Annotated in this window: 61 protein-coding genes (2 of these 61 only partly in view); 26 read left to right on the forward strand and 35 right to left on the reverse strand. The window is 69.2% G+C overall.

The features are described 5' to 3' along the window. The 5 genes from JUB11_RS04885 to argH form a co-directional block, all read right to left on the reverse strand. Positions 1 to 193: the beginning of a PhoX family phosphatase gene (locus JUB11_RS04885; protein WP_247886846.1), read on the reverse strand. Its footprint begins 1820 nt before the window's first position; 193 of the gene's 2013 nt are visible here — the first part of the coding sequence; the start codon lies at positions 191 to 193; its stop codon lies beyond the left edge, outside the window. Positions 194 to 440: 247 nt separating this feature from the next. Next, positions 441 to 1142, reverse strand: coding sequence for a ligase-associated DNA damage response endonuclease PdeM (gene pdeM, locus JUB11_RS04890; RefSeq protein WP_348771355.1), 702 nt, complete (start codon positions 1140 to 1142; stop codon positions 441 to 443). A 4-nt stretch (positions 1143 to 1146) separates the two neighbouring features. Next, entirely contained in the window at positions 1147 to 2412 is a 1266-nt protein-coding gene (lysA, locus tag JUB11_RS04895) for a diaminopimelate decarboxylase (RefSeq protein WP_207456642.1), read from the reverse strand. Further along, positions 2409 to 2582 (reverse strand): hypothetical protein, encoded by a 174-nt coding sequence (locus JUB11_RS04900; RefSeq protein WP_207456643.1) that lies wholly within the window; start codon positions 2580 to 2582, stop codon positions 2409 to 2411. Before JUB11_RS04900 ends, lysA begins: the two co-directional genes overlap by 4 nt. After that, on the reverse strand, positions 2579 to 3991 hold the full coding sequence (gene argH, locus JUB11_RS04905; protein WP_207456644.1) for an argininosuccinate lyase: 1413 nt from the start codon (positions 3989 to 3991) through the stop codon (positions 2579 to 2581). The genes JUB11_RS04900 and argH overlap by 4 nt, the downstream gene beginning before the upstream one ends. A gap of 72 nt (positions 3992 to 4063) precedes the next feature. On the opposite strand from argH, the gene JUB11_RS04910 reads away from it, so the two are divergent. After that, the gene (locus tag JUB11_RS04910) at positions 4064 to 4645 is read left to right on the forward strand and encodes a TlpA disulfide reductase family protein (RefSeq protein WP_348771356.1); all 582 of its coding nucleotides are present in this window, start codon (positions 4064 to 4066) and stop codon (positions 4643 to 4645) included. 15 nt (positions 4646 to 4660) lie between these two features. On the opposite strand, the gene JUB11_RS04915 is transcribed toward JUB11_RS04910, so the two are convergent. The 6 genes from JUB11_RS04915 to JUB11_RS04940 all read right to left on the reverse strand — a co-directional run bounded on the left by JUB11_RS04915 (position 4661) and on the right by JUB11_RS04940 (position 8959). Then, on the reverse strand, positions 4661 to 5206 hold the full coding sequence (locus JUB11_RS04915; RefSeq protein ID WP_207456645.1) for a DUF4142 domain-containing protein: 546 nt from the start codon (positions 5204 to 5206) through the stop codon (positions 4661 to 4663). Positions 5207 to 5381: 175 nt separating this feature from the next. Next, on the reverse strand, positions 5382 to 6260 hold the full coding sequence (locus tag JUB11_RS04920) for a 3-hydroxybutyryl-CoA dehydrogenase (RefSeq protein ID WP_207456646.1): 879 nt from the start codon (positions 6258 to 6260) through the stop codon (positions 5382 to 5384). A 62-nt stretch (positions 6261 to 6322) separates the two neighbouring features. Further along, positions 6323 to 7261 carry an FAD-binding protein gene (locus JUB11_RS04925; RefSeq protein WP_207456647.1) on the reverse strand — a complete coding sequence of 313 codons (939 nt, stop codon included), beginning with the start codon at positions 7259 to 7261 and terminating at the stop codon, positions 6323 to 6325. A gap of 1 nt (position 7262) precedes the next feature. Then, positions 7263 to 8012 carry an electron transfer flavoprotein subunit beta/FixA family protein gene (locus tag JUB11_RS04930; protein ID WP_207456649.1) on the reverse strand — a complete coding sequence of 250 codons (750 nt, stop codon included), beginning with the start codon at positions 8010 to 8012 and terminating at the stop codon, positions 7263 to 7265. A gap of 158 nt (positions 8013 to 8170) precedes the next feature. Beyond that, complete coding sequence (locus tag JUB11_RS04935) at positions 8171 to 8740, reverse strand: cob(I)yrinic acid a,c-diamide adenosyltransferase (RefSeq protein WP_207456651.1); 570 nt, start codon at positions 8738 to 8740, stop codon at positions 8171 to 8173. Positions 8741 to 8761: 21 nt separating this feature from the next. After that, positions 8762 to 8959, reverse strand: a complete 198-nt coding sequence (locus tag JUB11_RS04940) for a twin transmembrane helix small protein (protein ID WP_207456654.1) — start codon at positions 8957 to 8959, stop codon at positions 8762 to 8764. A 166-nt stretch (positions 8960 to 9125) separates the two neighbouring features. Here JUB11_RS04940 and JUB11_RS04945 point away from each other — a divergent pair, with 166 nt between their 5' ends. Then, positions 9126 to 10559, forward strand: a complete 1434-nt coding sequence (locus JUB11_RS04945; RefSeq protein ID WP_207456659.1) for a GH1 family beta-glucosidase — start codon at positions 9126 to 9128, stop codon at positions 10557 to 10559. Positions 10560 to 10756: 197 nt separating this feature from the next. After that, the gene (locus tag JUB11_RS04950; RefSeq protein ID WP_207456661.1) at positions 10757 to 11755 is read left to right on the forward strand and encodes an LLM class flavin-dependent oxidoreductase; all 999 of its coding nucleotides are present in this window, start codon (positions 10757 to 10759) and stop codon (positions 11753 to 11755) included. Positions 11756 to 11762: 7 nt separating this feature from the next. Here JUB11_RS04950 and JUB11_RS04955 read toward each other — a convergent pair whose 3' ends face one another. From JUB11_RS04955 to JUB11_RS04970, 4 genes are all read right to left on the reverse strand, one after another. Continuing rightward, positions 11763 to 12239, reverse strand: coding sequence for a hypothetical protein (locus tag JUB11_RS04955; protein ID WP_207456665.1), 477 nt, complete (start codon positions 12237 to 12239; stop codon positions 11763 to 11765). 157 nt (positions 12240 to 12396) lie between these two features. Further along, the gene (locus JUB11_RS04960) at positions 12397 to 12987 is read right to left on the reverse strand and encodes an NAD(P)H-dependent oxidoreductase (protein WP_207456668.1); all 591 of its coding nucleotides are present in this window, start codon (positions 12985 to 12987) and stop codon (positions 12397 to 12399) included. Next, on the reverse strand, positions 12984 to 13619 hold the full coding sequence (locus tag JUB11_RS04965) for a gamma carbonic anhydrase family protein (RefSeq protein WP_207456673.1): 636 nt from the start codon (positions 13617 to 13619) through the stop codon (positions 12984 to 12986). Before JUB11_RS04965 ends, JUB11_RS04960 begins: the two co-directional genes overlap by 4 nt. Then, the gene (locus JUB11_RS04970) at positions 13616 to 14206 is read right to left on the reverse strand and encodes a MarR family transcriptional regulator (protein WP_207456682.1); all 591 of its coding nucleotides are present in this window, start codon (positions 14204 to 14206) and stop codon (positions 13616 to 13618) included. The genes JUB11_RS04965 and JUB11_RS04970 overlap by 4 nt, the downstream gene beginning before the upstream one ends. A 170-nt stretch (positions 14207 to 14376) precedes the next feature. Between JUB11_RS04970 and JUB11_RS04975 the strand changes: the two genes are divergently transcribed. The 4 genes from JUB11_RS04975 to JUB11_RS04990 all read left to right on the forward strand — a co-directional run bounded on the left by JUB11_RS04975 (position 14377) and on the right by JUB11_RS04990 (position 18133). Then, entirely contained in the window at positions 14377 to 14778 is a 402-nt protein-coding gene (locus JUB11_RS04975) for a DUF983 domain-containing protein (protein WP_207456686.1), read from the forward strand. Between the two features lie 97 nt (positions 14779 to 14875). Next, positions 14876 to 16255, forward strand: a complete 1380-nt coding sequence (locus tag JUB11_RS04980) for a PLP-dependent aminotransferase family protein (RefSeq protein WP_247886847.1) — start codon at positions 14876 to 14878, stop codon at positions 16253 to 16255. A 131-nt stretch (positions 16256 to 16386) separates the two neighbouring features. Then, positions 16387 to 16824: a hypothetical protein gene (locus JUB11_RS04985; protein ID WP_207456694.1), complete on the forward strand. Its 438-nt coding sequence runs from the start codon at positions 16387 to 16389 to the stop codon at positions 16822 to 16824. Between the two features lie 484 nt (positions 16825 to 17308). Beyond that, complete coding sequence (locus tag JUB11_RS04990; RefSeq protein WP_207456699.1) at positions 17309 to 18133, forward strand: MBL fold metallo-hydrolase; 825 nt, start codon at positions 17309 to 17311, stop codon at positions 18131 to 18133. Positions 18134 to 18195: 62 nt separating this feature from the next. On the opposite strand, the gene JUB11_RS04995 is transcribed toward JUB11_RS04990, so the two are convergent. Beyond that, the gene (locus JUB11_RS04995) at positions 18196 to 19287 is read right to left on the reverse strand and encodes a TRAP transporter substrate-binding protein (RefSeq protein WP_207456712.1); all 1092 of its coding nucleotides are present in this window, start codon (positions 19285 to 19287) and stop codon (positions 18196 to 18198) included. Positions 19288 to 19638: 351 nt separating this feature from the next. On the opposite strand from JUB11_RS04995, the gene JUB11_RS05000 reads away from it, so the two are divergent. From JUB11_RS05000 to JUB11_RS05010, 3 genes are all read left to right on the forward strand, one after another. Continuing rightward, complete coding sequence (locus tag JUB11_RS05000) at positions 19639 to 20832, forward strand: MFS transporter (protein ID WP_207456717.1); 1194 nt, start codon at positions 19639 to 19641, stop codon at positions 20830 to 20832. 184 nt (positions 20833 to 21016) lie between these two features. Beyond that, positions 21017 to 23353, forward strand: a complete 2337-nt coding sequence (locus JUB11_RS05005; protein WP_207456719.1) for a PAS domain S-box protein — start codon at positions 21017 to 21019, stop codon at positions 23351 to 23353. 114 nt (positions 23354 to 23467) lie between these two features. After that, on the forward strand, positions 23468 to 23938 hold the full coding sequence (locus JUB11_RS05010) for a response regulator (RefSeq protein WP_207456721.1): 471 nt from the start codon (positions 23468 to 23470) through the stop codon (positions 23936 to 23938). A gap of 46 nt (positions 23939 to 23984) precedes the next feature. On the opposite strand, the gene JUB11_RS05015 is transcribed toward JUB11_RS05010, so the two are convergent. The 7 genes from JUB11_RS05015 to JUB11_RS05045 all read right to left on the reverse strand — a co-directional run bounded on the left by JUB11_RS05015 (position 23985) and on the right by JUB11_RS05045 (position 30008). After that, positions 23985 to 24179, reverse strand: a complete 195-nt coding sequence (locus JUB11_RS05015; protein WP_207456723.1) for a hypothetical protein — start codon at positions 24177 to 24179, stop codon at positions 23985 to 23987. Positions 24180 to 24413: 234 nt separating this feature from the next. Further along, positions 24414 to 24755, reverse strand: coding sequence for a DUF1153 domain-containing protein (locus JUB11_RS05020; RefSeq protein ID WP_207456725.1), 342 nt, complete (start codon positions 24753 to 24755; stop codon positions 24414 to 24416). Between the two features lie 310 nt (positions 24756 to 25065). After that, complete coding sequence (locus JUB11_RS05025; protein ID WP_207456727.1) at positions 25066 to 25812, reverse strand: flagellar hook capping FlgD N-terminal domain-containing protein; 747 nt, start codon at positions 25810 to 25812, stop codon at positions 25066 to 25068. Positions 25813 to 25841: 29 nt separating this feature from the next. After that, positions 25842 to 27608, reverse strand: a complete 1767-nt coding sequence (locus JUB11_RS05030; protein WP_207456730.1) for a flagellar hook-length control protein FliK — start codon at positions 27606 to 27608, stop codon at positions 25842 to 25844. 266 nt (positions 27609 to 27874) lie between these two features. Then, positions 27875 to 28396 (reverse strand): flagellar basal-body protein, encoded by a 522-nt coding sequence (locus JUB11_RS05035; protein ID WP_207456732.1) that lies wholly within the window; start codon positions 28394 to 28396, stop codon positions 27875 to 27877. A gap of 95 nt (positions 28397 to 28491) precedes the next feature. Beyond that, positions 28492 to 28854 (reverse strand): rod-binding protein, encoded by a 363-nt coding sequence (locus JUB11_RS05040; RefSeq protein ID WP_247886848.1) that lies wholly within the window; start codon positions 28852 to 28854, stop codon positions 28492 to 28494. Continuing rightward, on the reverse strand, positions 28854 to 30008 hold the full coding sequence (locus JUB11_RS05045) for a flagellar basal body P-ring protein FlgI (RefSeq protein WP_207456735.1): 1155 nt from the start codon (positions 30006 to 30008) through the stop codon (positions 28854 to 28856). Before JUB11_RS05045 ends, JUB11_RS05040 begins: the two co-directional genes overlap by 1 nt. 276 nt (positions 30009 to 30284) lie before the next feature. Between JUB11_RS05045 and JUB11_RS05050 the strand changes: the two genes are divergently transcribed. Together JUB11_RS05050 and dksA are read left to right on the forward strand one after the other, a co-directional pair. Further along, positions 30285 to 30701 carry a flagellar assembly protein FliX gene (locus JUB11_RS05050; protein ID WP_207456737.1) on the forward strand — a complete coding sequence of 139 codons (417 nt, stop codon included), beginning with the start codon at positions 30285 to 30287 and terminating at the stop codon, positions 30699 to 30701. A gap of 156 nt (positions 30702 to 30857) precedes the next feature. Further along, on the forward strand, positions 30858 to 31277 hold the full coding sequence (gene dksA / locus JUB11_RS05055) for an RNA polymerase-binding protein DksA (RefSeq protein WP_207456746.1): 420 nt from the start codon (positions 30858 to 30860) through the stop codon (positions 31275 to 31277). Between the two features lie 91 nt (positions 31278 to 31368). Here dksA and JUB11_RS05060 read toward each other — a convergent pair whose 3' ends face one another. From JUB11_RS05060 to JUB11_RS05075, 4 genes are all read right to left on the reverse strand, one after another. Further along, entirely contained in the window at positions 31369 to 31764 is a 396-nt protein-coding gene (locus tag JUB11_RS05060) for a VOC family protein (RefSeq protein ID WP_207456749.1), read from the reverse strand. Between the two features lie 104 nt (positions 31765 to 31868). Next, complete coding sequence (locus JUB11_RS05065; RefSeq protein ID WP_207456751.1) at positions 31869 to 32477, reverse strand: AAA family ATPase; 609 nt, start codon at positions 32475 to 32477, stop codon at positions 31869 to 31871. A 133-nt stretch (positions 32478 to 32610) separates the two neighbouring features. Then, positions 32611 to 34296, reverse strand: coding sequence for an MCP four helix bundle domain-containing protein (locus JUB11_RS05070; protein WP_247886849.1), 1686 nt, complete (start codon positions 34294 to 34296; stop codon positions 32611 to 32613). A 210-nt stretch (positions 34297 to 34506) separates the two neighbouring features. Beyond that, complete coding sequence (locus JUB11_RS05075; RefSeq protein WP_207456753.1) at positions 34507 to 34863, reverse strand: response regulator; 357 nt, start codon at positions 34861 to 34863, stop codon at positions 34507 to 34509. Positions 34864 to 35060: 197 nt separating this feature from the next. On the opposite strand from JUB11_RS05075, the gene JUB11_RS05080 reads away from it, so the two are divergent. Then, on the forward strand, positions 35061 to 35246 hold the full coding sequence (locus tag JUB11_RS05080; protein WP_207456755.1) for a hypothetical protein: 186 nt from the start codon (positions 35061 to 35063) through the stop codon (positions 35244 to 35246). Between the two features lie 143 nt (positions 35247 to 35389). Here JUB11_RS05080 and JUB11_RS05085 read toward each other — a convergent pair whose 3' ends face one another. After that, entirely contained in the window at positions 35390 to 35941 is a 552-nt protein-coding gene (locus tag JUB11_RS05085) for a carbonic anhydrase (RefSeq protein ID WP_207456757.1), read from the reverse strand. Between the two features lie 380 nt (positions 35942 to 36321). On the opposite strand from JUB11_RS05085, the gene JUB11_RS05090 reads away from it, so the two are divergent. The 3 genes from JUB11_RS05090 (at position 36322) to JUB11_RS05100 (ending at position 39316) form a co-directional block, all read left to right on the forward strand. After that, the gene (locus JUB11_RS05090; RefSeq protein ID WP_207456761.1) at positions 36322 to 37506 is read left to right on the forward strand and encodes a TMEM43 family protein; all 1185 of its coding nucleotides are present in this window, start codon (positions 36322 to 36324) and stop codon (positions 37504 to 37506) included. A gap of 200 nt (positions 37507 to 37706) precedes the next feature. After that, positions 37707 to 38081 (forward strand): hypothetical protein, encoded by a 375-nt coding sequence (locus JUB11_RS05095; RefSeq protein ID WP_207456765.1) that lies wholly within the window; start codon positions 37707 to 37709, stop codon positions 38079 to 38081. 122 nt (positions 38082 to 38203) lie between these two features. After that, positions 38204 to 39316, forward strand: a complete 1113-nt coding sequence (locus JUB11_RS05100; protein WP_207456767.1) for a serine hydrolase domain-containing protein — start codon at positions 38204 to 38206, stop codon at positions 39314 to 39316. A 6-nt stretch (positions 39317 to 39322) separates the two neighbouring features. Here the strand turns inward: JUB11_RS05100 and JUB11_RS05105 are convergent, their stop codons facing one another. Continuing rightward, entirely contained in the window at positions 39323 to 40213 is an 891-nt protein-coding gene (locus JUB11_RS05105) for a hypothetical protein (RefSeq protein WP_207456769.1), read from the reverse strand. A 50-nt stretch (positions 40214 to 40263) separates the two neighbouring features. Beyond that, positions 40264 to 41775: a HAMP domain-containing sensor histidine kinase gene (locus JUB11_RS05110; protein WP_207456772.1), complete on the reverse strand. Its 1512-nt coding sequence runs from the start codon at positions 41773 to 41775 to the stop codon at positions 40264 to 40266. A 162-nt stretch (positions 41776 to 41937) separates the two neighbouring features. Between JUB11_RS05110 and JUB11_RS05115 the strand changes: the two genes are divergently transcribed. Further along, positions 41938 to 42153, forward strand: a complete 216-nt coding sequence (locus JUB11_RS05115) for a hypothetical protein (RefSeq protein WP_207456775.1) — start codon at positions 41938 to 41940, stop codon at positions 42151 to 42153. Between the two features lie 147 nt (positions 42154 to 42300). Here JUB11_RS05115 and JUB11_RS05120 read toward each other — a convergent pair whose 3' ends face one another. Next, positions 42301 to 42726 carry a hypothetical protein gene (locus JUB11_RS05120; protein ID WP_207456777.1) on the reverse strand — a complete coding sequence of 142 codons (426 nt, stop codon included), beginning with the start codon at positions 42724 to 42726 and terminating at the stop codon, positions 42301 to 42303. 34 nt (positions 42727 to 42760) lie between these two features. On the opposite strand from JUB11_RS05120, the gene JUB11_RS05125 reads away from it, so the two are divergent. Further along, positions 42761 to 42955 (forward strand): hypothetical protein, encoded by a 195-nt coding sequence (locus JUB11_RS05125; RefSeq protein WP_207456779.1) that lies wholly within the window; start codon positions 42761 to 42763, stop codon positions 42953 to 42955. A gap of 61 nt (positions 42956 to 43016) precedes the next feature. Here JUB11_RS05125 and flgH read toward each other — a convergent pair whose 3' ends face one another. Genes flgH through flgF form a run of 4 tightly spaced genes read right to left on the reverse strand, consistent with a single transcriptional unit; the run spans position 43017 to position 46151 of the window. Further along, positions 43017 to 43790, reverse strand: coding sequence for a flagellar basal body L-ring protein FlgH (flgH, locus tag JUB11_RS05130; RefSeq protein WP_247886850.1), 774 nt, complete (start codon positions 43788 to 43790; stop codon positions 43017 to 43019). A gap of 12 nt (positions 43791 to 43802) precedes the next feature. Continuing rightward, positions 43803 to 44567, reverse strand: a complete 765-nt coding sequence (flgA, locus tag JUB11_RS05135) for a flagellar basal body P-ring formation chaperone FlgA (protein WP_207456782.1) — start codon at positions 44565 to 44567, stop codon at positions 43803 to 43805. 46 nt (positions 44568 to 44613) lie between these two features. Beyond that, positions 44614 to 45399, reverse strand: a complete 786-nt coding sequence (flgG, locus tag JUB11_RS05140; protein WP_207456785.1) for a flagellar basal-body rod protein FlgG — start codon at positions 45397 to 45399, stop codon at positions 44614 to 44616. A 29-nt stretch (positions 45400 to 45428) separates the two neighbouring features. After that, positions 45429 to 46151 (reverse strand): flagellar basal-body rod protein FlgF, encoded by a 723-nt coding sequence (gene flgF / locus JUB11_RS05145; protein WP_207456787.1) that lies wholly within the window; start codon positions 46149 to 46151, stop codon positions 45429 to 45431. Between the two features lie 470 nt (positions 46152 to 46621). Between flgF and JUB11_RS05150 the strand changes: the two genes are divergently transcribed. From JUB11_RS05150 to JUB11_RS05185, 8 genes are all read left to right on the forward strand, one after another. Next, a complete protein-coding gene (locus JUB11_RS05150; RefSeq protein ID WP_207456790.1) occupies positions 46622 to 47164 on the forward strand; it encodes a flagellar basal body-associated FliL family protein in 543 nt (180 codons plus the stop codon). Positions 47165 to 47182: 18 nt separating this feature from the next. Then, positions 47183 to 48262, forward strand: a complete 1080-nt coding sequence (fliM, locus tag JUB11_RS05155; protein ID WP_207456792.1) for a flagellar motor switch protein FliM — start codon at positions 47183 to 47185, stop codon at positions 48260 to 48262. Next, positions 48259 to 48813, forward strand: a complete 555-nt coding sequence (locus JUB11_RS05160) for a DUF6468 domain-containing protein (RefSeq protein WP_207456796.1) — start codon at positions 48259 to 48261, stop codon at positions 48811 to 48813. Before fliM ends, JUB11_RS05160 begins: the two co-directional genes overlap by 4 nt. Before the next feature lie 9 nt (positions 48814 to 48822). After that, a complete protein-coding gene (locus JUB11_RS05165) occupies positions 48823 to 49794 on the forward strand; it encodes a hypothetical protein (protein ID WP_207456799.1) in 972 nt (323 codons plus the stop codon). A gap of 194 nt (positions 49795 to 49988) precedes the next feature. After that, the gene (locus JUB11_RS05170; RefSeq protein ID WP_207456810.1) at positions 49989 to 50663 is read left to right on the forward strand and encodes a protein phosphatase CheZ; all 675 of its coding nucleotides are present in this window, start codon (positions 49989 to 49991) and stop codon (positions 50661 to 50663) included. Positions 50664 to 50681: 18 nt separating this feature from the next. Continuing rightward, positions 50682 to 51422, forward strand: a complete 741-nt coding sequence (locus tag JUB11_RS05175; RefSeq protein ID WP_247886851.1) for a hypothetical protein — start codon at positions 50682 to 50684, stop codon at positions 51420 to 51422. Further along, on the forward strand, positions 51419 to 52138 hold the full coding sequence (locus JUB11_RS05180; protein ID WP_207456812.1) for a flagellar motor protein MotB: 720 nt from the start codon (positions 51419 to 51421) through the stop codon (positions 52136 to 52138). Before JUB11_RS05175 ends, JUB11_RS05180 begins: the two co-directional genes overlap by 4 nt. Positions 52139 to 52143: 5 nt before the next feature. Continuing rightward, positions 52144 to 53323: the 5' end (the start) of a tetratricopeptide repeat protein gene (locus JUB11_RS05185; protein ID WP_207456814.1), read on the forward strand. 2339 nt of this gene lie beyond the right edge of the window; the window shows 1180 of its 3519 coding nt (coding positions 1–1180); the start codon lies at positions 52144 to 52146; the stop codon falls past the right edge of the window.

The raw sequence follows: 53323 nt of genomic DNA on the forward strand, positions 1-53323 counted from the left end.
GCACGCCCGTGCTGCCGAGCAGCGCGCCCATGGCCGACACGGCGAGCATGCCGCGCATCACGTCACGGCGGGCCAGCCGCTCGTTGATGATGTCGCCCATGGTCGGGTTGTCGGTCGGGTTGCGGCCGACATCCTCGACCGTCTCGAAGGTCATGTACTTCGTGCCCTTCGGGGCCTCGTCGCGACTGTCCATGGGGGTGCCTCGCCTTGATTAACCTCGTGTTGGCGGCACCATATCGGCGCTGTGTGACGGTAACTTTGCAACGCCGTGACGGCGTGGTGAATTCCTGGACAGCGGCCAAGCGTCACTCTCATACGATTTTCATGAAGTCCTGACCTGTGGTCAGGACTTCCGCGCCCCGTGGCGCGGGGGGCGGGGCGCGGGGCCGCAGCCGCGGCCCCATACCGGGTTCGGAGGTCGGAATTTTCCGAACCCGGTATCAGCCGTCCGCCGACAGCCTGTCGCGCGGGAAACGGTGCACCCGCCCGCGCGCCGTCAGGTAGGCGTCGAAGCGCGGGCGCAGCAGGCCGGAGATGGCGGGGTCGAGCACGTTGAGCCCGCCCGCATAGGCGCCGAAGGCCGGCAGGATCAGCTTGCCGCCATCGAAGGCGAAGCAGCGCTCGCGCACCCGCCGGCCGGGCAGCCCGACCAGGGCGGCGGGGTGGAGATGGCCGGACAGCTCACCCACGGCGCCGGGCACCGCCTCGTGTCGGAAGGTCAGGCCGTCCAGGACGACCTCCGCCGCGATCCGGCCGCCGAAGCCGTCCGGCGGCTCCGGGTCGTGATTGCCGGTGATCCAGACCCAGTCCGCGGATTCGGTCAGCGCCTTCAGCCGCGCCACGTCCGACGGTTCCATGCGGCCGGCGGCGTGCCGGTCGTGGAAGCTGTCGCCCAGGCACAGCACCTGGGCGGGCTTCACCCGGCCCAGCAGCTCCGACAGGCGGTCGAGCGTCGCGCGCGTGTCGTAGGGCGGCAGCATGCGCCCGCGCGCGGCGAAGGCGGAGCCCTTTTCGAGATGCAGGTCGGCGACGGCCAGCAGGTCCCGTTCCGGCCAGAGCACGGCGCCCGATGGGTCGGCGACCAGCCGGGCTCCCGCCAGGGTCAGCGGCGCTCCGGCCGGGGCGGTGGGCGATGCCGCCACCGGCTCAGCCGGCCAGCCAATCCGGCATGCGCTCGGCCGCCAGCATCTCCTCGAGGCTGGGGCGCGGGCGGATCACGGCGAACGCGCCGCCCTTGACCAGCACCTCGGGGATCAGCGGACGCGTGTTGTAGCTCGACGACATCACCGCGCCATAGGCGCCGGCCGACTGCACGGCCACGAGGTCGCCGGGCGCCAGCGGCGGCAGGGGCCGCTGCACGGCGAAGGTGTCGCCGCTCTCGCAGACCGGGCCGACCACGTCGTAGGGCTCCGGCGCGGCGGCTGCCTTGGCCTCCTCCACCGGCACGATGCCGTGATAGGCGTCGTAGAGGGACGGGCGGATCAGGTCGTTCATCGCCGCGTCAACGATCAGGAAGCGGCGGTGCAGCCCCTGCTTCACGAAGATGACCTCGCTGACCAGCACGCCGGCGTTGCCGACCAGCGAGCGGCCGGGCTCCACCGTGATCGCGCAGCCGAGATTGCCGGTGATCGAGCCGACCATGGCGGCGTAGTCGGTCAGCTCCGGCGGCTGCTCGTCCTTGTAGGTGATGCCGAGCCCGCCGCCGAGGTCGAGCCGGCGGATGTCGTGCCCGTCCTCGCGCAGGGTGTGGAGCAGAGCCGCCACCCGCTCGTAGGCGGCGCGGAAGGGGGCGAGGTCGGTCAACTGCGACCCGATATGCACGGCGATCGCCACGGGTGCTATGCCCGGCAGCTTGGCCGCCCGCGCGTAGACTTCCCGCGCGTGGTCGTAGTCGATGCCGAACTTGTTCTCTTTCTTGCCCGTCGCGATCTTGGCGTGGGTCTTGGCGTCCACGTCCGGGTTGACGCGGAAGGCGATCTCCGCCGTCACGCCCAGCCCGGTGGCCACCTCGCTCAGCGCCTCCAGCTCCGGAATCGATTCCACGTTGATCTGGTGGATGCCCGCGAGCAGCGCGTCGCGCAGCTCCGCGCGCGTCTTTCCGACGCCGGAGAAGACGATCTTGGAGGCGGGGACGCCGGCGGCCAGCGCGCGGCGCATCTCGCCGCCCGACACCACGTCGGCGCCGGCGCCGAGTGCCGCCAGCGTGCGCACCACGGCGAGGTTGGAGTTGGCCTTCAGCGCGTAGCAGACGCCGACATTCTGGCCCTCGAAGGCGTTGGCGTAGGCGCGGTAATGCGCTTCCAGCGCCGCCGTGGAGTAGCAGTAGAAGGGCGTGCCGACGGAACGGGCGATGTCGGCGAGCGACACGGATTCGGCGTGGAGGACGCCGTCACGGTAGGCGAAAACGCTCATGGAAACGGAACCCCGGGGGCTTGCTGGCCCGGCCTCGTGTCGAGGGCGGGGTTGGGATAGATGTTCTGGACGGTGCCGGGCAGGGGCGGAAGATCGCTCGGCTTCTTGCCGCAGCCGGCAATCGTCAGCAGGGCGGCGGCCAGCAGGAGGCAGCGGGTCGGGGTCTTCACAGGAAACGCTCCCGGGCGGCCTTCACCGCCTCGCGCACACGGACGGGGGAGGCGCCGCCGAAGCTGCGCCGGCTGTCCAGCGAGGCCTCGATGCTCAGCGCCGGGTAGACGGCCTCGGTGATGCGCGGCTCGATGGCCTGAAGTTCGGCCAGCGTCAGGTCGGTCAGCCCGACGCGCCGGTCCTCCGCCGCCTTCACGGCGCGGCCGGTGACGTGGTGCGCCTCGCGGAAGGGCATGTCCAGCTCGCGCACCAGCCAGTCGGCGAGGTCGGTGGCGTTGAGGAAGCCGCGGTCCGCCGCCTCGCGCATGGCCGGGATGTTGGGCTCCATGTCGCGGACCATGCCTTCCATGGCGGCGATGCAGAGCGCCAGCGTGTCGTCGGCCTCGAAGACCGGCTCCTTGTCCTCCTGCATGTCCTTGGAATAGGCCAGCGGCAGGCCCTTCATGGCGATCAGCAGGCCGGTCAGGCTGCCGATGACCCGGCCGGCCTTGGCGCGCACCAGCTCCGCCGCGTCGGGGTTCTTCTTCTGCGGCATGATGGAGGAGCCGGTGGTGTAGGCGTCCGTCAGCCGGATGAAGCGGAACTGCGCGGAGCACCACAGCACGATCTCCTCCGCGAAGCGGGAGAGGTGCATGGCGCAGATCGAGCCGGCGGCCAGATACTCCAGCGCGAAGTCGCGGTCCGACACGGCGTCCAAGGAGTTGGCGGCGGGGCGGTCGAAGCCCAGCGCCTCGGCCGTGGCGAAGCGGTCGATCGGGTAGGGCGTGCCGGCCAGCGCCGCCGAGCCCAGCGGGCTTTCGTTCAGCCGCGCGCGGGCGTCGCGCATGCGGCCGCGGTCGCGCCCGAACATCTCCACATAGGCTAGCAGGTGATGGCCGAAGCTGATGGGCTGGGCCGCCTGGAGATGGGTGAAGCCCGGCATCACCGTGTCGGTGTTTTTGTCGGCGAGGTCGATCAGCGCCGCCTGGAGCGCCTGGAGGCCGGCGTCGAGCCGGTCCAGCGCGTCGCGCACCCACAGCTTGAAGTCGGTTGCCACCTGGTCATTGCGCGAGCGCCCGGTGTGAAGCCGCTTGGCCGGCTCGCCGATCAGCTCGGCAAGCCGGGCCTCCACGTTCATGTGGATATCCTCAAGCTCGACCTTGAAGGTGAAGCCGCCGGAGTCGATCTCTTGCTTCACCCGGTCCAGCCCGTTACGGATGGCGTCGGCGTCGGCCTGGGTGATGATGCCCTGCTTTGCCAGCATGGCGGCGTGAGCCTTGGAGCCGGCGATGTCCTGGTCGGCGAGGCGCTTGTCGAAGCTGATGGAGGCGTTGATCTTCTCCATGACGGCGGCGGGGCCGCGGGCGAAACGGCCGCCCCACATCTGGCTGGCGGCGGGGGCGGGCGGCTTGGGCTGATCGGCGCTCATGGACCGTGAAACTTGGGTAGGGGAGAGGTGACGGTGAGTATGCGGACTTTGGCGGCCACCGCAACGGTTTGTGTGGGACTCGGGGCCGCGGCCGCGTGGTTCCTGCTGGCGCCCGAACCGGAGCGGCAGGTGATCACCCTGTCGAACCCCTCCACCGGCCCAATTCCCGGCCCCGCCGACGGCGGGACCGCCAGCATGGTCGGCCTCGACAAGTTCAAGGCGGCGGAGACGCCGTCCCCCGTGGCGGATCTCGCCTTCACCGACGGGCAGGGCAACGCCACGGACCTCGGCGCCTTCAAGGGGCGCGTGGTGCTGCTGAACCTGTGGGCGACCTGGTGCGCCCCTTGCGTGAAGGAGATGCCGGCGCTCGACCGGCTCCAGGCGCAGCTCGGCGGGCCGGGCTTCGAGGTGGTCGCCCTCTCGCTCGACCGCGGCGGCAAGGAGCAGGTCGATCCCTTCTACGAGAAGACCGGCATCAACAACCTGAAGCGTTACTACGACACGCCCAGCGCCTCCATGCGCGCCCTCACCCTGCGCGGCCTGCCGACCACCCTGCTGATCGACGCTCAGGGCCGGGAACTCGGCCGCATCGAGGGGGCCGTCGAATGGGACAGCCCGGAGGTCGTGGAGTTCCTGCGCAAGCGCATGGGGTAGATTGCAAGCGGGGGCCTACGGCTCCTCGCTCGCGCCCTGCCGCGCCAGTTCGCGCAGGACTTGGCCCGCCGCGTCGAGCTGGGAGCGCAGGGCGGGCAGGGTGTCGCGGGCGAAGTCGGCGGCTTCGCCGTCGCGGTCGGCCTGGGCGCTGTAGAGCTTGATGGCGCGGGCCTTCATCTCCTCGGACGCGGCCATGTAGCGGCGGTCGAAGCTGTCCCTGGACGTGTCGTTCAGGCTGGCCATGTGGGACCGGCTGCCGGCGTCCGGCGCGCTGGGGATGGGCACGCCGTGGCGCTGTGCCAGCCCGATCAGCCGGTCGCTGATGAGGCCGTTGGCGTCAACCAGCCGCTGGGCATAGCGCCGCACGGCGGGCGTGGCGGCCCGGTCCTGCGCCTGTTTGCCCATGATGCGTTCGGCCATGCTGCCGGCCAGCGCCTCGGCGATGAAGTTGCGTTCCTGCCGCGAAATCTGGGGCTGCGGCTGCGCCGACAGCGGCGCGGGGCCGGTGAGGCCGCCGGCCGCCAGAACCAGCGCCGTCGCGAGGAGCAGGACAGGCCGCATCGTCGTTCCCCCCTGTTGACCTCCATCGGAGGAGCGGGACTTTCGCAGACGAACAGGCGGGCGGCGCGGCGGTTCCGGGGAGACTGGGCCGGAGTTGCCGCTTTTCCATGCGAAAAGGCCCGCACCGGGGTGCGGCGCGGGCCTTTTCGGAGGATTTCCGGAAAACCGGAGAACCTTACCGGGTCGGAACCGGCGGGGTCTTGGAATAGTCGTAGAAGCCGCGCCCGACCTTGCGCCCGATCCAGCCGGCCTCGACATACTTCACCAGCAGCGGGCACGGGCGGTACTTGCTGTCGGCCAGCCCCTCGTAGAGCACCTGCATGACCGCGAGGCAGGTGTCCAGGCCGATGAAGTCGGCCAGTTCCAGCGGGCCCATCGGGTGGTTGGCGCCGAGCTTCATGGCCGTGTCGATGGCGTCGACGCTGCCCACGCCCTCGTACAGGGTGTAGACCGCCTCGTTGATCATCGGCAGCAGGATGCGGTTGACGATGAAGGCCGGGAAATCCTCCGCCACCGCCGCCGTCTTGCCGAGCTGCACCGTCAGTTCCCGGACGGCCGTGAAGGTCGGCTCGTCCGTGGCGATGCCCCGGATCAGCTCGACCAGCTGCATCAGCGGCACCGGGTTCATGAAATGCATGCCGATGAACTTGGCCGGCCGGTCGGTCGACGCCGCGAGACGCGTGATCGAGATGGACGAGGTGTTCGTCGCGATCAGCGCTTCCGGCTTCAGGTGCGGGACCAGCTTCTTGAAGATGTCGCGCTTCAGGACCTCGTTCTCGGTCGCCGCCTCGACCACCAGGTCGGAGTTGCCGAAGGCCGCCATGTCCGTGCTGGTCTTGATGCGGGTCAGCGCGGCGTCCTTGTCGGCCGCCTCCATCTTGCCCTTGCCGACCAGCCGCTCCATGTTGCGGGCGATGGCCGCCTGCGCCTTCTGGAGGATGTCGTCGTCGATGTCGCAGAGGATCACATCGTAACCGGACGCCGCGCAGACATGCGCGATGCCACTGCCCATCTGGCCGGCACCAATAACGCCAATGGTCTTAATCGTGGACATGTGGCTTTCCCGCAGAAGCTAGGCACAAGATCGAGGATAACAGATGCTTGGAACGCACGCGCTTACTTCGCGAGCGCGTCCGTCAGTTCCGGGACGGCCTTGAAGAGATCGCCGACGAGCCCGTAGTCGGCGACCTGGAAGATCGGCGCCTCCTCGTCCTTGTTGATCGCCACGATGACCTTGCTGTCCTTCATGCCGGCGAGGTGCTGGATGGCGCCCGAGATGCCGACCGCGATGTACAGCTCCGGGGCGACGATCTTGCCGGTCTGGCCGACCTGGTAATCGTTCGGCACGAAGCCGGCGTCCACGGCGGCGCGGCTGGCGCCGACGGCGGCACCCAGCTTGTCGGCCAGGGCCTCCAGCAGCTTGAAGTTCTCGCCCGACTGCATGCCGCGGCCGCCCGACACGACCACGCGCGCCTGGGTCAGTTCCGGACGCTCCGACTTCGTCAGCTCCTGGCTGAGGAAGGCGGACTTGCCGTTGCCTTTCTCGCTGCCGCTGACCGCCTCGACCGAGGCCGAGCCGCCCTCGGCCGCGACGGCGTCGAAGGCCGTCGTGCGGACGGTGATCACCTTCAGCGCGTCCGACGACTTCACGGTCGCGATCGCGTTGCCGGCGTAGATCGGCCGCTCGAAAGTGTCCGCGTCCACCACGCCCGTGATGTCGGAGAGGGCCGCCACGTCCAGGAGCGCGGCCGCGCGCGGCATCAGGTTCTTGCCGGCCGAGGTGGCCGGGGCCAGCACATGGCTGTAGCCCTTGGCCAGTTCCACCACCAGCGGGGCCAGAGCCTCCGGCAGGCCATGCTCGTAGGCGTCGTCGTCGGCGTGCAGGACCTTGGTGACGCCCGCCACCTTGGCCGCGGCATCGGCAACGCCCTGAGCACCCTTGCCGGCGACCAGCAGGTGGATGTCGGAACCGAGCTTGGCCGCCGCAGCCACGGCGTTCAGCGTGGCCGGCTTGAGGGCGGCGTTGTCGTGATCGGCAATGACCAGGATCGGCATGTCAGAGCACCCGCGCTTCGTTCTTGAGCTTGTCCACCAGCGCCGCCACGTCGGCGACCTTCACGCCGGCGCTACGCTTGGCTGGCTCGGTCACCTTCACCGTGGTCAGGCGCGGCGTCACGTCCACGCCGAGGTCGGCGGGGGTGGTGGTGTCCAGCGGCTTCTTCTTGGCCTTCATGATGTTGGGAAGGCTGGCGTAGCGCGGCTCGTTCAGGCGCAGGTCGGCGGTGACCACGGCCGGGAGCGTCAGCTCGACCGTCTCCAGCCCGCCGTCGATCTCGCGCGTCACGGTGACCTTGCCGTCACCGGCCTGGACCTTCGAGGCGAAGGTGCCCTGCGGCCAGCCCAGCAGGGCGGCCAGCATCTGGCCGGTCTGGTTGCAGTCGTCGTCGATGGCCTGCTTGCCGAGCACAACCAGGGTGGGGCCTTCCTTCTCGACCAGGGCCTTCAGGACCTTGGCGACGGCGAGCGGCTGGGTTTCCACGTCGGTCTGCACCAGGATGGCGCGGTCGGCGCCCATGGCGAGCGCGGTGCGCAGCGTTTCCTGGCTGGCCTGCGGACCCACGGAGACGGCGATCACCTCCGACGCCGTGCCGGCTTCCTTCAGGCGGACCGCCTCTTCGACGGCGATCTCGTCGAAGGGGTTCATCGACATCTTCACGTTGGCCGTCTCAACGCCCGAGCCGTCCGCCTTCACGCGGATCTTGACGTTGTAATCGACCACCCGCTTGACGGGGACCAGGACCTTCATCTCCCACCCTATGCTGAATGTTTGATGCGCCGCGCGGCGTCACCGAAATGGGGTGCTGTGACAGTCTGCGGACCATAGGTTCAGACCCATGGGCTGTCAACTTTTGGTCAAGCGCCCAGTATCCGCCCGATTCCAAAGGATAATAGGGCGGCCCTGCCTCACCGGTTCGCGCCGGGCACCCACAGCACGTCGCCGGCCCCCCGGCCGTTGGCGTGGCGGCTCAGCACGAAGAGATGGTCGGACAGCCGGTTCACGTATTTCAGCGCCGCCGCCCCCACGGGCTCCACCCCCGCCAGCGCCGTCATCAGCCGCTCGGCCCGGCGCACCACGGTGCGTGCCAGATGAAGCTGAGCCGCCAATGGCGTGCCGCCCGGCAGCACGAAGGAGGTCAGCGGGGAAAGCTCCGCGTTCAGCGCGTCGATCTCGCGCTCCAGCCGGTCCACCTGCGCCTCGACGATGCGGAGCGGCGGGTATTTCGGGTCGGGGCTTTCGGGCGTGCAGAGATCGGCGCCCAGATCGAACAGGTCGTTCTGGATGCGCGCCAGCATAGCATCGAGGTCGGGGCGGTCGGCGCCATGCAGCCGCGCGATGCCGATGACGGCGTTCGCCTCGTCCACCGTGCCGTAGGCCTCGACGCGCAGATCGTGCTTGGGCACGCGCGTGCCGTCGCCGAGCGACGTCTCTCCCTTGTCGCCACCGCGGGTGTAGATGCGCGTCAGCTTGACCATGGCGCTCGCCTCCCCGCCATGTCAGCCCGCCCGGCTCAGCAGCGCCAGCAGGAACAGCAGGAGGGCCACCCCCTGCAGGATCACGCGGAAGCGCATCGCGATGTTGGATTTGCGCGGATCGGACTGGCCGCCCCGCACCATGAAGAACAGCCCGATGAAGAGCGACGCCACAACCGCGAGCATCGCCAGGCCGAGGAGGATCGAGAAGAGATCGTTCATGCACGCTATATAGCGCGCTGCTCCGCTCCCGCCTATCCCGCCGACCGGGACTGTTGCGAAAACAGGGGAACACTATAGATAGACGTCAAGGGACGGACCCGCCCGGCGCCGCCAAGCGCCCCTGGGCGGGGAAAAGGTCCGCACGGGGGCAGGACGGGAGAGAGGCATGGAGCGGCGGAGCTTCCTGAAGGCGGCGGCCGTGATGGCGGCCGGGGCCGGGACGGGCGCGGGGCTGCGCGGTGCCGCCGCCCAGCCGGCACCCGGCGAGACCGCCGCCTTCCCGGACGGCTTTCTCTGGGGCTGCTCCACCGCCGCCTACCAGATCGAGGGGGCCGTGACGGCCGACGGCCGGGGACCCAGCATCTGGGATGTCTTCAGCCACAGGCCCGGCCGGACCGCGGAGGGCGCCACCGGCGACATCGCCTGCGACCATTACCACCGCTACGCCGAGGACGTGGCGCTGATGAAGGCCGCGGGCATGCGGGCCTACCGCTTCTCGGTCGCCTGGCCGCGCGTGCTGCCGCTGGGCACCGGAGCGGTGAACCCGGCTGGGCTGGATTTCTATGACCGGCTGGTCGATTCGCTGCTCGGCCAGGGCATCGATCCCTGGCCCTGCCTCTATCATTGGGACCTGCCGCAGGCCTTGCAGGATCGTGGAGGCTGGCTGAACCGCGACATCGCCGGCTGGTTCGCCGACTACGCCCTCGCCGTGTCGAGGCGGATCGGCGACCGGGCGCGCCATTGGGCGATGCTGAACGAGCCGTCGGTCGCCGCGATCCTCGGCCATGGGCTGGGCCGGCACGCGCCGGGCCTGACCGGCCGCGCGAACTACGCCGCTGCGATCCATCACCAGAACCTCGCCCAGGGGCAGGCGCTGCTGGCCCTGCGGGCGGCGGGCGGGACCCGCCGGCAGCTCGGCACCATCCTCTCGCTCCAGCCGGTCTGGCCGGTCGGCGGGCTGGATTCCAACCACATGGCGGCGGAGACGTGGCACGCCGCCTGGAACCGCGCCTGCCTGGACCCGCTGCTGCTCGGGGAATATCCCGACCTGCTGGCGGCGGACTTCGCCCCCCTGACCAGGGCCGGCGACCTGGAGACGATCCGCCAGCCCGTGGATTTCCTGGGCCTCAACTACTACAACCGCATGCACCAGCAGCCCGACCCCACCGGGCTGGTCGGCACCGGCTACGGCCCGGCGCCGGAGGGGACGCGGGTCACCGCCATGGGCTGGCCGGTCGAGCCGGACGGGATCGGCGAGATGCTGATCGACCTGAAAGAGCGTTACGGCAATCCGCCGGTCTATGTGACGGGGAACGGTGGCGCCTTTCCCGACCCGCCCGGGCCGAACGGTCGGGTGGAGGACCAGGATCGCATCGCTTACCTGCGCGGCCATCTGCTGTGGGCGCACAAGGCCATCGATGATGGCGCCAACCTGCGCGGCTATTTCGTGCGGACCCTGCTCGACGGCTTCGAGTGGGCGGAGGGCTACACCCGCCACTTCGGGCTGGTCCAGGTGGACCGCAAGACCATGAAGCGCACGCCCAAGGCCAGCTATCACTGGTACGCCGACCTCATCCGCCGCAACGGGATCGTCGTCTGACCTGAACCCGCGCGACGCATGGCAGGGGTGCCGGGGCGGCCCGTGGCATTCGGCGGCGCACGCCCCAACATCGCAAGGTCAACTTCCCGCTTCCGGACGTGCGGGCGGATCGCCGGTTCCAGAGATCGCCGATCCTCCCATGGCCCGAAGCGGGGCGGCGGCCATTCCCATGGCGGACCCTTTTCCATGGAATCAGCATGACGATCCCCTTCTCCGTCCTCGATCTCGTTCCCATCGTCCAGGGCGCCACGGCGTCCGACGCCTACCGCAACATGGTCGACCTGGCGCAGCATGTGGAAGGTTGGGGCTACGAGCGTTTCTGGCTGGCCGAGCATCACAACATGGTGGGCATCGGCAGTTCGGCGACCGCCGTGCTGATCGGGCATGTCGCCGTCAACACGAAGACGCTGCGCGTCGGCTCCGGCGGCGTGATGCTGCCCAACCATTCGCCGCTGGTGATCGCGGAGCAGTTCGGGACGCTGGAGTCGCTGTTTCCCGGCCGCATCGACCTCGGGCTCGGCCGCGCGCCGGGCACGGACATGCGCACCGCCCAGGCCCTGCGCCGCGACCTGACCAGCAACGCCGACCATTTCCCGCAGGACGTGGTGGAGCTTCAGGCGCTGCTGGGGCCGGTGGAGCCGGGGCAGGTCGTGCAGGCGGTGCCCGGTGCCGGGCTGAAGGTGCCGCTGTGGATCCTGGGGTCGAGCCTGTTCGGCGCGCAGCTCGCCGCGGCGCTGGGGCTGCCCTACGGCTTTGCCTCCCACTTCGCGCCGGATGCGCTGATGCAGGCGCTGCGCGTCTACCGGGAGCGCTTCACCCCGTCGGAGCAGCGGGAGACGCCGCACGCCATGGTCGGGGTGAACGTCATCGCCGCCGAGACGGACGAAGAGGCGCGCCGGCTCTTCACCTCGCAGCAGCAGGCCTTCACCGACCTGCACCGCAACGCGCGCGGCAAGCTGAAGCCGCCCATCGACAACATCGAGGATTACTGGTCGCCCATCGAGAAGATCCGGGTCGAGCAGATGCTGTCCTGCTCGGTCGTCGGTTCCCCGCAGACGGTGCGCGAGGGGCTGGAGCGTCTGATCGAGACCACCCGCGCCGACGAGCTGATGGTGGTCGCTCCGCTCTATGACCACGCGGCGCGGCTGCGCTCCTTCGAGATCGTCGCGGAGGTCCGCAAGTCCCTGGGCGCCTGAAGCGGATTCAGATCCGCTCGAAGGCGACCACGGTCCAGATCATGCCCACCCTGCCGTTGTCCGCGGACAGCGGCAGGTGGAGGTCGTACACCCGCCGGACATCTCCCAGCGGCCCCGTGTAGGGCGGCGAGACCAGCATCGGCTGCCCCAGATTGGCCACCGTCGCCCGCTGCGTCCAGAGTTGGCTGCCCGGCCGGATGTGGTCGAGTTCGGAGAAGCGGCAGCCGGTGAAGTCGCGGCGGGCCATCTGGATGATGGCCGATCCCAGCAGCGCGTAGCGGAAGTCCCGCTCGGTCTCCAGAACCTCGGTCAGGATGCTCCAGGGCATCAGCTCCAGCGGGAGCGCCACGGCATCGAGGTCGGTTTCGTGCGGCATGGCCCGTTCGCCCGACCTGGCCTTCCAGAACTGGTAGGCCTGGTCGAGCATGGGATGCTCTCGCAGAACATCCTGAGCGCCGGGTTGCAGCGCGGTCAGCGCGGACATGTGTGACACCGGGAGTGACGGTCAGGGGCTTTGGCGTATGGGCTTGGCGGCAGGTGCTTTGGGGCCGGCCCGTCGCAGGGCCTCCCTGAGGTAAGTTCTAGACCGTCCGGCCGTAACATTGTTGTGACCAATGATTGGTTGTGGCGGGGGGTGGTCTTTACAGCCGATCCATCATCCGGTCCACCCGTGCCAGATGGCGGGCGCGGTCAGCGGCGGTTGCGCGGTCCATGTCGTGCAAGGCCAGGTAACGGAACCTCGCCTTCGGCGCGCAGGCCGTCAGCACGCCGTTCTTCAGGATGCGCCGCGCGGGGTTGCGCATGTACAGCTCCACCACCCACCAGGGGGAGCCAAAGCTGGTCAGCACCGTGACCGAGCGCAGCCTGTCCAGCAGCGGCACGATGCGCCCGCCCGCGAGATCGTGACGGAAGGTGACGCCCGGCACCCAGACCCGGTCGAAATAGCCCTTGAGGATCGCCGGCGTGTCGAACCACCAGTGCGGGAAGCAGAAGACCAGCGCCTCCGATTCGGTCAGCCGCTCCACCAGCGGCCGCACGGCGGAGGCGTCGTAGCCCGGCTCGAAGTAGGAGGCGCGCTCCGCCGGGGTCAGGGCCGGCTGGAAGCCCTCGGCGTAGAGGTCCGTTTCGATGACCTCGTGCCCCGCATCGCGCAGCCGTTCCGCCGCCCGGCGCTGCACGGCGGCGGCGAAGCTGTCGGGCAGCGGGTGGGCGAGGATGGTCTGAACCTTCATGCGATCCGTCCCAGGTTGGCGGCTTCCACCGCGTGGTCCCCGGCATGGCGGCGGGCCAGCGCCCGCGCGTAGCGCGGCATGACCGCCGGCATGATGCTTCCGCCCTCGGCCGGGCGCTCCACCCCGAACACGTAGCCCGGGAAATCCAGCTCCTTCTGGATCGCCCAGATCTCCTCGTGGCGGTCCGGGGGCAGGATGCGCGCCGGGTCGCCCACCGCGATCCAGTTCAGCGGCACCACGGCCCCTTCGGGAAGGACCGTCCGCAGATGGACGATGCCGTTGATGCGGACCTCCGCCCGCCGGCCGATCCGCGCGCTGTTGAAGACCGTAGCCCCCGTCGCCAGGAAGGCCTCCTCCTCGACCGTGCAGCCGACGAGGCAGGCGCGCGGGCCGACCATCACGTTGGAACCGATCCGGACCGGATTGCCGCGCACGCCCCGGATCACCGCCGTGTCCATGACGACGCAGTTCTCGCCGATGCTCACCGGGCCGCTTTCCGCCACGATGACCGCGCCGAAACCGATTGAACAGTTCGGGCCGATGGCGACGTCGCCGCAGATCGTGGCGTTCGGCGCGATCCGCGCCGTGGGGTCGATGCGCGGACTGCGTCCCTCATGGGCGAAGGCGGTCATGGGCGGCGTCCTTTTCCGGTTGGCGGGGAACAGGGAGGAGTGGTGCGCTCCGCCTCCCTGGCGGCGGAGCCGATGGGGCAGAGCGGGCCGTCGCAGACGCCGTGGTCGCAGAAGCGGCAGACATGGCGCGCATAGGCGCGGACGGGGGTCTGGTCCGCGACGGGGGCGGCGAGCATCGCCGTGAGCAGCCCGTCGAGCAGCGCCCGCTGGCCGGGATCAAGCGGGGCGAGCAGCCGCAGGCAGGCATCGAGGCGGCCCTGCTGCAGCGCCTCGGCCCGTTCCCGGCCCGATTCGGTCAGGGCGAAGGGGACCTCCTTGCCGCCCCGCGGGCGCGGTCGGCGCTCCACATGGCCGTCGGCGGCGAGCTTTTCGAGCAGCCGCGCCGTGGCCGGCTGGGACAGGCCGATGACCGCGCCGAGCGCGGTTGCCGCCGTCGGCCCCCAATGGAGCAGCGTCAGCAATGCCGCGGCGGAGCTGTTCGACAGGGGGGCGAAGGCATCCTCGACCGCGCCCGAGAGCGTGGCCCAGAGCGCGCCGACCTTGTTCGCCAGAAGCCGTTCATCATGCATGCAGAGTGCATACATCATGGCGAACCGCCGGGCAAGCACCGCCGGAAGGGACGGGACCCGCGCGGGGCTGTTCACGAAAGAACGGAAAAGGATCGGCCGCAGGGCAGCCATTCCGATTGCGCGCGTACAGGCGCGCTGTATAATCCATACATTAGTGACGGAACACGATCCATACAAAGGAAGCCGGCATGACGACGGAAAGCAAGCCCTTCGCCGAAACTCCGCTCGGGCTGGGCATGCGGGGGCGCTGCCCGCGCTGCCACAAGGGGCACATCTTCGACGGCTTCCTGAAGCTCGCGGCGAAATGCGAGGTGTGCGGGCTGGACTTCTCCTTCGCCGATCCGGCGGATGGTCCCGCCTTCTTCGCGATGTCCATCGTGAGCTTTCCGCTGGTCGGGCTGGCCGCCTGGTTCGAACTGGGGCTGAACATGCCCCTGTGGCTCAACATGACGATCAGCATGATCCTGCTGATGGGTTCCTGCTGCGGCCTTCTGCGGCCCCTCAAGGGCTGGCTGGTCTGCGCCCAGTACATCAACAAGGCCGAGGAGGGGCGCCTCGCCCGCCCGGAGGACCATCCCACCGGCGGCTGAGCGGCGCGGCCGGCCGGCTTTCCTTGCGCCGGGCGACCCGCAATCCATACAATGCGTCTCGTGTCTGGGGCTTGGAGTGAAGTCCATGGAGAGGGACATGCCGTCCCCGGAATGGGTCCCCGATCTCGCGGCCTCGTCCAGGCCGATCTACCTCGCGGTGGTCGGAGCGCTTGAGGCCGACGTCGCGGGCGGCCTGCTGAGGGCCGGGCAGCGGTTGCCGACCCATCGGGCGCTGGCGGCGGCCTTGGGCGTGGACCTGACCACGGTCACGCGGGCCTACGCCGAGGCGCGGCGGCGCGGGCTGATCGACGCGGCGGTCGGGCGCGGCACCTTCGTCTGCGCCTCGCCGCGGGCCGGTGGGCCGGTCCAGGTCGAGGTGGACCTGTCCATGAACATGCCGCCGCAGCCCGAGGGGGCGGAGGTGCAGGCGCGGCTGGCGCAGGCGACGGCGGCCGTCCTGCGCCGCGCGGGGGCGTCCCGGCTTCTCAGCTACCAGCCGAGCGGCGGCAGCCGGGCGGAGCGCGCCGCCGGGGCCGCGTGGCTCTCCCCGCTGCTTCCTGGCCTTCCGCCGGAACGGGTGCTGGTGGCCTGCGGCGCCCAGGCGGCGCTGATGGCGCTGCTCACCACCCTGGCCGGTTCCGGCGACACCGTGCTGGCCGAGGAGTTCACCTATCCAGGCATGCGGGCCGCCGCGCATCATGCGGGCATCCGGCTCGCGGGGCTGCCGATGGATGGGGAGGGGCTGCTGCCGGACGCCCTGGAGGAGGCCTGCGCCCGCCTGCGTCCGAAGGCCCTCTACTGCATCCCGACGATCCAGAACCCGACCACGGCCACCATGTCCGCCACCCGGCGCGCGGAGATCGCGGCCGCCGTGCGGCGCCATGGCCTGCCGGTCATCGAGGACGACGCCTACGGGCTGCTGCCCGGAACGCCGCTCCCGCCGCTCGCCAGCCTCGCGCCGGAACTGGCTTGGCACGTCTCCACCCTGTCCAAATGCCTGTTTCCGGCCCTGCGCATCGCCTATGTGGCCGCACCCGACGAACGCGGCGCCGGGCGGCTCCAGGCCGCGCTGCGGGCGACGAGCCAGATGGCGCCGCCGCTGTCGACCGCCGTGGCGACCCGCTGGATCGAGGACGGCACGGCCCGCGCGATGCTGGACGCCGTCCGGGAGGAGAGCCGCGAGCGCCAGCGCATGGCGCGGGCGGTCCTTCCCGCCCTGCTGGCGGCGTCGCACGCGGACGGTCACCATGTCTGGCTGCGGCTGCCGCCGGCCTGGAGCGCCGCCGCCTTCGCCGAGCGGGTCCGGCGCTCCGGCCTCGCCGTGGTCCCCGGATCGGCCTTCGCCGTGGAGGCGTCACAAGGTGAGGCCTTGCGCGTCTCGCTCGGCGCGGCCCCGGACCGCAGGACACTGGCGGGAGCGCTGGAGCGGATCGCCGCCACGCTGGAGGAAGCGCAGACCGTCGCCGAGGTGGTCTGAGATACCGTGATACAAGGCGACGGTTCGTTTGACAGCGGCGCGTTTGACAGCGGCGCCGGGCTGGGCGAGGCTGCGCCGACCATTCCCGCGCCCATCACTCCTCCGTCCATCAACTCCCACGTCCCCGTCCAATGCCCCCCAGCCCGAAGCCCCATCCCACCCGGTTCGCCATACAGAAGGCGCGCGGCAAGGGTTGGAAGACGCTGGAGGTGGGGGAGGAACTGGACCATGCCCGCGCCCGTTTCGCGCTGATGGTGAAGGTCAACCCACGCGCCTATTTCCGCCTGATCGAGCTGAACCACAGGGGTGGAACCGCCCTCGACGGCATGGAGTTCGACTGGACCCTCGTCGAACTGCACGACCCGAACGCCAAGGGCGGCCCGCGCGGAAAGCCGGCCAAGCCGGCCAAGCCGGTCGGTGCAACGCGCCGGTCCGGCCCCGCCCGCCGCACCGGCCGGAAGCCGGGCGACAGGGTGCCGCTGCCCCTTCGATTCTACCTCGCGGTGGTCCTGATCGGCGCGCTGGCCGGAGTCCTCCTCGCCCTGCGCTACGGTCTGCCCGGTTCATAGTTGGCCGGGCAGGCGGGCGCTGTTCCGCCCTCCCGGCTCGCGACTCTCGCCAGGCTGCGCATGAGGCCCAAGCTGCAAAAAAGTCTGTCGTTTCAGCTTGATGGAGATGTCCCCACCTCCCTGATGGAGTCTTCACCACATGGCTAATGCAATTTTCCCCCGGGCTTCTGATGGAGTAAAACCCGGAATCCCGCTACTCTGAGAGGAATAAGATACTGAAGAATCAACCGGTATCCATTTTCCTGCGCCATTTTAACGGGCGGGTGCTTCGGGCCTGGCAAGATCGCGCTTCCGCTGTCGCTGTTCTGGTCTTTTCCCACCGCGGGCTGAACCGATTCGGAGCGCGGAGCCGGCGTCCAGGACATCCTCCTTCGATCTGTCCGGCCGCAGCAGCCACCGGGTAATCCCGTTCAGATCGCCCTTTTGCGCACCGGCGTTCGTGCTACGATGACCGGAGGCCAGTCGGCGCGGCGGGAAGGGGCGCATGGGATTTTCGGTCACCTTCTGGGGCGTGCGCGGAACCGTTCCCTGCCCGATGCGGTCGCACATGGGCTATGGGGGCAACACCGCCTGCGTCGAGGTGCGCGCCGGCGGCCAGTGCATCATTCTCGACGCGGGCACGGGAATCCGCCCGCTCGGCCAGAAGCTGCTGCGCGACGGCGTGACGCGGGCGACGCTGCTGCTGAGCCACACGCACCTCGACCACATCAGCGGCTTTCCCTTCTTCACGCCGGCCTACATCAGGGACTTCAACCTGCGCGTGATGTCCTGCCATTTCGACGGCCAGCCGACCGTGGAAACCGTGCTGACGCGCCAGATGGACCGGCCCTTCTTCCCGGTTCCCCTGTGCGACATGGGTGCCGGCATGGGCTTCATCGAAATGCCCACTGGGGGAAGCTTCTCCCTGGAGGATGGGATCCGCGTGCGCACCGCGCCGCTCAACCACCCGGACGGCTCCACGGGCTACAGGATCGAACATGCCGGCCAGTCGCTCGCCTACGTCACCGACACCGAGCATGTGCCGGGGCAGCCCGACCGCAACGTCCTGGACCTGATCGACGGCGCCGACCTCGTCATCTACGATTCGACCTACACGGAGGAAGAATGGGCGGGCCGCGTCGGCTGGGGCCATTCCACCTGGGAAGAGGGCGCGCGGCTGTGCCGGGCGGCCGGGGCCAAGCGGCTGGGGCTGTTCCACCACGAGCCCGACCATGATGACACGGTCATGGAGGGCATCGAGCGGGCGGCGCAGGCCGCCTGGCCGGACGCCTTCGCCTGCCGCGAGGGAACGACCATCACTCTGGCCTGAACCAAAACGGAGAAGGGCGGTGGAGCCCGCAGGCGCCGCCGCCCTTCCGTCCGGTCAGCCGGTCAGCCCCTGCGGGCGGACTGCGAGTAGATGTAGCTGTCGAAGGCGTTCTCGGCGAAGCGGAACCACAGGATCTCCTGCTCGCGGAAGGCCTTCCACTGCTCGTAGACCTTCTTGAAGCGCGGGTTGGTGGCCGCCAGCTCGTCGTAAAGCGCGAAGGACAGCCGCTCGCATTCCTGCATCACGTCGCGCGGGAAGGTGCGGAGCTGCGCGCCGCCGGCGACCAGCCGCTTGAGCGCCGCCGCGTTCAGCGTGTCGTACTTGGCGATCATCCAGCTGTTCGCCTCCCAGCAGGCCTGCTCCAGGATGACCTGGTAGGATTTGGGCAGCTGCTCCCAGGCGCCGATGTTGATCATCAGCGGGATCTGGCCGGTGCCCTCCCACCAGCCAGGCGAATAGTAGTATTTCGCGACCTTGTGGAAGCCGAGCTTCTCGTCGTCGTGCGGGCCGACGAACTCGGTCGCGTCGATGGTGCCGCGCTCCAGCGCCGGGTAGATGTCGCCGCCGCCGAGCTGTTGCGGCACCACGCCCAGCTTGGACATGATCTGGCCGGCCAGCCCGCCGATGCGCATCTTGATGCCGCTCAGGTCCTCGACGGACTTGATCTCCTTGCGGAACCAGCCGCCCATCTGGGCCGTGGTGTTGCCGGCGGGGATGTGGTGGATGTTGTAGCCGCGGAAGACCTCGCGCATCAGCTCCAGCCCGCCGCCGTGCATCATCCAGGCGATGTGCTGGCGGGTGTTGAGGCCGAAGGGCATCGCCGTGTCGAAGCAGAAGGTCGGGTCCTTGCCGATGTAGAAATAGGCCGTGGACTGGCCGCACTCCACCGTGCCGTTCTGCACCGCGTCCAGCACCTGGAGCGCCGGCACGATCTCGCCCGCCGCGAAGGTGCGGATCTGGAACTTGCCGTCGGTCGCCGCGGCGACGCGCTGGGCGATCAGCTCGACGCCGCCATAGATGGTGTCGAGGCTCTTGGGGTAGCTCGACGCGAGCCGCCACTTGATCTCGGGCTGGCTCTGCGCGATGGCGGGAGCGGCGACGGTGGTGGCGGCAAGGCCGGCACCGGCGGAGGTGAGGAACGCACGCCTTTTCATTGCAGCGGCCACTTCGTTCAGGTTCGTTGACAGGTCACGTCTTGGGCATCGTCATATCCGGAACACCGGCTGGTGCCAATACGAAAGATACGATCCCTCCGCAATGCGGATCCGCAACGAAGTGGCGGCTCCTGCGGGGGCCGCGTTTCCGCCCGCCTTGGAACGCCGTTCCCGCCGCCCCGATTTCGTTCCCGCAATGCTGCGATGCAGTAATCCTGATTGAGTGTTTCCCACGCGCGGAGACAATGGAAGGCCTTTCCGGCCGTCATGACTTCTGCTCGACCGCCTGATTGTTTCCCGAACAAAGTGATTAGCCGCGGATTGCTCCGGCGTCTTTTTCCTGGAGGACGAATGTCTTTGCCCCTGATCGCGCTGGCCGTGGCCTCCTTCGGCATCGGCACGACCGAATTCGTCATCATGGGACTGCTTCCCGAGGTGGCGGCCGATCTCGGGGTGAGCATCCCCAGCGCCGGCATGCTGGTGTCGGGCTACGCGCTGGGAGTCGTCGTCGGCGCGCCCATCCTGGCGATGCTGACGGCGCGGCTGCCGCGCAAGGCGGCGCTGCTGACGCTGATGGCGATGTTCGTTCTGGGCAACCTGCTCTGCGCGGTCGCCCCCTCCTACTGGCTGCTGATGGGCGCGCGCGTCCTCACGGCCTTCTGCCACGGCACCTTCTTCGGCATCGGCTCGGTCGTGGCCGCCAACCTCGTCGCACCGAACCGCCGCGCGCAGGCCGTCGCCCTGATGTTCGCCGGCCTCACCCTGGCGAACGTGCTGGGCGTTCCGCTCGGCACGGCGCTGGGGCAGGTGGCGGGCTGGCGCGCGACCTTCTGGTGCGTGGTCGCCATCGGCCTCGCGGCGCTGCTGGCCATCGCGCTGCTGGTGCCGCGCCAGCGCACCGAGCGGCCGGTCAGCCTGCTTCAGGAATGCCGCGTGCTGGGCCGCCCGCAAGTACTGCTGGCCATGGCCATCAGCGTCGTGGCGTCGGCCAGCCTGTTCAGCGTCTTCACCTACATCACCCCGATCCTGCGCGACGTGACCGGCGTGTCGCCGCAGGGCGTCACCGGCGTGCTCCTGCTGTTCGGCGTCGGCCTCACGCTCGGCAACCTGGCGGGCGGGCGGCTGGCCGACTGGAAGCTGATGCCGGCGCTGGTCGCCATCTTCGCCCTGCTGACCCTGATCGTCTCGGCCTTCTCCCTCACCAGCCAGTCGTTCGTGCCCGCCGTCGTCACGGTCTTCGTCTGGGGCGTGGCGGTCTTCGCGGTCGTGCCGCCCCTGCAGATCCGGGTGGTGAACGAGGCGAACGAGGCGCCGAACCTCGCCTCCATCCTGAACCAGGGGGCCTTCAACCTGGGCAACGCCGCCGGGGCCTGGATTGGCGGGGTGGTGATCGAGCAGGGAATGTCCTACCAGTCGATCCCGCTGGTCGGCGGCGGTCTCGCCTTCGTGGCGCTGCTGCTGACGCTCGCCTCGCGGCATCTGGAAGGCCGGACCGCTGCAACGGCGCATAGGGCCGGCGGCGGGGTGCTGAAGGACGCCGCCTGAGATACCGTGATGCCTGGGACACCGTGATGCAAGGCGGGCTGGACCGGCATAAGGGGAATCAGGCCGAACCGGCGACGGCATAGGCGCAACTGCCGCATGCCAAGCCACGGATTGCGTTGTAGACTGCGCCCCCCGCCTCGGCACGCCCGCTGAAAACCCGTCCGGCCACGTCATCCCCCACCACATGCCTCTCCGCCTTCCGCTTCTTGCCCTGATCGTGGCCGCGCTCCTGCCGGTCGTGGTGTTCGGCGGCCTCATCATCGCACGGCTGGACGCGCAGCAGCGCGACACGGTGGAGGTGACCCTGCGGCAGAGCGCCCGCACGGCGATGCAGGCCATAGACCGGCAGCTCGCCGAGCATCTTGCCCTGATGACGGCGCTTTCCGCGTCCCCCAGCCTGGACCGGGCGGACACCGGGGCCTTCCGCCTGCACGCCGACCGGGTGCTGCAGCGGGAACCCCAGTGGCTGGCGGTCCGGCTGATCGACACCTCCACCCGCGAGGTCCTGGTGGAACTGCGGTCGATCGTGGCCCAGTCGCGGCCCGCCTGGCCGGTGGAGGCGAACCGGGCCTTGGGGGCGCTGGCCGACGACACCGCCCACCAGATCGGCGGGGTGCGGTCGCTCGCCGCCTTCCCCGAACCGGTGGTGACGATCCGCGTCCCGGTGACCTACGGCGAATCGCCGCGCCATGCCGTCGAGGCGTCGATCAAGGCTTCCGCTTTCAGCGCGACGCTGGCCCACCAGCCGGTCGACGCGGAATGGACCCTCGCCGTGCTCGACCGCAACCGCTACATCGTTGGCCGGTCGCGGGCACCCGAGCAGTTCGTGAACACGCAGGCGACACCGTCGCTGACCTCGGAGATCGACCGGGCCGCGGAGAACTTCTTCTTCTCCCTGAACAAGGAGGGCGACCGGGTCTTCTCCGCCTTCTCGCAATCCGTCTTTTCCGGATGGACGGTCGCCGTCGGGGTGCCGGCGGTGGTGGTGGAAGCACCGATCCGGCGCGCGCTGCTGACGTCGCTCGGCGGCGGGGTCGGCGCCGGGCTGCTGGCCCTGGCCTTCATCGCGGCGCTGGTCCGCAACACGGCACGGCGGCAGGCGGCCGAACGGCAGCTCGAGGCCGAGCGGCGGCTCGGCGACATCGCCGCCAACTTCCCGGGCTCCATCTTCCGGCGGGCCCTGCTGCCCGACGGGACGATGGAATACCGCTATCTCGGCGGGCAGATCGAGGCGATGGTCGGGCAGCTTCCCTTCGACCTGAACACGCCGGCGGGCATGGAGCGGTTCAGCACGCTCATCCACCCCGAGGACATCGGCCTCTGGCGCGAAACCGTGATCCGTTCGGCGAAGATGCTGGAATCCTACCGGATCGAAGGCCGGCTGGTGCGAACGGACGGCAGCATCTGCTGGGTCCGCTCCGCCGCGAACGTCCACCGCGAGCCCGACGGGACCGTGATCTGGGACGGCGTCGTCCTCGACATCAACGATCAGAAGGCCGCCGAGGCCGAACGCGCCCAGCTCGCCGCCATCGTCGCCTCGGCGACGGACGCCATCTTCAGCACCGACCTGGAGGATCGCATCGTCACCTGGAACGCCGCGGCCGCCGAGATCTATGGGCTGGCTCCGGAAGAGGTGATCGGCCTGTCCACCGGCGTGCTGGTTCCGCCGGCCCTGGCGGAGGAGCGGCGGTCCCTCATCGAGCGGTCGCGCCGGGGCGAGAGCGTCCGGGAGCACGAGACCGTCCGTTTCCACAAGAACGGGACGCGGTTCGACGTCGCCTTGACCATTTCACCCATCCGGCAGAGCGACGGAACCGTGACCGGATTTTCCACGATCGTGCGCGACATCTCCGAGCGCAAACGCGCCGAGGCCGACCTGCGCCGCAGCCTCGCCGAACGCGAATCGCTGCTGCAGGAGGTGCACCACAGGGTCAAGAACAACCTCCAGGTCATCGCGGCGATGGTCCAGCTGGAGATCCCGCAGACCGAGAACCCGGAGGTCCGCGACCGCATGACGGCGATCGCGCAGCGCGTCCAGGCCATGGGCCGCGTGCACGAGCAGCTCTACACCACCGGCAACCTCGCAAGCGTCGAATTCGGCGACTATCTCCGCAGCCTTGCCGAAGGTCTTGCGGCGCTGCACGCCGGCCATCCCGTGCAGCTGGAGACGGACATCGAGGCCGGCGGCCTGTCCTGCGACCTCGATCTCGCGGTGCCGCTCGGCCTGATCGCGAACGAGCTGATCACCAACGCCTTCAAGCATGCCTTCCCGGACGGGCGGGCCGGCATCGTCCGCATCGGCCTGCGCCGCGCCGAGGACGGCCGGATGGAGATGCGGATCGAGGACAACGGGGTCGGTATGGGCGGCAGGGCTCCGGGCGGCGCGTCCGGCCGGAAGGGGATGGGCACAACACTGATCCGCGCGCTCGTCCGCCAGACCCGCGCCGAGCTGCGCTACGAATCGGAGGACGGGGCTGATCGGGGGACCAGGGCCGTCGTCAAGCTCATGCTTTCGCGCTAGAACGAGAAGAGAGCTATACCCGGTCCGATTGCTTCTATTATGTGGCGCGAGAACCACGGACTTTGGCCGAGCGACGGGGCCGAGCGACGGGGCCGAGTGAGAGGGAGACGCATTTTGGGTCTGGCGATACTGGCGACGCAGAGCATGGCGGGAAAGGGCGGTCTGGGCACCCTGGTTTCCGGGGAGCCCGGCGGAACCCTGGCCACGCGCCGTCTCCGCCTGCTGGTGGTCGAGGACGAGGCCATTCCGGCCCTGCTCATGGAGCAGACGCTGACCGCGCTCGGCTATGAGGTCTGCGACATCGCCGATTCCGAATCCAGCGCGCTCCAGGCGGTCGAGCAGCACCGTCCCGACCTGATCCTCATGGACATCCGCCTGGCCGAGGGCAGCGACGGCATCGACACGGCCACGAAGGCGCGTACCCATTACGGCGTTCCGTCGCTGTTCATGACCGCTCACAGCGACCCGGCGACCCGCGCCCGCGCCGAAAGCGCGAAGCCGCTCGGTTTCCTGCTGAAACCCTATTCCCGTGAACAGGTTCAGGAGACGCTGGCGCGCGCCGTGGAGCGCCTCGGCGAGAACTGATCCAGGCCAGCAGGACCGGCACCCGCCCTAACGAACAGCCGGCGATTCAGGAACCGAGCGCCATGAGAAGGCGGTGGGCGCAAGGTTCCGCCGCCGGGCAGGCCGTGCAACGCTCGACCTTCAGGCAATGGATGTCCCTGATCGCCTCGATCCGGTCGATCAGCCGCCGCTTGCCGTGCTCGGACACGACATCCGTGCAGCGTACCGTCGCGATGGCGTCGTCGATCTGATTCTCTTGCATCAGGACGGGTTCGGGCTTGTGGACTTCGCAAGTCCATCAAGCCCTTGCCAGGTTACAGAGTCATGTCAGCCCTGTAATCCCGCGCCACTATGATGTTTCAAAATGTGAGAGCGCGCCCCGGGTTGCCGCCCAGGGCGGGCAACACCGGCACGGGAATCAAGGTGGCGGGTGGACCGAAACGGACCGCAAGGCGCCTGCCTGCGGTGCCGCAACGGCAAGGGCAAAGGCGCCCAGCTATTCCGCCGCGGTGGTGATGCGTGCGCGCGGTGCCGGAGCCGGCGCGTCGCTGCGGTAGTCCTGAAGGCGCGTGGCCCGCAGGCCGCGCATGCCGTGGCTGTCGATCAGCCGCTGCCAGGACAGGAACTCCTCCACCGACAGCGTGTAGCGGCGGCAGGCCTCCTCGAGGCTGATGAGCCCCGAGCGCACGCCGGCCACGACCTCGGCCTTGCGCCGCATGACCCAGCGTTTGGTGTCGGGCGGCGGCAGATCGTCTTCCGTCATCATATGCCCTGCCGGGCTGATAACCGACGTACCGTTGGCACCATCATCATCAATGTCCGTCTCGCGAGGTGACATGCGCGGACGCTCCACCGTCACTTTTGCATTTCACGAATGGACGGACTGTATCGACCGTCGCTTAACAAATACCTAAACGATAGGGTTAATGGGATGGGGGTAGCAGGTCCCCCGAAATTTCGTGGCATGGCTCGCTGTTGCGCGCCCGTTCCGGCGCCTGGCCAGCCTGCGTGGTCCGCGCGGCGGGCCGTGATGTCATACCGGGTCCGGAAAATTCCGACCTCCGAACCCGGTATAGGGCCGCGGCTGCGGCCCCGCGCCCCATGGCGCGGAAGTCCTGACCACAGGTCAGGACTTGATGAAAATCGTATCAGTGGACGGTGATGATGTCGGACAGCGGAAGCTGGTTGCTGCCGACATTGAGGGTCGTTTCGCCGTCCTTGGCATAGCCGACGCCGCTCACCGTCCCGAAGGTGAAGGTCTTCGCCTTGATGATGTCGTCTTCCTTCTCGCCGCGCGGGGCGACGTTGAGGCGATAGCTGCCGGGCTGGACGGCGATGCCCTCGTCGTCCTTGAAGTCCCAGTTCACGACATGCTTGGTCCCGGCCTTCGTCTCGCCTTCCATGGAACGGACGATGCGGTCCTGGGAGTCGAGGATGTCCACGCGGACCGACTTGGCCTGCGTTTCCAGCTCGTAGCCGAGGGGGGCCTCGGTCATGCCCTGCGTGTAGTCGAACTGGTCGCCCTCGTAGGAAATGGTCCGGCCGAGATAGGCGAGGTTCGTCGAGGCCGTGCCCGCGGACTGAAGCTTCAGGAGCTTGTCGAGGCGGCTGTTGGTGCCGATGTTCTGCTCGACGTTCGCGAAGTCGACCAGCTGCTTGGTCATGTCGTTCGTGTCCATCGGCTTCAGCGGATCCTGGTTCTGCATCTGCGTGGTCAGCAGCCTCAGGAAGTTGTTGAAGTTGTCGCCAAGGCCCGTCAGCGCGACGTCGGTCTTCTTCTCGTCCTCGGTCTTGGTCCCCGTGGTGGAGGCCGTGTCCTTGGCGGCGGTGTTCTGCTTCAGCGTGCCGTACTGGTTGAGGGTGCTGTTGCTGTAATCGTTGCTGACGGTTGCCATGTCGGAAATCCTTCGGCGTGAAAATGGTGTCAGGCGCGGATGTCGACCCGGTCGGGCGCGAGCGTCACGGTGTAGGCGGCGGCCGATTCGGCGGGCTCGTCACCGCCGCCGAAGCCGCGTCCGCGCCGCCCGCCGCCGCGCCGCTCCTCGCCCTGGAAGGGATTGCCCTCGCCGCGCAGGCTGAAGTTCAGGCTGTTCGAGTCGGTCTGCAGGCCGGCGTCCTGGAGCGCGCGTTCGAGGTTGCGGCTGTCCCGCTGGAGCAGTTCGAGCGTCTGGGCCTTCTCGACCGCGACCATGGCGCTCACCCGGCCATCGGCGCCGAACTCAAGGCGGATGTCGATCTGCCCCAGTTCGACCGGGCGGAGATTGATCGTGAACTGATCGTTTCCGTCCTTGACGTTCTTCTGGGTGTGGACGGACAGCTGTTCGGGCACGCCCTGCGGCATGGCGGCGGAGCCGCGCGAGGCGCGCAGGGTCGCCGCCAGCGGCGCATCCGCCCGGTCCGCTTCACGCAGCCCGTCCAGATGGCCGATGGCTCCATGATTGTGCCCGTCCGCCGTCTCGGTCGGCTTCACCGGCGCCTCGGCGGCCTCTGCCGGCCGGAGCTGTGCCGCCTCCTTCACCAGTCCCTCGGGCGGCACGGGCGCTGCCTGCACGGGCGCACTGCCGGCGGCGAGGCCGGGCTGCTGGCCGGTGCTCCGGTCGCCGCCCTCGCCTCCCGCGTCGCCCTCCTCGGACCGGTTCCGTCCTTCCTTGCCGGCCCCCCGGTCGGACGCGGCGGCGGCCAGTTCCTTCAGGTCATCGGGAAGGGTCAGCTCGGCCCGCGCCTCGGGCGACGCTTCGGTCGGGAGCGCTTCGGCTGGAATGGCGGCTCCCTTGGCAAGCACCTGCATCAGTTCCGGATCGGCGTTTCCGCCGGCCATGCCGGCCATGCCGGCCATACCGGCCCCGGCATCGGGCTGGAGACCGGCCATCATGCCGGGCACGGTGCCCGCCGTTTCGCCCGTGAGCGCGGACGGCAGAAGGGATTCGGCTTCCGCCACGCCGTCCACCGCGCCGATGGCCTCCACCGCCGCGCGGAGGTCCTCCTCGGAAAGGCCGGTCTCGGCGGACAGGGAGGTGGAGGCCGTGGCCAGGGACAGGGCGTAGGCGCCGGCATCCGACACCAGTTCGATGGTCGTTTCCGTGACCGTCACCTCTGCCTCGATGACCACGACGTCGTCCTCACCGGACAGGGCAATCTCGCCCTCCGCCGCGTCGGCCGGGACATCGCCCTCCGCAGCCGTCTCCAGGCCGTCGGTGGCCGTGACCTCCTCGGACACCGTGCCTTCCGCCGGCGCGGGCTCCCCGGTGACCTCCTTGGAGGTTTCGCCGGTCTTCGGAGCCTGCGCCGTCTTCGCCACCCCGTCCGAGGCCTTGGCGGCCGGCTTGCCCCGGTCGGCAGCGGAGGAGGCATCGGACCGGCGCTCCGCCGCGGTCCTGGCCTCGGCGCGCGGCGAGGCTTCGTTCCTGGCATCCGTCCGGGCTGTCTCGCGCCGCTCCGTCTCGGCGCGCGGGGCTTCGCTCTTCTCCGGCGCGCGGGCTGGGAGCGCGGTCTTCTCCGTGCGCTCGGGCAAGGGCTTCGCCTTCGCCTGGGCGGACAGCCGCTGCTGTTCGAGCCTGCGCTCGGCGCTGTCGGCGAGCAGCCGGTTCATCATCGTGGCGAACAGGTCATCCTTGCCGCCCACCGCCGCCTTGGCGTTGGTCTTGCCGGTCTCGAACAGGGAGGACAGCAGGCTGTTGGGCTGGATTTCCATGGAACGATTTCCTAGGGCTGCGCTATGCCCAGAGCTAAAGCAACTCCCGGGCCAACTATCGGGGAGGGGTGCGGGAAGGTCCGATGCGTGTGTTTCCCGCGCCGCTTGCCCCCGGAGTCGGCGGCAGAATTCTCCGGAACGGAGCCGGGGCGGCAAATTTGGCCGGGTGGACGGGTCCTTCTTGCCGCGCAAAGGGAAAGGGCCGCCCTGACGGCGGCCCTGACGGTCTTCGGCCCTGATGACCAGGGGGCGGCGAGGGGAGGGGATTACAGGCGGGTGTTCAGCGTCGCCGCCGTGGCAGGCCCGGAGACGGGCGCCATGAAGCCCCGGCCGGCCGGGGCGGTCGCGTTCGGGCCGTAGCTGACGTGGGGGATGGAGCGCGCCCGGTTGACGGCGCCCACGATGGTGTCCACCAGGAGCTTCTGGGTGTCGCCGTTGACCCGCAGCGTTTCGGCGTTCTCCGCTGCGCCCTCGGCGAGCGCACGCGCGGCGTCGCGCAGGCTGCTTCTGAGGTCGGCCGGCAGGGACTTCATGCCCTCCCGATCGAGGCGGAGCAGGCGCGACACCTCCTCGTAGACCATCACCAGCTTGTGCTTCTCGCGCAGCAACGCGGCGATCTCCGCCGCCGGGCGGCGGGCGCGCACGGCGGCGCTCTCCCGCTTCATGTGCGCGGCGAGACGGCGCATCAGCTCGGCCAGCGCCGCGGCGCGCTCCTCGGCGTTGCCGGGCAGCTTGGCCGGGGCGCTCTTGGGGGCCGCCTTGGGAAAGCGGACGTCAACCTTGTCCATGACTTGCCTCCTTGGATGCCTTTGGGGGTCCGCGCGGCGGCGGGGTGGGCTCGGCTCGGTTCGGCGGGCTTGGGCGGGGCGGGGCGGCCCCGGCGTCAGGCCCCTTCCTGGGCGCGCAGCAGTTCGCGGTAGACCTGGTCGGCGATGCCGAATCCGCCGCGCTTCGTGATCTGGGCGGAATATTCGTTGGTGAGCATGGAGCGGAACATCTCCTCGCCCTGGCCGCCGCCGAAGGTCTCGTCCACCCCGATCCCCTCGAACATGTGCCCGACCATCTGGGCGGCGAACATGGTCTCGAACTCCTGGGCCTTGTTCCAGATCTGGGCGCGCTTGGCGGGGTCGAGCTTGCCCCCCTCTTGCGCCACCGGCGGCGTGGCCGGCATCGCCTGGGCCGCGCGGTCCGCCGGCTTCGGCCGGAAGGATTCCGTCAGCGTCCGGGAGGGAAGGGTCACGTCCATCAGATCACCTCGATTTCGGCTTGCAGGGCGCCGGCGGCCTTGATCGATTGCAGGATCGCGATCATGTCGCGCGGCCCCACCCCGAGCGCATTCAAGGATTGTACCAACTCCTGGAGCGTCACCCCCGACGACATGACCGTCAGGCGCCGGTCCTCCTGCGCGTCCACCTCGATGTTGGTGCGCGGCACGACCACGGTCTCGCCCTCGCTGAAGGGGCCGGGCTGGCTGACCTGCGGGGTTTCGGTGACGCGAATCGTCAGGTTGCCCTGGGCGATGGCGACGGTGGAGATGCGGACGTTCTCGCCCATGACGATGACGCCGGACTTCTCGTCCACCACAACGCGGGCCACCTGGTCGGGGGTGACGCGCAGCTGCTCGATCTCCGTCACCAGCCCGACCACGTCGCCGCGCCGGGGCTCCGGCACGGTCACCAGGACCGAGGAGGGGTCGGTTGCCTGGGCGAGGTTGCGGCGGAGCTGCGTGTTGATGGCGGCCGCGACGCGCTGCGCCGTCGTGAAGTCGGGGTTGCGGAGCGACAGGCGCAGGACCGGAAGCTCGGCCAGCGAGAACTGGATCTCGCGCTCGACGATGGCGCCCGACGAGATGCGGCCCGAGGTCGGCACGCCGCGCGTGACGCTGGCGCCCTGGCCCTGCGCCGAGAATCCGGACACGGCGATCGGCCCCTGGCCGACCGCGTAGACCTCGCCGTCGGCGCCCATCAGCGGCGTGACCAGCAACGTGCCGCCAAGCAGGCTCTTGGCGTCGCCCATCGCCGAGACCTGGATGTCGATGCGGGTGCCCTGCGCCGCGTAGGGCGGCAGGGTCGCGGTCACCATCACCGCCGCCACGTTCTTCGTGCGCATGTTGGTGCCGCGGGTGTTGACGCCCATGCGCTCCAGCATGCCGGTGAGGCTCTGCTCGGTGAAAGGGGAGTTGTTCAGGCTGTCGCCCGTGCCGTTCAGGCCGACCACGAGGCCATAGCCGATCAGCAGGTTGTCCCGAACCCCTTCCACGTCGGCGATGTCCTTGATCCGCGCGCTGGAGGCCACAGCCGGCACGGACGCCGCCAGGAGGACGGCCATCAGGACGGCAGCCAGGGCGGTCAGGGCCCGAAGGGGGCCGAAAAGGGTGCTGAGGCAGGCGATGGTCGGCATGATACGGGCTCCTCGACGGACGCCGGCCTTCATGCGAAGCCCGTGCCAACTCCGGCCCCTAAGCAGAAGGGGCAGTAAATCCGCCCGGCATCCCCGGCCGATGCTCGTCGCCACTCGGACGAGGCCGGCCTTAAGTCCGCAAAATCCCCTTCTTTTCTGCCCATTCCGGTCACGGCCAGGGCGGCAGTTTTTACCTCATTGCGGCAAAGCTTGACCGGATGTTAAGATAATCCTGCCTATGGTTGGCGCTTCCCCCCGTAACCGGTTGCACGGCACATGAAAGTCCAAGGACCCGGAAACATTCGCGGCAACGGCTCGGTCCGACGGACCGGCAAGGCCGAGGGCACGTCCGGCGGCGGCTTCGCGAAGCAGATCGGCGGCGAGGTGAGCAGCGCCCAGGGTGTCAGCGCGTCGGCCCCGCTCAGCGCCATCAGCAGCGTGCTGGCCTTGCAGGAGGTCGACGACGCCGCGGCCCGCGCCTCGCGCGGCAAGATGCGGGCGCAAGAAATGCTCGACAAGTTGGACGAGATACGGCATGGCCTGTTGGCCGGCGCCTTGCCGCGGCAAAAGCTGATGGACCTCGCGCAGGTCGTTCAGTCGCGCCGTGTGCATGTGGACGACCCGCACCTCGCCCAGATCCTGGACGAGATCGACCTGCGCGCCCAGGTGGAGCTGGCGAAGCTCACCTCCTGACGGCGACATCGGAGGCGGTCTCACGGAAGTCACGGACTTCCGCTTCTCCAAGAGCTTGTCCGGCGGGGTGCGATCGGACCGCGAGGTTGCGGTGGCGGTCGCGTGTACATATACTCCGCGCCGCCCGGACCACCCTTTGCACTTGGATGCTTTCGGATGTCGTCGCCGCTGCTGCCTCAGAACTACAAGCCGTCGGAAGACGAGCAGTTCATGAATCCCGTCATGCGGGAGTATTTCCGCCAGAAGCTGCTTCGCTGGCGCGCGGAATTGTTGGCCGAGTCCAACGAGACCTTGAACAGCCTTCAGGAAGGCGGCATTCAGGAACCGGACATCGCGGACCGTGCCTCGGCCGAAACCGACCGTGCCCTGGAACTGCGGACCCGCGACCGCGAGCGCAAGCTGATCTCCAAGATCGACTCGGCGCTGGAGCGGCTGATGGACGGCAGCTATGGCTACTGCGAGGAGACGGGCGAGCCCATCTCCGTGCGCCGCCTGGACGCCCGTCCCATCGCGACGCTCAGCCTGGAAGCCCAGGAGCGCCACGAGCGGATGGAACGCACGCAGCGCGACGACTGATCGCATCACCGGCCGGGGTTGGGCGTCCACCGGTCGTGAGGCCGGCGCCTTCCCTGACCCCATTCTCCGGCCGGGAGCCGCGTCCCGCCGCTCAGCCCTCCTCATACAGTTCCAGCGGAAGCCCGTCGGGATCGGCGAAGAAGGTGAAGCGCCGCCCGGTGTAGGGATCGATGCGCACCGGTTCGACCGGGACGCCGGCGCCGCTCAGCCTTGCCACGGCCGAGTCGAGATCGGTCACACGGAACGCCAGATGGCGCAGCCCGCAGGCCTCCGGCCGCGACGGGCGTGGTGGCGGATCCGGGAACGAGAACAGCTCGATCCGAACGCCTCCCGGCTCCTCCCCGGACACGAGGTCCAGCTTGAAGGAGCGCCGCTCCTCGCGGTACGCCTCGGCCAGTACGCGGAATCCCAGCTTGTCCACATAGAAGGATTTCGACCGCTCGTAATCGGAAACGATGATGGCGACATGGTGGATGGCGTCGAACATGCGGGTCCTTTTCGAATGGAAGGGGGCTGTGTCGTGTGGATGCCGGTTCCGTTGCTTTCGCACGGCCGGCAGCGCGGCGCCAGCCCAACCCGGCCAAAAGGGTGTCAGCCAGCTCGGGCCGCAGCCTGCAGGATCGCCTTCACGGCCTCCTCCGTCCGTTCTCCCGGCAGGATCAGGTCGCAGAAGGGGCGCGTGGCCTCCACCAGCGCCGCATGGGCCGGCAGGGTGAAGCGCCGCCAGTGCGCCAGCACGAAGGCCTCGGACACGCCGCGCTCGGCGACGTCGCGCCGCAGGCGCCGGCTCAATCTCAGCTCCTCTCCGGCCTCCAGATAGACGCGGAGGTCGCAGCGGGCGCGCAGCCGCGCATCGGTCAGGATCAGGATGCCTTCCACGATGACGGTGCCAGCGGGCCGGATCTCCCGGATTTCCGGATCCGTGCTGCCATGGCGGTAGCGGGAGAGAGTGACCGGCCTGCCGGCGAGCAGCGCGTCCAGGTCGCCCAGCATCCGGTCTCCGTCGAAGGCGGCGGGGCTGTCGAAATCATGATCCCACGCCGACACATCGTCGGGCAGGGGCCTGTAATAATCGTCCTGGGTGAGCACCTCGCAGTTGCCGAGGCGTCCCGCGACCCGCTCCGCCACGGTGGACTTGCCGGCCCCGCTGCCGCCGGTGATGGCGACGACGTAAGGTCTGGAAGCGGGTTTGGCCGCCATGCTCTCTCTCCACATCCCGTGGGGAGCATTCTAGGCGGGGCCTTCTCCGCTTGCCAGCGGAGGAAAAAGCCGGGGCGCCGGACGCGCCCCGGAGAAATGGCCCGGAAAGGCCGGCCTGATAAAAGCGTTCGTATCAGGCGGTCCGGATGTTGGCGATGAACCTCTCCACCTCCTGGCGGAGCAGGTCGGATTCCCTGGACAGGCCACCGGCCGCACCCAGCACCTGGCTGGCGGCCGAGCCGGTTTCGGCGGCGGCCTGGTTCACGCTGGCGATGTTGGTGGACACCTCCTGGGTGCCGCGCGCGGCCTGCTGGACGTTGCTGGAGATGTCGCGGGTGGCGGCACCCTGCTGCTCGACCGCCGCGGCGATGGCGCCGGCGATCTCGTTCATGCGGGTGATGGTCTCCTCAATGCCCTCCACGGCCTGCCGCGCGCCGCCGGTCGCCTGCTGGATCTCCTGCACCTTGGCCTGGATCTCCTCGGTCGCCTTGGCGGTCTGGCCGGCGAGGCTCTTCACCTCCGTCGCGACCACGGCGAAGCCCTTGCCGGCGTCGCCGGCCCGCGCCGCTTCGATGGTCGCGTTCAGCGCCAGAAGGTTGGTCTGGCTGGCGATGGAATTGATCAGCCCGATCACGTCGCCGATCTGCTGGGCGGCGTCGACCAGCCCCTTGATCGTGTCGGCGGTCTGCTGCGTCTGGTGCACGGCCTCGCCCGCGATCCGGGTGGAATTGGACACCTGACGGCCGATCTCCTGGATGGAGGCGGACAGTTCCTCGGTGGCGGTCGCCACCGTCTGCACGTTGCTGCTGGCCTGGTCGGACGCCGACGCCACGGCCATGGCCCGGCGGCTCGCCTCCTCCGCCGTGCCGGACATCGCGGTCGCGGCGCCCTGCATCTGGGTGGCAGCCGAGGCCACCGTCTCCACCACGCCCTTCACGCTGGACTCGAACTCGTCCGCCAGCTTCAGCATCGCCTGCCGGCGTTCACGCTCGCTGCGGGCCTTCAGCTCCTCCTGCTCGGCCTTCAGCGTCTGCTGGACGACGGTGGCGGCCTTGAAGGCTTCCGCCGCCTGGGCGAGGTCGCCGATCTCGTCCTTGCGGGCCGTGCCCTCCACCTGGACCGAGGTGTCGCCGGCGGCCAGGCGCCGCATGACGGCGATCACGTTGCGGATGCCCGAGGTGATGGAGCGCACCACGAGGGTGGCGAGCGCGATTGACAGCAGAAGGCCGGCCGCGGTGACCGCGACGATGGTCGTGAAGAGTCCCTCGTAGCCGGCCTCGGCGGCCTCGTAGCTTCGCTTGGCGTTGGTCACCTGCAGGTCCATCAGCTTGTCCAGCAGGTCCATGGCGGTGGCGAAATGCTTGGTCGCGACCGTGCGCAGATTGTTCCGGGCACCCTCCATGTCGCCGCTCTTGGCGAAGGCGATGGTCTTGTCCCGGCTCGTCTCGTAGTTCGCCAGTTCATTGGAGAAGCGCACCGCGAGCGCGCGCTCCTCGTTCCCGAGTTGGGTGGCCATGTAGCGGTCGAGCGCCGCGTGGAGCTGTCCGGTGTACTTCACGACGTCGGCGGCGTTGGTCTCGACGACCTGCTGGTTCTCGGCGCCCGCGATGGCGACCGCCCGGGTGCGCGCGTGGTGCAGGCTGTTCTGGACGCTGCCGAGCGAGGCCAGAGCGACCGTGCGGTTCTCGTACACGTACCGCATGCTGTCGTTGGCGGATTTTGCTCCATGCAGGCCGAGCACGCTTGCGGCGATGGCCACGACGGCGAGAACGGTCACCAGAAGGATCAGGCGGCTTCCGATTTTCAGGTTCGACAACATGCGGCTAACTCTTTCTTGCTTCGGCGGCCCCCCATCAGGGGGGTGTCTGGCCTTCTATACGGAGGCTCTCCGAATTCGGATCGAGCGCAGGCGCAACTTTATCGCGATTTTCGCAGGGAGACGGTTAACATTAGTTCACGTATTGCGTGAGTATGCAGGGGCGTGGAGCCGGCACGCGCGGTGGGGCCATTGCTTAGGAAAGGGTGGTGATCAGATTCCGACGGAGCGGATCGCCCTGAACAGGCTCTCCACCTGGAAGGGCTTGCTCAGCACCACGGTGCGGCCTGGTTCCTCGCGGGGAAGGCTTTCGCTGTAACCGGTCATCACGACCACGGGCAGATCGGGGCGGCGCTGCCGGAGCAGGCGGATCAGCTCATGCCCGCCCAGCACGGGCATGCGCATGTCGGTCAGCAGCATGTCGGCGGCGTCCCTGGCTTCGGCCTCCAGCGCTTCCTTGCCGTTGCGCGCCACCGTGATGCGGAAGCCATGGCTTTCCAGCATGGAGGCCAGCGCGATGGCGACGAGATCCTCATCCTCGGCGATGATGATGTGGGGAAGCTCTGCCATCGTGATGTCTGAAATTCGCTTGGCTTCGGGGATACTCTTCGCACACTAACATCACGCGGGCCTTCTCCGTGCAAGAACTTAAGGCGCAACCGGTGGCAACCGGAAAATCGATTCCCGCCTCTCCTGGCCACTTGGACAATTGCGGAACCCCGGTGTTCGGAGCATGCTGCCTTGCCATAGCGCATGAGGTGCCTACCATGTTCATGGTCAGCGAGGACGAGACCGCCGCGATCCAGGCGGCTTACCGGGAACGTGGCGAATGGGCCGCCGTCATGGAATTGAGGCGGCGCTTTCCGGGGATTATCGACAATGCGGCGGCGCAACGCTGGGTGCGGGTCATCGCCGGCTGGCGTCCCGCGGCCCTGCAGCGCTGCGAGCCATGAGCGCGCGGTGCTTCGCCCGCCGGTGAGGGCAGGGTCATCCGGCGGAGAAGGCCAAAGACCTGCGGCATCGAATCCGCCACTCTTTCCTTGGCCCCTCCCACAGTCCTGAACCCCGGTCCGGTGAGCCCGCCGCGAAACCTCGTTCAGCCGAGTTTCTGGACCGTGCCGTCGAGGGACATGAGCAGCAGTTCCACCTCGAGGTCGGCGTGGCGCTCCCGGATCCGGTTGGCGAGCGCGGCCAGAATCTCGCCGTGCACGGCCGCTTCCTTGATCGGATCGTCCTTGAGATCCGTGCCGAGGAACACCCTGTAGGCACCGCAATCGCGGTGATCCATCAGGATGATCTTCCGGATCTGGTGGAGTTGCTTGGCGACCGCCACATGGTCCCAGAAGGTGTCGTTCCAGGCCGCCTTCTTCTCGGTCATCGCCCCGAGGCTGGCGCCCGCGAGGATCACGTGGTCGTAGTTGTTGGTCAGCCCGCGCTGGTCCATGTAGCGCGTGACGTCGTCCACGAGCCGGTAGTCCATGCAGCTCAGCAGCAGGGCTTCCACCGCGCCCGCGGCCCGGGCGTCCCGCCCCGGCGCCGTCCCCAGCAGCGCCGCTCCGCCGCCGACCGCGGCAAGCTTCAGGATGTCGCGGCGGCTCCTCGGCGCCGTGGTTCCATGGCAGAGGCAGCCCTTTCCGTGCGCATCCATGTTCTATTCTCCCCGCAAAGATTTACTCCGAGCAGAGGGTAGACCAAGAAACGATCCGTTCGCGACCGGCATTTCACGATGCGGAAGCTGTCATTGTGACAATGGTCGTCCGGGATGATCTTCGAGAAGTTCTTTCCATCGGGGAATATGACGGCACATCAACTGGAATTGCATTTCGTGAACAAGACGCCGGCGGGTGGCTGGCCAAGGCTTGTGGCCGCGGACGGCCTCCGGTAGGGCAGCCTCGCCGGGTTGCGCGTCCGAGGCGACAGAATGCCCGGATTGTGCAATCTTTCCCTTCCGATCGACTTAACCCGACCGACTTAACCAGATCGAAGTGTCGGGGCCATCGATGAGCGGCGAGCAGGAGCGGCGGGAACATGTTCGGAAATCATCCCCACGGGCGCATCCACAGCATGACGGAGGTCACCGTGAGGGGGCCGTTCGCCCGCCTCGGCAACTCCCTGCTCGGCGCGCTCTTCGGCGTCCTGCTGTTCCTGGGCAGCCTCGGCCTGCTCTTCTGGAACGAGGGGCGGGATTTCGATGCGATGACCGCCCTGAACGCCGGTGCGGAGTCGGTGGTTTCCATCAGCCCGGACAGCGTCGATCCCGCCAACGAGGGGCGTCTCGTCCACCTGTCGGGACCGGTGGCGGTTCCGGGACCGCTGCAAGACCCCGTCTTCCGCGTCACCGCCACCGAGGCGATCCGGCTCGATCGCAGGGTGGAGATGTACCAGTGGCAGGAAGAGCGGGAGACCAGGACCGAGACCACCGCCGACGGTGAGGAGATCGAGGAGACCACCTACCATTACTTCACGGACTGGTCCGAACAGCCCATCGATTCGACCGCCTTCCGATGGGAGGAGGGCCACGTCAACCCCACCACGCCCTATCGGAGCGCGACCCTCGACGCGCGGGGCTCCAGGGTCGGAGCCTTCGCCATGGAACCGGGACTGCTTTCGCAGATCGGCGATTTCCTGCCGATGCCGCCCGACCTCGCGGCACCCGTGCCGGAGGGGTTCCATTGGGCCGGCGAGCGGCTTCACAGCGGCGCGCCCGACCAGCCGCGGGTGGGCGACCTGCGCGTGACCTTCCACGTCGTGCCGGCGCAGACCATCAGCGTCGCCGCCGCCCAGTCCGGCGATTGGCTGACGGCCTTCACCGGTGAACGCGGCTATCCGATCAACCTCGTCGAGACCGGCGTCCACAGCGCCGATGCCATGTTCGCGCGCGCCAGAACGGACGAGCGGAACCAGACCTGGATGCTGCGCGCTCTCGGCTTCGGCATGATGCTGCTGGGGCTCCTCATGCTGGGAAGCCCCGTCCTGTGGCTTGGGAGCGTCAGTTCCGGATCGGAGGGTGCGGTCGCGGGGATATGGCTGTGGCTCGCGCTGTGTGTTTCGGTTCCCCTGACCATCCTCACCATAGCGGTCGCGTGGCTGGTTCACCGTCCGCTGGCCGGCGCCGGCCTGATCGCCGCGGGCGTGCTGCTGGCCTTGGCGTTCCGGTGGCTGCTGTCCGGCCGGGGAGTGGGCGGACCGGCGGTCTCCGGCGCCCGTCCGTGAGAACTCTTGAGAAACGAAATCCTTTATTAACGAAAAGGCCGCCGTTTTCGGCCTTTTCCTTTCCCGGTGATGTTTTTCTTTGCAGCCTAAGGCTGTTCGGAAAGATCGATTTTTGGAACCACGGAAGATTGCATTTGACTCTAATGGATTGCTCATTCGAAATAGGTTGTGTGGCGTATATCCTTTTGGGGGTCTTTTCCATGTTTTCCAAGTTCGTGAAGGGTGCCGTGGCTTCCGCGGCTCTTGCTCTTGTCATGACCCAGTCCCCGGCCTTCGCTGGCCAGCAGGATTTCGAGGTCGTCAACAAGACCGGCTATCCGATCAAGCACGTCTATGTTTCCGAAGCGAACAACAACAGCTGGGAAGAGGACGTTCTCGGCCGTGACATGCTGAACAACAACGAATCCTTCGAGCTGGTCTTCGACAACGGCGAGAATGTCTGCAAGTGGGACATGAAGGTCGTCTATGACGATGGCGACGAGGCGGTCTGGCAGGCCCTGAACCTGTGCCAGATCTCCAAGCTCACCCTGCGCTGGAACAGGAACACCGGCGTCACCACCGCCGCCGTCGAGTAACGGCCGGCTTCGGGCACCCGCACCGGGCCGGTCCCGCTCACGGGCGGGTCCGGTGCGGCGATCCTCCCCCAAACGGCGCGGCACGCATGGGCGCCCGCCGCCGTTCCGGAAAAGGGACGGGGATGCTTTCATCGCTTTTCCACGGGATCTCCGGCTCCAGGCTTCTGCTGGCCGCCGCAGCGTTCCTGACCGCCCTGGCGGGCAGTCCCGCCGCGTTGCGGGCGGATCCGTATAGGACGCTTCTCGACCGCTTCCTGGCGGAAGAGGAACTGCCGGGCGGCGTGCTGCTCGTGTCCGGTCCCGGAACGCGCAGCGTCGCCGCCGCGGGCGTCGCCGACCGCCGCACGCGCGCGCCGGTGACGCCGGGAACCCGGTTCTACGTCGCCTCGGTCGGCAAGATGGCCGTCGCCGCGGCGGTTCTGCAGATGGTCGAGGAGGGCAAGCTGGCGCTGGACGCGCCCGTCGCGGCGCTGGCCTCCGGCATTCCGGGTATCGGGCGTCTCGCGAACGCGCGCTCGGCGCGGCTGTCGCAGCTTCTCGACCACAGTTCGGGCATACCCGATTACCTGACCGACGGCTTCACGGAAACCAGCCGGGGCGACCCGCGCCGCCGCTGGACCCCTGCCGACGCGCTGTCCTTCGCGCTGGGCGAACCCGCGACCGGAAAGCCGGGAGCGGCCTATGAATACTGCAACAGCAACTTCGTCCTGCTCGGCCACATCGCCGAGGCGGCCGATGGCGCGCCGCTGGAGGAGGTTCTCCGGCGGCGCGTCTTCGCGCGGGCCGGCATGGACGGCAGCACCGTCGGCGCCCGGCCCGACGATCCGCGCCTCGCCCATGGCTACGCGGACATCGAGGACAGCGGCAGGGAGAAGGACGTCAGCCTGCTGTCCTGGAACAGCCCGCTGGGTGACGGACCGCTGGTCACGACCGCCGAGGATCTGGAGCGTTTTCTGTTCGCGCTGTTCCGCGATGGCCGCCTGCTCGGGCAGCAGGGGCTGCGCCGGATGAGCGCGCCGTCGGCGCTGGAGCCGGGATACGGCATGGGGCTGGAACTCGGGAAGGACCGCTGGGGGCGCTGGGCCGGCCACACCGGCAGCTACGACGGGTTCGAGGCCGAGGCCCGCTATTACCCGGACCGCCGGACCGCCATCGTCTTCCTGACCAACGGGAATCAGGCGTCGGATTCGTCGATCCTCGACCGGGCGGCGGCGACCCTGTTCGGCAAGCGTTGAGGCCCGTCAGCGCCCGCCCAGCCCGTCCACCATGGCCTGCGCCCGGCGCAGGAGGTCGGGGTAGGCGGGCTGTGCCTCGACCCGATCGGCGAAGCAGCGGCGGAAAGCCGCGTCGCCGTCCTCTTCGGCTTTGAAGGCCTTGTCGAGAAGCGCCTCGTCCCGCTGCTTGGAGGCCCGGTACGCCTCATGGAAGCCCTCCGCCTTCACCTCGGCGCGCCGCCAGACCTCCTGGCAGGCCGGAATCGGTTCGATGGCCGCCTCGGCGGGCAGGCTGGCGACGAAGACTCGGCCGTCCTTCACCAGCGCCAGGACGAGGAGGTCGGGCAGGACCGGCCCGATGTCCTGCCGGGCCATCGCCAGCATGGCGAAGGCGGACCCGCCGGGGAGGGTCACCGGGATCTCGCCGAACGCCGCGATCTGGGCACCGGTGCTGATCGCCTGGCTGTAGAACGCCTCCGACCGGAGGGCGGCGGGGATGTCCTGCGGCGGGTTGGCGGCATCCGGCCACCAATCCTGGTGCTCCTTCAGCCAGGCTTTCAGAAGCTCCTCGGTGGTCGCGACCACGGCGGCACCGGTGCGGGCCGAATCGTGGAACAGGCCGTCCAGCCGGCCGTAGCCCAGCTCCTTCAGCAGGGTCTCCAGATTGATCCGGCCCTCCGCCGGGAAGCCATCCAGCCGCAGGGGACCGATCATCGCCCTGAGCCGGCCTTCCAGCTCGGCCAGCGCGCGTTCCTCCTGAGCCGCCACGCTTTCGAGGCCGTTGGCCTCCGCGCCCTGGTTGATCGCCTCGACATGGCGGTCGCGCGCCGCGAGGTAGCCCTCGAGCGGGGTGGCCGCCTGCGCGCCCGCCGCCCCGAGGAAAGCCGCCAGCAGGCCGGGAACGAGAGCTTTCAGCACCGGTGGTTTCCTTTCAGGCTGAGAAATCGGGCCATGACGCGGAACGGGATTCAGGCCGTGACGGGCCGGCTCCAGCCATCCTGGTTCCGGGCGGCGGGGTCGCCGCCATCGGCGGGCCGACGCGCCGGGCTTTCGCCGGGGGCCATGCCGGCAGGAACCAGCACGCGCCCGGCCGGCAGGACCGCTGTCACGCGGGTGCCCCGGTCGGGGGCGCTCTCCAGCAGGAGGCGCCCGCCATGCAGTTCGACGAGCCGCTTGGTGAGCGGCAGGCCCAGGCCGATGCCCTCGACGCTTCTGGCGCGGCCGCGCTGGGTGCGGCCGAACGGCTCCAGCACGCGGGAAAGGTCGTCTGCCTCGATGCCGATCCCGTCATCCTCGACGAGGATGCGGAGGCCGGTCGCCGGATCCAGGTCGGCCGTGACCGTCACGCCGCCGCCGGCCGGGGTGTATTTGACCGCGTTGGACACGAGGTTCAGGAGGATCTGGCGCAGGCGCTTCTCGTCCGCGCGGACGATGCGCGCCGCCGGCGCGACCGACCAGGCGATCCGGACACCCGACTGGTCAGCGCGCGGCGCCAGAAGGCCCGTGCAGAAGGCCACGGTCGCCGCGAGATCGACGGAATCCTCCTCCAGCTTGAGGATGCCGGCCTCGACCATGGCGTGGTCGAGCACCTCGTTGATGAGATCCAGGAGATGCTCGCCGCTGTCATGGATGCTGGCGGCGAATTCCCGGTAGTGCGGATCGCCGACCGGGCCGCAGGCTTCCGTCCGGATCAGGTCGGCGAAACCGAGCACGCCGTTGATCGGCGTCCGCAGCTCGTGACCGAGCTGGGCCAGGAACTCGCTCTTGCTGCGGCTGGCCTGCTCGGCGCGGCTGCGGGCTGCCTCCAGCTCGACGCTGCGGGCCTCGACCTCCTGCTTGAGCGACTGCATTGCCATCATCAGCAGCGCCACGACGATCAGGATGTTGCTGATGAGCGACACCAGGAAATGCACGGCCTGGGCGGTGGTGGGCGTGAACAGGCCCGCATCGGGCGGGAGCAATGCCACCGACGCCGCCCGGAAGGCGAGGGTGACGCCCACGAAGCCGAAGAGAAAGGCTGCGGTCGCCGAGGTGGTCCGGAACCGGCGCACCGGCCCGCGCAGCAGTTCCTGCACGCACAGCAAGCAGATGCCGGACATGAGCGCCGAGGTCACCACGATGCGTGCGGGAACGTCGTTCACGGCATAGGTGTGGTAGGCGACGGCGATCTCGACCACCCCGATCGCGGCCAGCACGGCCTTCCAGCGCGCCGGCTTGCGCCCGAACAGGCGGATGCCGTTCCAGAAGGCCGCCATTCCCACGAGCCCAAGCCCGTTGCCGAGCACGATGGTGATCAGGTCCGGCAGGACGCCCCGCGTGACGACCCCGATCAGCGCCAGGCCCAGCAGAACGGTTCCCAGGGTCCAGAGGCCGAGGCCGGGCAGGCCGCGGTGGGCGCGCCAGAAGGCGACCATCAGCAGGCCGAGGGTCGTGGAGACGAGCGCGTGCGCGGCGAAAAGGGTGCGGATGTCGAGGTCCATCCTCCCAGCTTGCCAGCCGGGTCTTAACGCCGCGCTAACCTCTTGGCCCTGGCCTATGAAATTCGGATGATTACCGTTGCTCGGCCGGGCGGGCGGCCGCGGCAGGGTCATAGGACGATGCCACGGCTTGACGGTTTCGGGTCGAACCATGATTCTGCGGCCATGACCGACCGCGCCCCCCTTTCCGACCGATACGTCGCCAGACCCGAGCCCGCCGGCCGATGGCTGGTGTGGGACACCCGGAACGATGCCGTGGCACTCTCCCCCGACGGCCCGCTGACCGGGCTGGAGGAAGCACCGGCTGGCGTCTGGGCCGTGGCACTCAACGTGACGGAGACGGTGCGGGTCCGCCGCGAGCGGAGCGAGGTCTCGCCCTGACGCATTTCCCGTTCGAGGGGGCGGGCAAAGTGGATGGGCAATCGGCTGCTTTCGCGCCTTTCGAGGAGATGAAGCTCTCTCTCAGTGCTCTTCCGCCCGGAACCCGCCGGTGAAGGGCCTGTTTCCCTGAGACGCCCGAAGCGATCCTCAGGAGCACATCGGATGCTGAAACACAGCCTGACAGCCGCCGCACTGGTTCTGGCACTCGGCGCATCGATAGCGCCCGGCATGGCCGAGGACGATCGGAACGACGACGGGCGCGCCTTTCGTGACGGAGAGTCCAGCTATTGGATGGAGGGCAACCGCCGGATCTATCTCGGTGAGTCGCGGTTCTTCCCAGGTCGCGGCCTTGGAGACGACGGGGAAGATGACGGAGTTGCCTTCCGGAATGACGATGACGACGATGATGGCGATGACGATCGCGATGACCGCCGGGATGACGATGACGATGACCGCCAGGACGACGATGACGATGATTAGCGCGGTCTGCGTATGATGTTCCGCCCGCCGCAGGTTTTCATGACATGACAGGCCAGCCCGGGCAATCCGTGTGATGCATACCGCAGTGTTCATCTTTCGGTAAGATTGCTTGGAAACGCTCCTGTCCATGCAGGAGCGATACGCACACAAGGCGGACCCCGATGAACCAGGCCGCTGGCTCGTCTATGACGCCAAGCTGCTGGCCGCCGGCGGCGGCTTGCTGGTGGTCGAGCGCGGGCTGACGGAGGTCGGCGCCAAGGTCGTGGCACAGTGGTTCAACGACATGAACCGCGGCGTGCCGTTCGTGCCACCCCGTGTGTGACCGCCAAGCCCTATGTCCCTGAACCGACCCTGCCGTCCGCATCCGGAAGGATAGGCCCTCGTCAGAAGGGTGCGATGATGTCGAACAGCTGCTGGCCGTAGCGCGGCTGCTGGACGTCGGAGATGTGGCCGCGGCCGCCGTAGGAGATCCGGGCCTCGGCAATTTTTTCATAGCTGATGGTGTTCTGGGCGGTAATGTCTTCCGGGCGGATGACGCCGGTGATGACCAGGTCGCGCCGTTCGTAGTTCACGCGGACCTCCTGCCGGCCCTGGATCACCATGTTGCCGTTGGGCAGGGTCTGGGTGACCAGCGCCGCGACCTTCAGCTCGATCTGCTCCTGCCGGTTGATGGCGCCCCGGCCGGTGTTGGCCGTCGTGCTCGACATGTCGATCAGGCTGGCCGGGTTGGCGTCGGGCAGCAGGGTGCCCAGCCCGCCGGGGCCTTCCAGCCCGAACATGCCGGGGATGCCCAGCGATTCCGAATTGTCGCGGCCGCGCGTGCTCTGGTTGTTCAGCCGGGCCTGGTCGTCGATCTGGATGTTCACCGTCAGGATGTCGCCCACCTTGGCGGCGCGCTGGTCCTTGAAGAAGGCCTTGGCCCCCGTCCGCCACAGGGAGTTCGGGTTGCGTTCGGCCGGCAGCGGGGTCGGCATCGGCAGGCTGATCGGCTGGTAGCCGGCGGCGGCCTGCGGGTCCTGAATCTGGGTGAGCTGCGGGCCGGAGCCGATGTCGGCCACGCGCGACACGGCGTTGCAGGCGGGCAGGCCCGCGGCGACGGCGGCGAGGAGAGCGAAGCGGGCGGCGTGGCGAAGCGCTGGCATCCGGCGGGCGGTCATGGAGCTTTCTCCTCAGTTCAGGGCTGCGCCGGGCTTTGCCACGGCGACATGGTTGATGCCGGCGACCGTCGCTTCGACGATGCGGTTGGATTGGGTGTTGACGACGCGGATGACGTCGCCCTTGCCGCCGTCCTGCAGGGCCTTGCCCTGGGCCGACAGCGACATGGTCCCGGTGACCAGCGTGATGGTGACGATGGCGCCCTTGTCGATGATCCGCGGCGACTGGAGATCGCGCAGCCGGATCGGCTGGCCGGGGGCGAGCACGCGGCGGGGAACCTGTCCGAGGAGCTGGGCCTCGCCGGCGACGATGTCGCTGCCGGTCTGGTCGGCGCGCATCTCCTGCCAGGTGATGTCCTCCGGCCCGATGGGCTCGCCGGGCAGGGCGCGCTGGACCAGCATCGGCACCTGCACCACCCCGTAGGCCCGGCCCGAGACGGGCAGGCGTGCCGCCGGGGCGCCGGCCGGGCCGGTGGCGACCACCTCTGCCGCGAAACGGCCCTGCGCCGCGCTGTAATGGAGGTTCTGCACCGCCAGCCCCTCGGTTCCCTGCGGGGCGCGCAATTCCAGAGCGCGCCCGTCCAGCTCCAGCCGCATCTCGCCCAGCCGGATCTGCGCGGCCAGCGCGTCCGTCAACACCGCCTCGATGTGCGGCTGGCCATAGACCACCGGCGCCGACGCCGGCGCTCCGGCGAAGGCCGGGGCGGGGACGGCCGTGGCCGCGATGGCCGAGACGGCGAGGGTGGTGCCGAGGAGGAGGGCGGCGGCGGTGCGCTTCATGGCGGAATTCCCTGGGCCGGAGAGGTGTGGTGCGGGTCAGGCCGGCTTATTTCAGCTGCCCGGCCTGCTGCATCATCTCGTCGGTGGTCTTGATGATCTTGGAGTTCATCTCGTAGGCGCGCTGGGCGGTGATCAGCGTGGTGATCTCCTGCACGACGTTGACGTTCGAGGTCTCCAGCGCGCCCTGGGTCACGCGGCCGAAGCCGGGAGCGCCGGGGTTGCCGCCGATGGCCTCGCCCGAGGCGGGGGTCTGCAGGAACAGGTTGTCGCCGATGGCCTCGAGGCCGGCCGCGTTGGCGAAGGTGGCGAGCTGGAGCTGGCCGACATTCTGCGGGTCCACCTGGCCGTCCAGCTTCACCAGCACCTCGCCCGACGGGTTGATGGCGATGTCCACCGCCTCGGCCGGGACGGTGATGTTGGGCTGCACCGGATAGCCGTCGGCGGTGACGATCATGCCCTCCGGGCTCAGCTTGAAGTTGCCGGCGCGGGTGTAGGAGACGTCGCCGTTCGGCAGCTCCACCTGGAAATAGCCCGATCCGTTGATCGCCAGGTCCAGCTTGTTGTCGGTGACGTTCAGGTTGCCCTGCTCCATCACGCGGGACACGGCGGCGATGCGCACGCCCGCACCGACCTGCACGCCGGTCGGCACGATGGTGCCGGCGTCCGACGAGGTCGAGCCGATGCGGCGGAAGTTCTGGTAGAGCAGGTCCTGGAACTCGGCGCGCTGCTTCTTGAAGCCGGTCGTCGTCGCGTTGGCGATGTTGTTCGAGATGGTCTCGACGTTGAACTGCTGGGCGATCATCCCGGTCGCGCCGATGGCGAGGCTGCGCATGATGGTTCTTTCCTTCTCTTCGGGATGCGTCAGACGGAGCGGCCGAGCCGCTGGATGGCGGTGCGCATGCGCTCGTTCTCGCTGTCGATCAGCTTCTGGGCCGACTGGTACTGGCGCTGCACGTCGATCATCGCGGTCATCTCCGAAACGGGCTTCACGTTGGAATTCTCAAGCAAGCCCTGTGCCACTTTCGTGTCCACCGGTGCCGGCTGCGGCTCCTCGTCGCTGACGTAGAGGCCGGCGCCGACCTCGGTCATCAGCTGCTCGTTGGGGAAGGTGACGATGTTCAACCGGCCGACCGGGCCGAGTTCGGTGGAGATGGTGCCGTCGCCGGCCACCTTGATGTCCGTGGTGCCGGCGGGGATCGTGATGGGCTGTCCGTTGTCGGCCAGCACGGGCAGGCCGCCCTGGTCCACCACCTGCCGCTGGTCGTTCATCTGGAAGCTGCCGGCGCGGGTGTAGCGGGGGCCGTTGACCGTATCAACCGTGAAATAGCCGTTGCCGGTGAGCGCCAGGTCCAGCGGGTTGCCGGTCTGGGCGAGATGGCCGGTGGAAAGGTCGCGCACCACCGCGCGGTCCTGCACGAAGCTCACCTTCTCGTGCAGGCCGGGGCGCTCCACGAACTCCGTGAACAGCATGCGCTGCTGCTTGAAGCCCGTGGTGTTCATGTTCGCGACGTTGTTCGAAATGACGTCGAGCTGGCGGCGCAGGGTCATCTGGCGCGACAGGGCGACGTAGATCGGGTTTTCCATCGGCGGCCTCTCAGGATCTGTGCCGGCGGAGCCTTTCCGTCCGGCACCCATCCCTATGCAGCCGCCGTGCCAGTCCAGGATCGGCGCCATTTTCCCGAGCCTACCCGGAAGAGTTGGGGCGAACGGGACCCGCTGGTGCCGGCCGCCGGGCAAAAGCTGCCGCCGGCCCGGAAAAGATCACGGGCGGCGCCCGGCAAGAAGCTCCCGTTCCCGCCAGCGGACGCGCGGCGGGTGAGGGCCGGAACCGAAGGCCGGCGGCGGGGCCGCGGCACTGGCGAGGGGTGCGGCCGCGGCAACCGCGCCTTCAATCAAGAAGCGTGCCGACTCGCCGCGGAACCCCTATCCTAAGGGTTTTTTAACTATCCGAAAGATAGGCTGATCGGGCAGGACGGGCCGGATTTCCCGACGTGAAGCCCCGCCGTGACGCCCCGCCGTGATGAAGCGTCCCCGAACCCACTTCCAGGACACCGATGACCGCGACCGCCGACAACGACGCAGGCGACCTTTCGGGCGAAGGCCTGCCGCGCAAGAAGTTCAGCGGCAAGAAGCTGGTGCTGTTCATCATCCTGCCGCTGGTGCTGCTGATCGGCGCCGGCGCCGGTGTCTATTTCAGCGGGCTGCTGGACTCCCTGCTCGGCAAGGAGGAGCACGCGGAGGAACAGGCGGCGGAGGCGCCTCCGGCGGACCCGGCGCACGACCCGCTGCTGAACCCGGTCTTCTACGACCTGCCGGACATGCTGGTGAACCTGAACAGCACCGGCAAGCGCCCGTCCTACCTGAAGATCCGGATTTCGATCCAGCTCTCCAAGCCGGAGGACGTGCCGGCGGTGGAGCATGTGCTGCCGCGCATCATCGACAACTTCCAGGTGTATCTGCGCGAGTTGCGGCTGGACGACCTGAAGGGGTCGGCCGGCATGTACCGCCTGCGCCAGGAGCTTCTGATGCGCATCACCGCGGCCGCCCATCCCGTGAAGGTGAAGGACGTGCTGTTCAAGGAAATGCTGGTCCAGTAGGGCGGCGGAGGCGAAGCGATGAGCAACACCGAGGAACTCAGCGAGGACGAACGGCTCGCCGCCGAATGGGCCGCCATGGCGGAGGACAGCGGCGACGTCGGCGACATGGCCGACATGGGCGGCGGTTCGACCCGCGTCCTGAACCAGGACGAGATCGACAGCCTGCTGGGCTTCGACCAGAGTGGCGTCGGCGACGGCGACAACTCCGGCATCATGGCGCTGGTCAACTCGGCGCTGGTCAACTACGAACGCCTGCCCATGCTGGAGGTGGTCTTCGACCGCCTCGTCCGCATGATGTCCACGAGCCTCCGAAACTTCACCTCCGACAACGTCGAGGTCAGCCTCGACCAGATCTCGTCGGTGCGTTTCGGCGACTACCTGAACTCCATCCCGCTGCCGGCCATGCTGTCGGTCTTCAAGGCGGAGGAATGGGACAATTACGGCCTGATGGTCGTGGATTCGGCGCTGATCTACTCCATCGTGGACGTGCTGCTGGGCGGCCGCCGCGGCACCGCCGCGATGCGCATCGAGGGCCGCCCCTACACCACGATCGAGCGCAACCTGGTCGAGCGGATGGTCCATGTCGTGCTGTCCGACCTGTCGGCGGCCTTCGACCCGCTGTCGCCGGTGACCTTCCGCTTCGACCGGCTGGAGACGAACCCGCGCTTCGCGACCATCGCGCGGCCCGCCAACGCCGCCGTGCTGGTGAAGCTGCGCATCGACATGGAGGATCGCGGCGGCCGGCTTGAGCTGATGATCCCCTACGCGACGCTGGAACCCGTCCGCGAGCTTCTGCTGCAGATGTTCATGGGCGAGAAGTTCGGCCGCGACTCGATCTGGGAAACCCACTTGGCGTCGGAACTGCTGGTCACCGACGTGGACATGTCGGCCGTGCTGGACGAGGTGACGATGACCCTGCACGACGTGCTGAACTGGCGCGTCGGCACCCGCATCCTGCTGAACGCCACGCCGGACGGCGCGATCGAGCTTCGCTGCGGCGACGTGTCGATGTTCCAGGGACGCATGGGGCGCAAGGGCGGCCACATCGCCGTGCGCCTCGAAAAGGAACTCCCCAAGCAGGAAGTGATGCGGCTATGAGCCCGAACCTCTCGCTCATCCTCGACCTGGTGATGGTCGGCCTGCTGGCCGCGACCATCGCCTACGCCATCATCCTGAACAAGCAGATCATCAGGCTGCGCGAGAGCCGGGGCGAGATGGCCGAGCTGATCGTCGGCCTGAACGAGGCGATGTCGAAGGCCGAGACCGGCGTGCGCGGCATGAAGAAGACCGCGTCCGACACGGGCGAGGACCTCCAGCGCGCCATCGGCAAGGCCCAGGCCCTGCGCGACGAGCTGCATTTCATGCTGGAGACGGGCGAGGGGCTCGCCAACCGGCTCAGCGGCTCCAGCGGCGGCGGCGGCGAGCGGGCCAAGGCGCCCGCGCGTCCGCTGGCCCCCGGCCCCCGGCCGCTGGCGGCCACCCGCCCGCCGGCCGAGGACGGGCCGCTGCCGGTCAAGCGGAGCCTCGCCGCCTCCCCGCCGCCGGCACCCCTGCGCGAGGCGGGCGAGCAGGACACGATCACGCGCGAGGGCGAAACCCTCTCCCGGGCCGAGCGCGAACTGCTCCAGGCCATCGAGAACCGTCGGTAAGGGCGCGCCATGGCAGAGAACACCACCCCCAAGGGCCCGGCGCCGGGCGCCGAACCCAGGGTCGTCATCCGCCCGGCCGGCGCGCTGCCGCCCGGCGGCGTCCGCACCACGCAGGGCATCGCCGGCCATGGCGCCGCCGTCCAGCCGCCGCCCGCCGCCGCGAAGGCCGCGGCCGCCCGCAAGAAGGCAAAGCCCGCCGCCAGGCGCGCGAAGCGTCCGGCCGGCCCCTCGCTCGCCGCCCGGCTGAAGGCGTCCGTGAAGGGCATGCGCTTCCGCATTCTGCCCGTGACCATCTTCGTCGCCGTGCTGATGCTGGGCCTGCGCGTCGGCGACCTGTGGCGCATCGCCGCCCGCGACGCCCAGCTTCCGGACTTCCCGGTCTCCCACGCCGAGGCGACGGCGCCCAAGCCGGGCGATGCGAAGCCCGGCGATGCCAAGACGGCCGCCGGCTCCAGCGAGGCGCCGGCCAAGGGGCAGGGGCAGCCGGCCGCCGCTCCCGCGCAGGGCGGCGCGAGCGCGTCCTCCTCCCCGCCGCCGATGACGGCGGCCGACGGGCCGCTCGGCCCGGTCCGGAACGAGGAGCTGCTCCAGCATTTCGCGGAGCGCCGCGCCGAGCTGGAGCGGCGCGTGAAGGAGGCCGAGCAGCGCGAGGCGCTGCTCGCCGCGGCGGAAAAGCGCATCGACCAGAAGATCCAGGAGATGGACAAGGTCCGCGCCGACATCCAGAAGCTGATGAAGGACGGCGACCAGCAGCAGTCCGAGCAGATCGACAGCCTCGTGAAGATCTACGAGACGATGAAGCCGAAGGACGCCGCCCGCATCTTCGAGGAGCTGGAGATGCCCGTCCTGCTCGGCGTGATCCAGCGCATGAAGGAGCAGAAGACCGCCCTCGTGCTCGCCGCCATGGACCCGGTCAAGGCCAAGGAAGTGACCTCCGCCCTGGTCGCCAGCCGCACCCTGCCGGCGCTGCCGCAGCCGTGACGGCGCGCCGCCAGGCCGCTGTGGCCCGGCGGCCACGGCGGCGGTGCGAATAGCCTTCATTAAGGCCCTATTAACCCAGACGATCTAGCCTCATGCTGGCTTGAACGGCTCCAAGCCGGTGGGGACGCGCGCGGCCATGAGGCCCGGTGCCGGTCTCCCGGCGCCGTCGCCGCCAACCCTTGCCGGGAACGTCCATGGCCATATCCAGCCTCTCCGAACAGAAGCAACTGCAGCAGCAGCTCGACGCCGCCCGCGCCGAGGCCGCGCAGCCCTTGTCGCGCGCGGAGGTGACGGAGATCGTCCAGGCCATCCTCGGCAGCATGGACGGCGACGTCAACGTCACCGACCTCCGCCTCTACAAGGAGGTGGTGGACCTAGCGAAATACATCGAGAACGCCAAGGCCGAGATCGCCGCACTCCAGCCGGCGGAGATCCGGGACGAGCACATCCCGACCGCGACGGACGAGCTGGACGCCGTCGTCGGCGCCACGGAAAAGGCGACCTTCGCGATCTTCGACGCCTGCGACGCCATCGGCGCCGTATCGGCAACGCTCGACCCCGAGGCCGCGGGCAAGCTGAACGACCAGGTCACGAAGATCTACGAGGCCTGCAATTTCCAGGACGTGACCGGCCAGCGCATCAGCAAGGTCGTCCGTACCCTGAAGCACATCGAGGCCAAGGTGGACATGGTCGTGGCCGCCTTCGGCAACGAGGTGCGCCAGAACCACATGCGCCACGCCCCCGCCCCCGTCAGCGTGGCCCCGGCCACGGCGGACGAGGAGGAGAAGAGCCTGCTGAACGGACCGCAGATGCCGGGCAACGCCATGGACCAGGACGAGATCGACCGCCTTCTGGCGAGCTTCGATTGATGTCGGCCGGTTGAGGCCATGAGTCCCACCGGCGGTTCCTCCGGCAAGGCAGCGGCCAGCGGCCTGCCCCCTCTCCGCCATGCCGGCCTCCAGTCCGCCGGCATGGGGCCGGGCGCGGGTGCGGGATCCGGCAATGGCGGCCTGCTGCTCCTGCTGTCGCTGTTCCTGCTTCTGCTCGTCTTCTTCATCGTGCTGAACGCCCAGACGATGCAGGCGCCGCAGCGGGTGAGGGCGGTGATGGCCTCGCTCGACCGCAGCTTCCCCTCCTTCATCATCGACCCGCGCCTGCGCGACGGCGCCGATCCGCTGGCCTCGCGCGCGGGCACCGTCTTCGCGGCGGAGCGGCTGGCCGCGGTCGGCGACCTGTTCGCCGCCTCCATCGCCGTCGCCAAGACCGAGATCGTCGGGCCGGGCCACCGGCTGGAGGTCCGCCTGCCGGCCGACGAGCTGTTCGTGCCCGGCACGGCGGCGCTGCGCCCCGACCGCCAGGGGCTGATCGACCGCGTCGCCGAGGCCCTGCGCGACCCGCGCCCGGGCGAGCGGCTGGAACTGGACGCCCTGCTGGCGCTCGGCCCCGCTGGCGGCCCGTCCGGCGGCCCCGCCCATCCCCCCGGCCCCGTCGCCCGCGCCGGCGCGCTCGCCCGCCTGCTGGTGGAGACCGGCGCCCCGGCGGAGGGCGTCACCATCGGCATCGAGCGCGGGGAGCCCGGCGCCGTGCGGCTGCTGTTCAGCCCGCGCGACGCGGAGGCGCGCCCATGATCCGCCTGCCGCACAACCCGCCGGGCCTGACGCGCCCGGCGAAGGCCGGGCTGGACGCCGAGGCCGCCCCGCCGAAGTCGCTGTGGCTGATCAGCCTGACCGACCTGATCTCGCTGATGCTCGCCTTCTTCGTGCTGATGTATTCGATGAGCGAGCCGCTGACGGCCGAGGGCTCGAGCGGGCTTGCCAAGGTGCTGATGTCGGCGCGCTCCACCGCCTTGGCGCCGTCCAGCGCCGCGCCGGAGCCGAAGGCGGCCTTCAACGCGCAGGCCGTCGAGGCGGACGGCACCATCGACCTGGATTACCTGCACGCGCTGCTGCGCAGCCAGACCGGCCAGGATCCGGAGCTGTCCGGGCTGTCCGTGCGGCGCGAGGACGACCGGCTGGTGATCGGGCTGCCCGGCGCGCTGATGTTCGACGCGCCCGGCGGCGCCTTCTCCGACCGGGGGCGGCGCGTGCTGTTCCTGCTGGGCGCCGCCGTCGGGCGCATCGGCAACCGGATCGAGGTGGTCGGCCACGCGGAGGGCGAGGAGGGTGCCGACGGCCACGCCTGGGAGCGCTCCCTGACCCGTGCCGTCGCCGTCGCGGCGGCCCTGCGCGAGACCGGCTACCGCCGCGACCTCGTGGCGCGGAGCGTCATGGCCGCCGGGACGGGAATGGGCGCCAGCGCCGGACCGCGCGTGGACGTGGTCGTGCGCGACGAGGCGGAGGGCTGACGGCCATGGCGGGACGCGCATCGCACCGGCGCTGGCTGCGCGGCCTGATGGCCGCCACGGCCCTGTGCACCGCGCTGGGCGGAGGCCTCCTGGCCGGCGCGCCGCAGGCCCATGCCGCGACGGTGCCCGTGCGCGCCGCCACCCACCCGACCTACGGGCGCGTCGTGTTCGACTGGCCGGAGCGGGTCGGCTTCACCGCGCGGGTGGAGGGCAGCAGCCTGATCGTCGCCTTCGACCAGCCCATCGAGGCGCCGGTCCAGCGCGCCGTGTCGGCTCTGCCCGGCTACCTGTCCGGCGGGCGGATCGCCGCCGACGGCAAGACGGTGGAATTCACCCTGAAGCGGCCGGTCGAGTTGAAGACCTTCCGCAGCGGCAACGGTAACCCCATCGTCATCGACCTCCTCCCGACGAAGGACGCGCCCGGGGAGGCTCCCAAGGAGGCGGCTCCGCCCACCGCACCCCAAACCCCAGCTCAAGCCCAGCCGGCCAGGCCCGCCGCCGGGACGGTGACGGTGCAGGGGAACGACGACGCGACGCACAGCCGCATCGCCTTCAACTGGCCGGGGCCGGTGGACTACACGGTCAAGCGCGACGGCAGCGCCGTCACCGTTCTGTTCGACCGGGCCGCGCGGGCCGACCTGTCCCCCGTGGCCCGCGCCAGCCTGCGCAACATCCGCAACGTCGAGAGCTTCCGCCAGCCGGACGGCAACCTCGCCGTGACCTTCGTCGCACCCCACGGCGCCGGGCTGCGGGAAAGCCGGTCCGGCAGCGCCGTGGTGCTGGAGGTGCTGAACACCGGAAGCCCCCCCGCCAAGCCGGCGGAGGCCGCCCAGCCGCAGCCGCAAGCACCGGCACCGGCACAGCCGCAGGCCCAGACGGCCGCCGCGGCCCCCGCCCCGCAGGCACCGCAAGCACCGCTCCCGGCGGCGCCGGGCCGGGCCACGGCGGACAGCCGCACCACCGCCTCCGCCGCGAACGCCGCCGCCGTGGAGGCCCCGGCCCCGGCCAGGGCGCCGCAGCCGCCGGTCCAGGCCCACTTCCTGCCGGCGCCGGCCAAGGGCGAGGCCGGGCAGGGGCCGGCGCTGGTCTTCGACGCGGGCGGCCCGTCCTCCATCGCGCTGTTCCCGCGCGCCGGGCGCCTCTACATCGTCTTCGACAAGCCGCTTCCCATCGGGGCCGGGCGGA

The organism is Azospirillum sp. SYSU D00513, from assembly GCF_017356015.1.
GTDB lineage: Bacteria > Pseudomonadota > Alphaproteobacteria > Azospirillales > Azospirillaceae > Azospirillum.

Excerpts from the sequence above, each read along its gene's own strand:
- lysA (WP_207456642.1), bottom strand. The coding sequence starts at position 2,412 with ATGAGCGTTTTCGCCTACCGTGACGGCGTCCTCCACGCCGAATCCGTG.
- argH (WP_207456644.1), bottom strand. The coding sequence starts at position 3,991 with ATGAGCGCCGATCAGCCCAAGCCGCCCGCCCCCGCCGCCAGCCAGATG.
- JUB11_RS04915 (WP_207456645.1), bottom strand. The coding sequence starts at position 5,206 with ATGCGGCCTGTCCTGCTCCTCGCGACGGCGCTGGTTCTGGCGGCCGGC.
- JUB11_RS04920 (WP_207456646.1), bottom strand. The coding sequence starts at position 6,260 with ATGTCCACGATTAAGACCATTGGCGTTATTGGTGCCGGCCAGATGGGC.
- JUB11_RS04925 (WP_207456647.1), bottom strand. The coding sequence starts at position 7,261 with ATGCCGATCCTGGTCATTGCCGATCACGACAACGCCGCCCTCAAGCCG.
- JUB11_RS04930 (WP_207456649.1), bottom strand. The coding sequence starts at position 8,012 with ATGAAGGTCCTGGTCCCCGTCAAGCGGGTGGTCGATTACAACGTCAAG.
- JUB11_RS04935 (WP_207456651.1), bottom strand. The coding sequence starts at position 8,740 with ATGGTCAAGCTGACGCGCATCTACACCCGCGGTGGCGACAAGGGAGAG.
- JUB11_RS04940 (WP_207456654.1), bottom strand. The coding sequence starts at position 8,959 with ATGAACGATCTCTTCTCGATCCTCCTCGGCCTGGCGATGCTCGCGGTT.
- JUB11_RS04945 (WP_207456659.1), top strand. The coding sequence starts at position 9,126 with ATGGAGCGGCGGAGCTTCCTGAAGGCGGCGGCCGTGATGGCGGCCGGG.
- JUB11_RS04950 (WP_207456661.1), top strand. The coding sequence starts at position 10,757 with ATGACGATCCCCTTCTCCGTCCTCGATCTCGTTCCCATCGTCCAGGGC.
- JUB11_RS04955 (WP_207456665.1), bottom strand. The coding sequence starts at position 12,239 with ATGTCCGCGCTGACCGCGCTGCAACCCGGCGCTCAGGATGTTCTGCGA.
- JUB11_RS04960 (WP_207456668.1), bottom strand. The coding sequence starts at position 12,987 with ATGAAGGTTCAGACCATCCTCGCCCACCCGCTGCCCGACAGCTTCGCC.
- JUB11_RS04965 (WP_207456673.1), bottom strand. The coding sequence starts at position 13,619 with ATGACCGCCTTCGCCCATGAGGGACGCAGTCCGCGCATCGACCCCACG.
- JUB11_RS04970 (WP_207456682.1), bottom strand. The coding sequence starts at position 14,206 with ATGATGTATGCACTCTGCATGCATGATGAACGGCTTCTGGCGAACAAG.
- JUB11_RS04975 (WP_207456686.1), top strand. The coding sequence starts at position 14,377 with ATGACGACGGAAAGCAAGCCCTTCGCCGAAACTCCGCTCGGGCTGGGC.
- JUB11_RS04980 (WP_247886847.1), top strand. The coding sequence starts at position 14,876 with ATGCCGTCCCCGGAATGGGTCCCCGATCTCGCGGCCTCGTCCAGGCCG.
- JUB11_RS04985 (WP_207456694.1), top strand. The coding sequence starts at position 16,387 with ATGCCCCCCAGCCCGAAGCCCCATCCCACCCGGTTCGCCATACAGAAG.
- JUB11_RS04990 (WP_207456699.1), top strand. The coding sequence starts at position 17,309 with ATGGGATTTTCGGTCACCTTCTGGGGCGTGCGCGGAACCGTTCCCTGC.
- JUB11_RS04995 (WP_207456712.1), bottom strand. The coding sequence starts at position 19,287 with ATGAAAAGGCGTGCGTTCCTCACCTCCGCCGGTGCCGGCCTTGCCGCC.
- JUB11_RS05000 (WP_207456717.1), top strand. The coding sequence starts at position 19,639 with ATGTCTTTGCCCCTGATCGCGCTGGCCGTGGCCTCCTTCGGCATCGGC.
- JUB11_RS05005 (WP_207456719.1), top strand. The coding sequence starts at position 21,017 with ATGCCTCTCCGCCTTCCGCTTCTTGCCCTGATCGTGGCCGCGCTCCTG.
- JUB11_RS05015 (WP_207456723.1), bottom strand. The coding sequence starts at position 24,179 with ATGCAAGAGAATCAGATCGACGACGCCATCGCGACGGTACGCTGCACG.
- JUB11_RS05020 (WP_207456725.1), bottom strand. The coding sequence starts at position 24,755 with ATGTCACCTCGCGAGACGGACATTGATGATGATGGTGCCAACGGTACG.
- JUB11_RS05025 (WP_207456727.1), bottom strand. The coding sequence starts at position 25,812 with ATGGCAACCGTCAGCAACGATTACAGCAACAGCACCCTCAACCAGTAC.
- JUB11_RS05030 (WP_207456730.1), bottom strand. The coding sequence starts at position 27,608 with ATGGAAATCCAGCCCAACAGCCTGCTGTCCTCCCTGTTCGAGACCGGC.
- JUB11_RS05035 (WP_207456732.1), bottom strand. The coding sequence starts at position 28,396 with ATGGACAAGGTTGACGTCCGCTTTCCCAAGGCGGCCCCCAAGAGCGCC.
- JUB11_RS05040 (WP_247886848.1), bottom strand. The coding sequence starts at position 28,854 with ATGGACGTGACCCTTCCCTCCCGGACGCTGACGGAATCCTTCCGGCCG.
- JUB11_RS05045 (WP_207456735.1), bottom strand. The coding sequence starts at position 30,008 with ATGCCGACCATCGCCTGCCTCAGCACCCTTTTCGGCCCCCTTCGGGCC.
- JUB11_RS05050 (WP_207456737.1), top strand. The coding sequence starts at position 30,285 with ATGAAAGTCCAAGGACCCGGAAACATTCGCGGCAACGGCTCGGTCCGA.
- dksA (WP_207456746.1), top strand. The coding sequence starts at position 30,858 with ATGTCGTCGCCGCTGCTGCCTCAGAACTACAAGCCGTCGGAAGACGAG.
- JUB11_RS05060 (WP_207456749.1), bottom strand. The coding sequence starts at position 31,764 with ATGTTCGACGCCATCCACCATGTCGCCATCATCGTTTCCGATTACGAG.
- JUB11_RS05065 (WP_207456751.1), bottom strand. The coding sequence starts at position 32,477 with ATGGCGGCCAAACCCGCTTCCAGACCTTACGTCGTCGCCATCACCGGC.
- JUB11_RS05070 (WP_247886849.1), bottom strand. The coding sequence starts at position 34,296 with ATGTTGTCGAACCTGAAAATCGGAAGCCGCCTGATCCTTCTGGTGACC.
- JUB11_RS05075 (WP_207456753.1), bottom strand. The coding sequence starts at position 34,863 with ATGGCAGAGCTTCCCCACATCATCATCGCCGAGGATGAGGATCTCGTC.
- JUB11_RS05080 (WP_207456755.1), top strand. The coding sequence starts at position 35,061 with ATGTTCATGGTCAGCGAGGACGAGACCGCCGCGATCCAGGCGGCTTAC.
- JUB11_RS05085 (WP_207456757.1), bottom strand. The coding sequence starts at position 35,941 with ATGGATGCGCACGGAAAGGGCTGCCTCTGCCATGGAACCACGGCGCCG.
- JUB11_RS05090 (WP_207456761.1), top strand. The coding sequence starts at position 36,322 with ATGTTCGGAAATCATCCCCACGGGCGCATCCACAGCATGACGGAGGTC.
- JUB11_RS05095 (WP_207456765.1), top strand. The coding sequence starts at position 37,707 with ATGTTTTCCAAGTTCGTGAAGGGTGCCGTGGCTTCCGCGGCTCTTGCT.
- JUB11_RS05100 (WP_207456767.1), top strand. The coding sequence starts at position 38,204 with ATGCTTTCATCGCTTTTCCACGGGATCTCCGGCTCCAGGCTTCTGCTG.
- JUB11_RS05110 (WP_207456772.1), bottom strand. The coding sequence starts at position 41,775 with ATGGACCTCGACATCCGCACCCTTTTCGCCGCGCACGCGCTCGTCTCC.
- JUB11_RS05115 (WP_207456775.1), top strand. The coding sequence starts at position 41,938 with ATGACCGACCGCGCCCCCCTTTCCGACCGATACGTCGCCAGACCCGAG.
- JUB11_RS05120 (WP_207456777.1), bottom strand. The coding sequence starts at position 42,726 with ATGAACACTGCGGTATGCATCACACGGATTGCCCGGGCTGGCCTGTCA.
- JUB11_RS05125 (WP_207456779.1), top strand. The coding sequence starts at position 42,761 with ATGCAGGAGCGATACGCACACAAGGCGGACCCCGATGAACCAGGCCGC.
- flgH (WP_247886850.1), bottom strand. The coding sequence starts at position 43,790 with ATGACCGCCCGCCGGATGCCAGCGCTTCGCCACGCCGCCCGCTTCGCT.
- flgA (WP_207456782.1), bottom strand. The coding sequence starts at position 44,567 with ATGAAGCGCACCGCCGCCGCCCTCCTCCTCGGCACCACCCTCGCCGTC.
- flgG (WP_207456785.1), bottom strand. The coding sequence starts at position 45,399 with ATGCGCAGCCTCGCCATCGGCGCGACCGGGATGATCGCCCAGCAGTTC.
- flgF (WP_207456787.1), bottom strand. The coding sequence starts at position 46,151 with ATGGAAAACCCGATCTACGTCGCCCTGTCGCGCCAGATGACCCTGCGC.
- JUB11_RS05150 (WP_207456790.1), top strand. The coding sequence starts at position 46,622 with ATGACCGCGACCGCCGACAACGACGCAGGCGACCTTTCGGGCGAAGGC.
- fliM (WP_207456792.1), top strand. The coding sequence starts at position 47,183 with ATGAGCAACACCGAGGAACTCAGCGAGGACGAACGGCTCGCCGCCGAA.
- JUB11_RS05160 (WP_207456796.1), top strand. The coding sequence starts at position 48,259 with ATGAGCCCGAACCTCTCGCTCATCCTCGACCTGGTGATGGTCGGCCTG.
- JUB11_RS05165 (WP_207456799.1), top strand. The coding sequence starts at position 48,823 with ATGGCAGAGAACACCACCCCCAAGGGCCCGGCGCCGGGCGCCGAACCC.
- JUB11_RS05170 (WP_207456810.1), top strand. The coding sequence starts at position 49,989 with ATGGCCATATCCAGCCTCTCCGAACAGAAGCAACTGCAGCAGCAGCTC.
- JUB11_RS05175 (WP_247886851.1), top strand. The coding sequence starts at position 50,682 with ATGAGTCCCACCGGCGGTTCCTCCGGCAAGGCAGCGGCCAGCGGCCTG.
- JUB11_RS05180 (WP_207456812.1), top strand. The coding sequence starts at position 51,419 with ATGATCCGCCTGCCGCACAACCCGCCGGGCCTGACGCGCCCGGCGAAG.